This window comes from Chloroflexia bacterium SDU3-3 (assembly GCA_009268125.1).
In the GTDB taxonomy this organism is placed as follows: Bacteria; Chloroflexota; Chloroflexia; order Chloroflexales; family Roseiflexaceae; genus SDU3-3.
This window is the reverse complement of sequence record WBOU01000011.1, coordinates 170,960-220,449: the sequence shown is the minus strand read 5'-3', so window position 1 is coordinate 220,449 and position 49,490 is coordinate 170,960. Positions and strand designations below refer to the sequence as shown.

43 protein-coding genes and 1 pseudogene (1 of these 44 cut by a window edge) are annotated in these 49,490 nt (G+C 64.9%); 27 read left to right on the top strand and 17 right to left on the bottom strand.

The window, feature by feature from the left end:
• Positions 1-101 precede the first annotated feature (101 nt).
• The 11 genes and pseudogenes from F8S13_18620 (at position 102) to F8S13_18570 (ending at position 12,692) form a co-directional block, all read left to right on the top strand.
• Positions 102-695, top strand: a complete 594-nt coding sequence (locus F8S13_18620; protein ID KAB8141754.1) for a hypothetical protein — start codon at positions 102-104, stop codon at positions 693-695.
• A 679-nt stretch (positions 696-1,374) separates the two neighbouring features.
• The gene (locus F8S13_18615) at positions 1,375-1,683 is read left to right on the top strand and encodes a hypothetical protein (protein KAB8141760.1); all 309 of its coding nucleotides are present in this window, start codon (positions 1,375-1,377) and stop codon (positions 1,681-1,683) included.
• 82 nt (positions 1,684-1,765) lie between these two features.
• Positions 1,766-2,242 (top strand): hypothetical protein, encoded by a 477-nt coding sequence (locus tag F8S13_18610; protein KAB8141753.1) that lies wholly within the window; start codon positions 1,766-1,768, stop codon positions 2,240-2,242.
• Between the two features lie 534 nt (positions 2,243-2,776).
• A complete protein-coding gene (locus F8S13_18605) occupies positions 2,777-3,160 on the top strand; it encodes a hypothetical protein (protein ID KAB8141752.1) in 384 nt (127 codons plus the stop codon).
• Between the two features lie 100 nt (positions 3,161-3,260).
• Positions 3,261-4,376, top strand: a complete 1,116-nt coding sequence (locus F8S13_18600; protein KAB8141751.1) for a hypothetical protein — start codon at positions 3,261-3,263, stop codon at positions 4,374-4,376.
• A 98-nt stretch (positions 4,377-4,474) separates the two neighbouring features.
• On the top strand, positions 4,475-5,794 hold the full coding sequence (locus tag F8S13_18595) for a hypothetical protein (GenBank protein ID KAB8141750.1): 1,320 nt from the start codon (positions 4,475-4,477) through the stop codon (positions 5,792-5,794).
• 42 nt (positions 5,795-5,836) lie between these two features.
• Positions 5,837-6,247, top strand: coding sequence for a hypothetical protein (locus F8S13_18590; GenBank protein KAB8141749.1), 411 nt, complete (start codon positions 5,837-5,839; stop codon positions 6,245-6,247).
• Positions 6,248-6,735: 488 nt separating this feature from the next.
• Positions 6,736-7,761, top strand: a pseudogene (locus tag F8S13_18585) (alpha-L-arabinofuranosidase C).
• Positions 7,762-8,280: 519 nt separating this feature from the next.
• Entirely contained in the window at positions 8,281-9,849 is a 1,569-nt protein-coding gene (locus F8S13_18580; GenBank protein KAB8141748.1) for an endo-1,4-beta-xylanase, read from the top strand.
• 333 nt (positions 9,850-10,182) lie between these two features.
• A complete protein-coding gene (locus F8S13_18575; protein ID KAB8141747.1) occupies positions 10,183-10,851 on the top strand; it encodes a hypothetical protein in 669 nt (222 codons plus the stop codon).
• 452 nt (positions 10,852-11,303) lie between these two features.
• Complete coding sequence (locus F8S13_18570) at positions 11,304-12,692, top strand: PHB depolymerase family esterase (protein ID KAB8141746.1); 1,389 nt, start codon at positions 11,304-11,306, stop codon at positions 12,690-12,692.
• A gap of 63 nt (positions 12,693-12,755) precedes the next feature.
• On the opposite strand, the gene F8S13_18565 is transcribed toward F8S13_18570, so the two are convergent.
• From F8S13_18565 to F8S13_18555, 3 genes are all read right to left on the bottom strand, one after another.
• On the bottom strand, positions 12,756-13,517 hold the full coding sequence (locus F8S13_18565) for an alpha/beta hydrolase (protein KAB8141745.1): 762 nt from the start codon (positions 13,515-13,517) through the stop codon (positions 12,756-12,758).
• 953 nt (positions 13,518-14,470) lie between these two features.
• Positions 14,471-14,968: an ATP-binding protein gene (locus F8S13_18560; GenBank protein ID KAB8141744.1), complete on the bottom strand. Its 498-nt coding sequence runs from the start codon at positions 14,966-14,968 to the stop codon at positions 14,471-14,473.
• Between the two features lie 23 nt (positions 14,969-14,991).
• A complete protein-coding gene (locus F8S13_18555; protein KAB8141743.1) occupies positions 14,992-15,447 on the bottom strand; it encodes an SRPBCC family protein in 456 nt (151 codons plus the stop codon).
• 328 nt (positions 15,448-15,775) lie between these two features.
• Between F8S13_18555 and F8S13_18550 the strand changes: the two genes are divergently transcribed.
• Entirely contained in the window at positions 15,776-16,816 is a 1,041-nt protein-coding gene (locus tag F8S13_18550; GenBank protein ID KAB8141742.1) for a hypothetical protein, read from the top strand.
• 72 nt (positions 16,817-16,888) lie between these two features.
• Here the strand turns inward: F8S13_18550 and F8S13_18545 are convergent, their stop codons facing one another.
• Positions 16,889-20,371: a glycosyl hydrolase gene (locus tag F8S13_18545; GenBank protein ID KAB8141741.1), complete on the bottom strand. Its 3,483-nt coding sequence runs from the start codon at positions 20,369-20,371 to the stop codon at positions 16,889-16,891.
• 1,022 nt (positions 20,372-21,393) lie between these two features.
• On the bottom strand, positions 21,394-22,125 hold the full coding sequence (locus F8S13_18540; GenBank protein KAB8141740.1) for a hypothetical protein: 732 nt from the start codon (positions 22,123-22,125) through the stop codon (positions 21,394-21,396).
• A 135-nt stretch (positions 22,126-22,260) separates the two neighbouring features.
• Here F8S13_18540 and F8S13_18535 point away from each other — a divergent pair, with 135 nt between their 5' ends.
• The 3 genes from F8S13_18535 to F8S13_18525 all read left to right on the top strand — a co-directional run bounded on the left by F8S13_18535 (position 22,261) and on the right by F8S13_18525 (position 26,403).
• Positions 22,261-23,682, top strand: a complete 1,422-nt coding sequence (locus F8S13_18535; protein KAB8141739.1) for an aspartate aminotransferase family protein — start codon at positions 22,261-22,263, stop codon at positions 23,680-23,682.
• 42 nt (positions 23,683-23,724) lie between these two features.
• The gene (locus tag F8S13_18530; protein ID KAB8141738.1) at positions 23,725-24,951 is read left to right on the top strand and encodes an MFS transporter; all 1,227 of its coding nucleotides are present in this window, start codon (positions 23,725-23,727) and stop codon (positions 24,949-24,951) included.
• A 198-nt stretch (positions 24,952-25,149) separates the two neighbouring features.
• Positions 25,150-26,403, top strand: a complete 1,254-nt coding sequence (locus tag F8S13_18525; protein KAB8141737.1) for an MFS transporter — start codon at positions 25,150-25,152, stop codon at positions 26,401-26,403.
• Between the two features lie 41 nt (positions 26,404-26,444).
• Here the strand turns inward: F8S13_18525 and F8S13_18520 are convergent, their stop codons facing one another.
• The 3 genes from F8S13_18520 to F8S13_18510 form a co-directional block, all read right to left on the bottom strand.
• The gene (locus F8S13_18520; protein KAB8141736.1) at positions 26,445-27,125 is read right to left on the bottom strand and encodes a class I SAM-dependent methyltransferase; all 681 of its coding nucleotides are present in this window, start codon (positions 27,123-27,125) and stop codon (positions 26,445-26,447) included.
• Positions 27,126-27,355: 230 nt separating this feature from the next.
• Positions 27,356-27,766 carry a hypothetical protein gene (locus F8S13_18515; GenBank protein KAB8141735.1) on the bottom strand — a complete coding sequence of 137 codons (411 nt, stop codon included), beginning with the start codon at positions 27,764-27,766 and terminating at the stop codon, positions 27,356-27,358.
• A gap of 28 nt (positions 27,767-27,794) precedes the next feature.
• Positions 27,795-28,310, bottom strand: a complete 516-nt coding sequence (locus tag F8S13_18510) for an SRPBCC family protein (protein KAB8141734.1) — start codon at positions 28,308-28,310, stop codon at positions 27,795-27,797.
• 348 nt (positions 28,311-28,658) lie between these two features.
• On the opposite strand from F8S13_18510, the gene F8S13_18505 reads away from it, so the two are divergent.
• Positions 28,659-29,822, top strand: a complete 1,164-nt coding sequence (locus tag F8S13_18505) for a glycoside hydrolase family 27 protein (GenBank protein KAB8141733.1) — start codon at positions 28,659-28,661, stop codon at positions 29,820-29,822.
• Between the two features lie 58 nt (positions 29,823-29,880).
• Here the strand turns inward: F8S13_18505 and F8S13_18500 are convergent, their stop codons facing one another.
• Both F8S13_18500 and F8S13_18495 read right to left on the bottom strand, forming a co-directional pair.
• On the bottom strand, positions 29,881-30,093 hold the full coding sequence (locus tag F8S13_18500; GenBank protein KAB8141732.1) for a hypothetical protein: 213 nt from the start codon (positions 30,091-30,093) through the stop codon (positions 29,881-29,883).
• A gap of 901 nt (positions 30,094-30,994) precedes the next feature.
• Positions 30,995-32,236 (bottom strand): hypothetical protein, encoded by a 1,242-nt coding sequence (locus F8S13_18495; GenBank protein ID KAB8141731.1) that lies wholly within the window; start codon positions 32,234-32,236, stop codon positions 30,995-30,997.
• 125 nt (positions 32,237-32,361) lie between these two features.
• Between F8S13_18495 and F8S13_18490 the strand changes: the two genes are divergently transcribed.
• From F8S13_18490 to F8S13_18455, 8 genes are all read left to right on the top strand, one after another.
• Positions 32,362-33,501: a glycosyltransferase family 1 protein gene (locus F8S13_18490; protein ID KAB8141730.1), complete on the top strand. Its 1,140-nt coding sequence runs from the start codon at positions 32,362-32,364 to the stop codon at positions 33,499-33,501.
• A gap of 120 nt (positions 33,502-33,621) precedes the next feature.
• The gene (locus tag F8S13_18485; protein KAB8141729.1) at positions 33,622-34,989 is read left to right on the top strand and encodes a hypothetical protein; all 1,368 of its coding nucleotides are present in this window, start codon (positions 33,622-33,624) and stop codon (positions 34,987-34,989) included.
• Between the two features lie 9 nt (positions 34,990-34,998).
• Positions 34,999-35,409, top strand: a complete 411-nt coding sequence (locus tag F8S13_18480; GenBank protein KAB8141728.1) for a response regulator — start codon at positions 34,999-35,001, stop codon at positions 35,407-35,409.
• Between the two features lie 51 nt (positions 35,410-35,460).
• Positions 35,461-36,798, top strand: a complete 1,338-nt coding sequence (locus tag F8S13_18475; GenBank protein ID KAB8141727.1) for an FkbM family methyltransferase — start codon at positions 35,461-35,463, stop codon at positions 36,796-36,798.
• Positions 36,799-36,868: 70 nt separating this feature from the next.
• Positions 36,869-37,576, top strand: a complete 708-nt coding sequence (locus F8S13_18470) for a response regulator transcription factor (GenBank protein KAB8141726.1) — start codon at positions 36,869-36,871, stop codon at positions 37,574-37,576.
• A 6-nt stretch (positions 37,577-37,582) separates the two neighbouring features.
• Positions 37,583-38,230, top strand: a complete 648-nt coding sequence (locus F8S13_18465; protein KAB8141725.1) for a HAMP domain-containing histidine kinase — start codon at positions 37,583-37,585, stop codon at positions 38,228-38,230.
• Positions 38,231-38,308: 78 nt separating this feature from the next.
• On the top strand, positions 38,309-38,911 hold the full coding sequence (locus F8S13_18460; GenBank protein ID KAB8141724.1) for a TetR/AcrR family transcriptional regulator: 603 nt from the start codon (positions 38,309-38,311) through the stop codon (positions 38,909-38,911).
• 70 nt (positions 38,912-38,981) lie between these two features.
• Positions 38,982-39,947: an NAD-dependent epimerase/dehydratase family protein gene (locus F8S13_18455; protein ID KAB8141723.1), complete on the top strand. Its 966-nt coding sequence runs from the start codon at positions 38,982-38,984 to the stop codon at positions 39,945-39,947.
• A gap of 110 nt (positions 39,948-40,057) precedes the next feature.
• Here the strand turns inward: F8S13_18455 and F8S13_18450 are convergent, their stop codons facing one another.
• The 4 genes from F8S13_18450 to F8S13_18435 form a co-directional block, all read right to left on the bottom strand.
• The gene (locus F8S13_18450) at positions 40,058-41,095 is read right to left on the bottom strand and encodes a histone deacetylase (protein ID KAB8141722.1); all 1,038 of its coding nucleotides are present in this window, start codon (positions 41,093-41,095) and stop codon (positions 40,058-40,060) included.
• A gap of 9 nt (positions 41,096-41,104) precedes the next feature.
• Positions 41,105-41,602 carry a thioredoxin family protein gene (locus F8S13_18445; protein ID KAB8141721.1) on the bottom strand — a complete coding sequence of 166 codons (498 nt, stop codon included), beginning with the start codon at positions 41,600-41,602 and terminating at the stop codon, positions 41,105-41,107.
• A 71-nt stretch (positions 41,603-41,673) separates the two neighbouring features.
• The gene (locus F8S13_18440) at positions 41,674-42,333 is read right to left on the bottom strand and encodes a hypothetical protein (protein ID KAB8141720.1); all 660 of its coding nucleotides are present in this window, start codon (positions 42,331-42,333) and stop codon (positions 41,674-41,676) included.
• A 102-nt stretch (positions 42,334-42,435) separates the two neighbouring features.
• Positions 42,436-43,308 carry a catalase gene (locus F8S13_18435; protein KAB8141719.1) on the bottom strand — a complete coding sequence of 291 codons (873 nt, stop codon included), beginning with the start codon at positions 43,306-43,308 and terminating at the stop codon, positions 42,436-42,438.
• Positions 43,309-43,841: 533 nt separating this feature from the next.
• Between F8S13_18435 and F8S13_18430 the strand changes: the two genes are divergently transcribed.
• Together F8S13_18430 and F8S13_18425 are read left to right on the top strand one after the other, a co-directional pair.
• Positions 43,842-44,660: a DUF1684 domain-containing protein gene (locus F8S13_18430; protein KAB8141718.1), complete on the top strand. Its 819-nt coding sequence runs from the start codon at positions 43,842-43,844 to the stop codon at positions 44,658-44,660.
• Positions 44,661-44,969: 309 nt separating this feature from the next.
• A complete protein-coding gene (locus F8S13_18425) occupies positions 44,970-45,872 on the top strand; it encodes an ABC transporter substrate-binding protein (GenBank protein ID KAB8141759.1) in 903 nt (300 codons plus the stop codon).
• A gap of 5 nt (positions 45,873-45,877) precedes the next feature.
• On the opposite strand, the gene F8S13_18420 is transcribed toward F8S13_18425, so the two are convergent.
• The 3 genes from F8S13_18420 to F8S13_18410 all read right to left on the bottom strand — a co-directional run bounded on the left by F8S13_18420 (position 45,878) and on the right by F8S13_18410 (position 49,308).
• Complete coding sequence (locus F8S13_18420) at positions 45,878-46,459, bottom strand: hypothetical protein (GenBank protein ID KAB8141717.1); 582 nt, start codon at positions 46,457-46,459, stop codon at positions 45,878-45,880.
• A 54-nt stretch (positions 46,460-46,513) separates the two neighbouring features.
• Positions 46,514-48,496, bottom strand: a complete 1,983-nt coding sequence (locus F8S13_18415; GenBank protein ID KAB8141716.1) for a potassium transporter Kup — start codon at positions 48,494-48,496, stop codon at positions 46,514-46,516.
• 128 nt (positions 48,497-48,624) lie between these two features.
• A complete protein-coding gene (locus F8S13_18410) occupies positions 48,625-49,308 on the bottom strand; it encodes a DUF1361 domain-containing protein (GenBank protein ID KAB8141715.1) in 684 nt (227 codons plus the stop codon).
• Between the two features lie 175 nt (positions 49,309-49,483).
• On the opposite strand from F8S13_18410, the gene F8S13_18405 reads away from it, so the two are divergent.
• A protein-coding gene (locus tag F8S13_18405; GenBank protein KAB8141714.1) for a hypothetical protein crosses the window boundary here: on the top strand, positions 49,484-49,490 show its 5' end (the start). The gene runs 398 nt beyond the window's last position; only the first 7 of its 405 coding nucleotides appear in the window; its start codon is at positions 49,484-49,486; the stop codon falls past the right edge of the window.

Here is a 49,490-nt window from a genome sequence, read left to right as displayed (position 1 = left end):
GCAGCTTGTTCACCCTGGCCATCGCGTGGCAAAACCGCCAGCACGCGTTCGGTCTATCCATGCCCGTTCGCTGGAAAGTGTACTTCTGACACTTCCCAAAAGTGACACCATGTGAGGCGCTTGCCCTTTGGCCAAAGGGCGATGCGTGGCACGGCGGCGGGCTGTTCCGCGATGCGCAGACGATCTTTCTGAACCACCGGCCCGATAGCGCCGCACCGCACCCTGCGCATGTGCCGCCCAAGCAGGTGCGGGTGATCGATAACCCCCAGGCGCATGGCGAGAATGAGCCGATCTACACAATGCGGCTTGATCGCGATGGCTGGAGGCTTGATCAGCAGTGGCAGGTGAGCTGGAATGGCCACCCGATCTACTTTCGAACCGAGCAGCCCGATATTCGCACCCGCCGCCAGCCCCGTGGGCGCTGCCAGCTGAGGATGGTGCGCTCGATCACGGGCTTTCACTACCGCGAGACGTTTACGGTGGAGACTCTGAGCGGGACATGCATCCTTGAGCTGCCCCCGGATGCGTGGGCTAACTGGGATCGTCGAGGGCGGCTGGTGGTGCTGCACGAGGGAAAGGTGCTGGTGGGGCGCGAGGCGGTCGCGGGGCGGTCATTTGAGCTTCGCGAGCTGGTCGATCTGAATGATCGCAGGCCCGAGGCGCTGATCTCGCCCGCCTGGGCGCGGAAGTGGTAGGCCCCGCGCTGCGGGCTGGCTGGCGCGACGCGGCGTATCGCAGCGATGCACGATGGTTGGCAATGGCGTTCGCTGCGGGCGGGCACAAGGCCCGCCCCTACGGCGGGGCAATGCGCGGCGGCGAGGGTTGCGTGGTGTGGTCAGCGGGGGCCATTGGTGCGCATCGGGCGTGCGTGCGATGGTTGGCAATGGTGTTCGCTGCGGGCGGACACAAGGTCCGCCCCTACGGCGGGGCGAATGCGCGGTTCTCGATGGGGACGATGTGGGCGGACACGAGGTCCGCCCCTACGGCGGGGCGAATGCGCGGTTCTCGATGGGGACGATGTGGGCGGACACGAGGTCCGCCCCTACGGCGGGGCGAATGCGCGGTTTTCGATGGGGACGATGCGGGCGGGCACGAGGCCCGCCCCTACGGCGGGGCGGATGCGGGGTCTGCATGGCTTTTCGCTGCGGGCGGACACGAGGCACGCCCCTACGGCGGGGCGAATGCGCGGTTTTCGATGGGGACGATGTGGGCGGGCATTTGATGTTACGATCTCGCTTATCTACGCAACGGAATTGGGCTAAGATGCGTAGATCTGCTATGGCGTACTTTTCTGGGCGAGCATGAGAAGGAGCGAGCGATACGATGACCGATAGCGATACGACCGACCGCACAAGCTACGCCCCATTTATCCTGATGGATACCGGGCGCTACCGCTCGCTGATGCTGACCGATGAGCACATGTGGGCCAGGGAGCCGATCTTCGCGGAGCGCGCGGGCGAGGGCTGGAGCGGCAACGGCTACGACTGGGCCTCGGTGGCGCAGGTGGTGGTGGCCGAGCAGCTTGCGGATGTGGCCCACGCCTTCTCGTTCGATCCCGAGGCGGGGATGTTCTCGGCCAGCGGGCCGCGCGCGGCGCTGGAGCGCCTGGGCGCGGCGCTGCACGCGCTGTGGGCCAGCGACGACGCGCTGCGCGATGTGCTGGCGCGGGCCGAGCTGGACTAGGCCGGATCGCTGGGTGGCGGCGCACGCACGGTGTTTTGTGCCGCACCGCCCGTTCGGGGAAAGAAACAACGTAGCACCCACCATGTCCACACCAAACTGGCTCCCATGCCCGTACTGCGGGTTCCCCAATGGCCCACGGGAGCGGGCCTGCAAAAGCTGCGGCGGCCCGCTCTGGGCGCAGGATGCGCCCGATGCCGACCCCTATGTGGCCGACGAGACCATGCACCTCTATCACAGCACCGATGGCACCCAGCTGCTGTGCCTTTCGCACAGCTGGTTTGAGTATGACACGCGGCACATGGCCTTTCGCACGCCCTGGTCGAACCTGATAACGATCTACCGAGGCCTGCTGGGCAGTTACCTGAACATGCAGGCAGTGCCCGAGCTCGTGGGCGACGGCGTGCTGTACCGCTCGCGCGTGCTGGGGAAGCATACCGGCCTCCACCACGATGAGCGGCGGCTGCGGCTGGACCCGTTCGGGTTCCCGCAGAACCGCCAGCTGTGCGCGGACCTGCGGCGCTACGCTCCGCACCTTGCGCGGTACGTGCCGAGGGCCTAATCTAGAACGTGGCGAGATGATGAATACACCAGAAAACTTGCGCTGCCCGTGCTGCCGCTATGTGCTGTTTTCCACAGCACATGCTGCGAGCTATGCGAGCAGCGTTTTGCACTTGATCCGTTTGGCTACCCAGACAACACGGATTGTGCGCCGACCTGCGCAAGCATGCGCCGCAGCTTATGCTGTATTTGGGCCTATGCTTCTTCATTGACCGAAGATTTTTAACCGCGAAGACACAAAGGCACGAAGGTTTCTCATTCCTTTCTATAAATCTTTGTGCCTTCGTAGATCATTGCCCCTTTTTTTCTTGGAGTCTTGGAGTCTTGGTGGTAAAAGAATTGGTGCTTTGTTGAGAACGCATAGGCACTGGCTGTATCTGTCCAGACGTTGAGCCTATTACCGCCATGGTATATACTGTAGCTACCCTGAGATGAACGATGACATCTGAAGAATCACACTTCTGCCCATACTGCCGCATTGTTATCCAGCCAAATGAGAAGCGCTGCCGCCGCTGCGGGCGCGTGCTGGATAGCCATGGACGTTGCGCTGGCGGGCGAACCATCCACCGACGATACCCTGACGATCTACTGCGAGCGCGGTGGTCCGCGCGTGCTGACGTTTGCGCGCCTAGGGCTGGAGTACGATGCCCCAGACATCGCCTTTCGCACGCGCTGGGAAAACCTGACGACGATCTACCGTGGCCTATGGGCCAGCGAGCTGTACATGCTCAAAGAGCCGTACATTATGCGGGCCAGCTACCGCCACCGAAAGCAGCTTTATAGCGATGGGCCAGAGATTCCGGCCTACCCATCGCGGCGTTTTGCGCTTGATCCGTTTGGCTACCCACAGAATACGGAGCTATGTGCTGATCTGGGCAGGCGCGCGCCGCAGCTTGTGCCGTATCTGCCCAGGCGATAAGTATTATAAAGTCTTGAATGTTTGTGAACCGTGGTAGAAAGGCTTTGCTTGCAAAGCTGAAGGCCAGCCGACGCTACGAGATGAAAGGGGCGCTGCACCGATGGAAAAGCCGCCAGCGCTGATAGATTCGATACGCCGCCGCCCTGGGATGTACGTTGGCCCGTGCGATGTACAGGCCTTTTCCTCCATGGCATTGATGCTGTGCGATGTGGCGCTGGCGACACTGGCGCCTCAGCCGTGCACGCACATTGAGGTGACAATTCATGCCGATAGCCTGGAAGTCTACTCTGATGGTGGCTATTTTGAGATGAAAGATGCCGAGCATCGCTACAGCATTCTTCGCGATCCATTCGAGCGACTGCGGCCAGGAAATACCGATGGTTGGTGGCGTGCCGATGGCATGCTTGAGCTGTGTTGCATTTGTGCGCTCTCCTCATCCTTTGCGGTGGAGCTGCACACGGGGCAGCGGCGGCTCTCGCAGCGGTACGCGCGGGGGCTGGTGGCATCGACGGTGATCGACCACGGGCCGAGCGCGGCGGTGTCGCGGCGGATCACATTCACGCCCGATGCGGGGATTATCACCGGCTGGGATGCGTTCACGCCGGATGTGCTGGTGGATCGGCTGGATGTGCTGGCGGGCATGCACGCGGGCCTGCGCACGGCGCTGCATGATACGCGCAGCGGGCTGAAGGTGGCGTCCTGCTACCCGGATGGCCTGCGCGGCCTGCTGCGGCATCGTGCGGGGGGCGGCGCAGGGAATGTGGACGCGGGCAACACGCAGATCGCGGGCGGGCGCAGCACCGATGGGCTGGCCGCCGAGGTGGTGGTGCAGGCGCGGGTGGGCGACGGGCTGGCGATCTGGAGCTTTATGAATGGGCAAGAGACCGAGGGAGGCGGCAGCCACGCTGCGGGGCTGCGGCGCGGGCTTGCCGCCGCGCTCGACCGCGCCGCGCGCGAGGCTGGGCTGTTCGATGCGGGCACGCCACGCCTGCGGGCGGGCGACCTGCCGCCCGATCTGGCGGCCATCGTCAGCGTTCGCGCCGACAACCCCTGCTACTGTGGGGCGATGAAATACGAGATCAGGAGCGAACGGATCGCGCGGTTTGTGCGCGGCATCGCGGCCAGGCTGCCCGCCGCTGCACTGCTGGCCGCCCCCAGCGTGCGGCGCTGGGTCGCATCCCACGCCGCACGCGCACGGGGCGGCGGCGCGGCGTGATGGTCGGCGCGGCTGCATCGTCCTCTGGGCGGAAGCTCTAGACGATGCGCCCGCGCTATACTCTGCTGCATATCCGCTTTTCTACAAAACAGGTGTGAATGGGACATGATGAACTAGCCGCCCTGCTCTACCGTGGGCACGGGCGTGCGGCGCTGGTGATCCAGCGCGAAGGGGGCGCGCAGCACCGCGCGGCGCTGCTGGAGGCCTGCCTGCACAACGCCGCGCGCAACTGGCTGGATGAGGATGAGCGCACGGTCTATTTGCTGGGCCTGATCGAACTGACGGGCGAGGTCGACTGGTTTGAGGAGCGCATCTTGGATGCGCTGGCTGCGTTCGATGAGGCCGCGTTCGATGTGATGGATATTGGCCAGCTGTTCGCGTTTGCGGCGCACTACGCCCGCGCAGGCAGCGCGCGGGCGCGTGAGCTGTTGTATACCCAGTTTGCCGCCTTCGGCATTCGCGAGCGAGATGTCAGCCCCGAGTTCTCGCTCTACAACTGCTACGGCGCAGAGCGGCTTATCTCGCTTGATGGCCTAGCGGGCTTCCGTGCTGCCGCAGAGCGGATCGGACAGCATATGCTGACTAACTCACAGTTCAGCGAGGATAGCCAGCTGATCAACCAGCTGCGCGATGAACACCCGCACGTGACCGATGCGCAGATCTTGGCGCTGGCCGAGGACAGCAAGGCGGTCGCTCACTATCTTGAGCAGGTGTATCGGCCCGCGCTGCCGCCCGCGAGCGAGCAACCGCCGCGCCCGCAGAAGCCGCCGATGCCCTACGCAAAGCTCAGGCCGCGCCTGCACCACGAGCAGGTGGGCTTATCGCTTCGTGCGCTGGCCCGCTGGGCCGAGTCGGCCCCTGCGGATGATCTGCTGGCGGCGGCGAACGATCTGCTGGCGCAGACCGATGCGACGGTGCTGCGGCACTATCTGTGTCTCTTCGACCGTGTGGCCTTCCCGCTGGGGCCAGCGCCGCTGGTGGGGCTGGCCCGCCATCTCGATGAGCGGGTCGCGATGTACGCGGTCAATGCCCTGAGTCTGTTTCACGACCCCGCGCTGCATGATCTGGCTATCGAGATGATTGATGCAGGCGAGCGCCCGTGGCTTGCGCTGCGGCTGCTGATCGAGAGCTACCGCGCGGGGGATGATGCGTTTATCCTTGCGGTGCTTGACGGCGCGCGGGATGATGAAGATGTGCATCAGATCGGCTATGCGGTGGAGAAGATCATGGCGCGGCACACGCTGCCGAGTGCGTCGGCCATCCTGATGCAGCTGTACGAGCGGCAGCCCTGCTCGATCTGCCGGGCCGACGCGGTGACGCGGCTAGCGGATATGGGAGCGGTCTCACCGATGATGGCGGCGGAGTGCCGCCACGATGCGAGCGAGCGCACCCGTGCGCTGGCGGCGCGGCTGGCGTAGCCGTGCGGTGCGGCGGATGAGGCGCTGGGAGGCATGAACGCTATGGGTGAACGATACACCATTACAACGGCCTCGCCCGACGGTGCGCTGGCGGCGCGGCTGGTGCTGGCGGGCGAGGTGCGCTTTGGGCCGAGCTACTACGCGCTGGCGGTGGGCGGGCGCGACTTTGGGCAGCGCATGTTTGGCGAGCCGCTGCTGTGGTCGCCATCCTCGCAGCTGCTGGCCGTGCAGGAGTGGCTGACGCTGGACTACAGCGCAGGGCCGATCACCGCCCTGGTGCTGATCGACCTAGCCATGGGGCGCGAGGCCACGGTGGCGCAGGCGACCAAGGGCTTTGTGGTGCCCGAGACGTTCGATGGCGCGGCGCTGACCTACCGCATCGACTATGCGGCGAAGGTGGAGCGGCACACGCTGGATGTGGCGGGCGTGGCCGCGTGGGCCGCGCTGGGGTGAGGTGTGGGTTTCGCCCCAGTGGTCATAACAAAAAAAGCGGGTTCACAGCTTCCCTATGCGCTACTCCATTTATTAAAAATGGTAAAAAAGCTGACACTGTGCCAAAAAAATTACTCTTGCCGCTGCTCAGGTGCGGCCTATACTGATACTGCACAACGTATCAGATCGCATTATGCCGGTGCGCTGCTGATGAAGACACCAAAGGAGGGGCTTACGCAGAACCACCTGCCCTCTCCACAGCGCGGTAAGCTCGCCCAGCACTAGCTCGGGGCCTCCCCGCGATACTGCCTCGTGCCCATGGCGCTCTGGCCACGCCAGGGCGAGCATTGCTATTGCCAAAAACGCGGCGTCGCGCCGAGCGCCATGGGCATCTGCCCGCACGCAAGGAGCGATCTGCCGCGCCGATACCTTGTGCAGATGATGCGCCGCGTCGCTGCTGACGTCGATGCATGGCGCAGTTGCCCTGTCAGCCTCATCAGGAGATAGCAATGCACGAACTTCTCAACCGTAGGGCGCATGGGATCGCCACATGGCTGCGCAGGCTCGCGCTGGCCGTGGCGCTGCTGTGCATCCCCGTGCTCTCGGCGATCTCGCCGACCGTGCAGGCCCAGCCCGCCGCCGCGCCGAACCCCAACCCCACGTGGTATGTGGATGACCCCATCCTCTACCGCGCCAAGGCCGAGCCATACGATCACTACGCGGTCAAAGACCCGACCATCGTCTACTCGGGCGGCAAGTACCATATGTTCTACACTGGGGCGAACGCCAGCGGCGGCTGGCAGATGCTCTACTCGTCCTCGACCACGCTTGAGGGCTTCCGCACCGCGCAGCACATCTACCTGAGCAAGATCGGCGAGAGCTACTTCTGCGCGCCGCAGGTGTTCTACTACGAGCCGCAGAAGCTGTGGTACCTAGTCTACCAGGATGGCACGCACGGCGCGGCCTACGCCACCACCAGCAACATCGCCGACCCGAACTCGTGGTCGGGGCCGAAGTCGTTTGGTATCTCGGGCAACATGGGCTGGGACTACTATGTGATCTGCGATGGCACCAACTGCTTCATGTACAACACGCCCAGCGATGGCTCGCACAACATCTACGTGCGCCGCACCAGCCAGTCGAGCTTCCCGGGCGGCTGGGGCGCGGCCTCGGTGTCCGTGACTGACACCTTCGAGGGTGTGAACGTGTACAAGGCGCAGGCCGATGGCAAGTACTACCTGGTGGTTGAGGACTCGAAGGACAACCGCTACTATGAGCTGTGGACAGCCAGCGGCGCGGGCGGGCCATGGACCAAGGTGTCGGAGAAGTGGGCCTGGCGCGGCAACCTCTCCTACAACGGTACGAGCTGGACCAACAATGTCTCGCACGGCGACATCCTGCGCTCGGGCGTGAATGAGCGGGCTGAGATCAGCGACATCAACCGCGTCGATTTTCTCATCCAGGGCACCACACGCCTCTCGTGCTGCGACTACCAGCAGATCCCGTGGGATCTGGGCGTTATTCACAACTATAAGGCTGGCACCACGCCCACGGCCACGCCCGGCGGCACTACGCCCACAGCCACGCCCAGCGGCACCACGCCTACAGCCACGCCGAGCACTGCGACGGTGCGCCGCCTGCAGTCGTACAACTTCCAGAGCCGCTATGTGCGCCACCAGAGCTATCGCGGGCGGATCGACGAGAACGTCTCGCCGGTCGAGGACTCGCAGTTCCGGGTGGTGGCCGGGCTAGCTGGCAGCGGGACGGTCTCGTTCGAGTCAGTGAACTTCCCCGGCTATTACCTGCGGCATCGCAATAACGAGATCTGGCTGGATGCGAGCGACGGCAGCGCGCAGTTTAAGGCCGATGCGACGTGGTACCGCCGCGCTGGCCTGGCCAATGGCGGCTGGTCCTCCTACGAGTCGTACAACATTCCCGGGCAGTACATCCGCCACTCCAACTACCTGCTGATCCTGGGCGCGGTCTCGGGCAGCACGCAGCAGGCCGACGCTACCTTCCGCGAGCAGTAGGCAGCAACGAAAGAGGAAATAACCATGCATCCATCGATAGCACGCCTTGGAGGAAATCGCCTCGTGCAGGCTGGCATGGCGCTGGCCCTCTGCACCGCCATCGTCGCCCCCACCCAGGCGGCCACGGCCAATGCGCCCACCGGGCAGCGGCTGCGCAACCTGGCGGGCAACTTCCTGATCGGCTACGCGGCCATGAGCAACTTCAACACGGCCAGCGACTCCGCTCAGTTTCAGGAGGTGGCGCGCACCGAGTTCAACTTTGTGACGCCCGAGAACGCCATGAAGTGGGATGCGACCGAGTCATCGCAGAACAACTTCAATTTTGGCGGGGCCGACACGCTGGTGAACTTCGCGCAGGCGAACAACCAGAAGGTGCACGGCCACACGCTGGTATGGCACAACCAGCTGCCCAACTGGGTAGCCAACGGCAGCTGGAACAGCACCACGCTGACCAACGTGATGTACAACCACATCGACAAGGTGATGAACCACTGGTCGGATGGCCAGATCTACGCCTGGGATGTGGTGAATGAGGCCTTCGAGGAGAACGGGACGCGGCGCAGTAGCGTGTTCCAGCGGGTGATCGGCAACTCGTACATCGAGCTGGCGTTCCGGCGGGCCAAGGCCGCCGATCCGGTGACCAAGCTGATCTACAACGACTACAACATCGAGGCGATCAACAGCAAGTCGAACGCGACCTACAACATGATCGCCGACTTCAAGAATCGTGGCGTGCCGATCGACGGGGTGGGCTTCCAGATGCACCTCACGAACGGCGGGATCGACTACAACAGCCTGGCGCAGAACATGCAGCGTTTCGCCAATATCGGTGTGGATATCTATATCACCGAGATGGACGTGCGCTTGCCCACGCCCACCAACAGCAGCGACCTGGCCAAGCAGGCCACCATCTACCAGGGCGTGCTGGATGTCTGCCTCAAGCAGCCGCGGTGCAAGGCCTTCCAGGTCTGGGGCATCCCCGACAAGTACTCGTGGGTGCCGAGCACCTTCCCTGGCACGGGCGACGCGCTGATCTTCGACAACAACTACAACGCCAAGCCCGCCTACTACTCCATCCAGTCGCGCCTGGCCAGCCAGGGTGGCGTACCCACAGCGACGCCGGTGACCTCGACGCCGGTGGGTGCCACGCCCACCCCCGCCGTGCCCACAGCTACGCCGAGCGCTGGGACGGTGCGGCGCATCCAGTCGTACAACTTCCAGAGCCGCTATGTGCGCCACCAGAGCTACCGCGGGCGGATTGACGAGAACGTCTCGCCGGTCGAGGACTCGCAGTTCCGGGTGGTGGCCGGGCTAGCTGGCAGCGGGACGGTCTCGTTTGAGTCGGTGAACTTCCCCGGCTACTATCTGCGGCATCGCAATGGTGAGATCTGGCTGGATGCGAGCGACGGCACGTCGCAGTTCAAGGCCGATGCGACGTGGTACCGCCGCGCTGGTCTGGCCAACGGCGGCTGGTCCTCCTACGAGTCGTACAACTACCCAGGGAACTATATTCGCCACTCTAACTACCTGCTGATCCTGGGCGCGGTCTCGGGCAGCACGCAGCAGGCCGACGCCACCTTCCGCGAGCAGTAGTCGCTCATAGCGGTCTTGGGCGGGCAGGTGAAGAACCTGCCCGCCTTTTTTTGTCTTCATATCGCTGCTCTGTTTCCCATACCAGCACGCCACTAGGGATGTGAAGCGTGGATCGATGTGCTGGGCGGGCGAGGGATCGATACTACACAGGTTTTTGGCCGGGTATGCTGCGACAATCTGCTAGCTTGATAAGGCTGTGTGGGGGTAGGAATGATTATTCGATGGAAAAGAAAATGAGCAACGTTTATAGCTAGATCCGCGTATCTATTCTTGTGGCCGCTTACGATCTTGGGTAAAGTGAGCTGTAGACATGAGCGAGATACAGGCGTGAACGTGCGATCAACTATCCATCCGCTCCGGATGATCTTTTGGGGGCTGCTTCTCTGCATCATAGATTTTAAAATAAAGCTTGGCTTCTCAGGGGTAGTATATCGCATCGATCTGCTGAGCGATACGATTGGGATGATTCTCGTGATCGTTGGCGTATCGCGGGTGGCATCTACCTACAAAGGCAGCGATGTCGACGATTGGTTTGTTTTCAGCTTGGTGTGTGCGTGGCCGACATTCGGCCTGACGATCCTTGAGGTGTTTGTGGGTGATGAGGTGGCATGGTACAGGTTTCTGAGTAGTACAGTCGGCCTCTTTTCGATGATGGCGACTGCTCTCTTCTGCTTTGCAATGCACTATGTTGCGCTTGATAGCCAGCTACCGCGCTCGGCTGACCGCTGGAAAGGGACTGCCATCACGGTGCTGGTGTGGTGGGTTGGCGCTGGTATCGCTGCGAACATCATCGCGCTGGCGGTGCACCTGAGCTGGATTCAGAACCCCTCGCAGTGGCTGACGATCCAGGTTGGCTCTGCGCTGATCTTTGGCACCGTTGTGGTGTTGGCGCTGCTGTTTTGTATGCTGTTCCTGCCGCTCATCTCCTTCTGGCGCTCAACATCGCACATGCAGCGCGAGCTAGGCCGCCTGCCGCCTGTCGAGGGCGCGGCTGTCGCGTAGGGTGATTCCCCTTGCCCGCCGTCGCGCCTAGTGGCGTGGTGGCGGGCTTTTGCTGTTTTGCTCGAACGGATGAACGATGCAGGGAAGCAGATATGTTGCTTTTGCCCCGGTTTATTTCGCATGCGGCCCTGTGATAACGGATACACGATTTAATCAAGCTAGCAACAAATAGCTGACTATAAAGATATTCTTGATCATTTATCCATTTGCCTTATACTACAGCTGTCATAATGAAGAAATCTCTATAGGCCAACGCACGGCCCAATGCCACCGAAGGAGGTGACTGCTGCCGCTCTCTGCTGATTGATAGCGGAAGAACCCCGATGGAAAGCGGGCGGGGCTGTCGAGCGCTCTACCCTCGCCCTGTGTGCTGAACACGCGGGTTGGGTGCGCCGGTGCTGGCCATAATGCTCGCCCGATCCCTCTTTTGCATGAGCTATAGGAGCTGATAGATGAGAAAGCTAGCTTCCCTGATGCTGCTTCTGGTCGCCATATGCCTGTCGGCCTCGGTGCTGGTTGGCACCGCGCAGGCGGCCTCGCTGGTGGAGGTGACGAACTTCGGCGCGAACCCCAGCGGCCTGCGGATGTACCTGTATGTGCCCAACAATGTGAAGCCCCACCCCGCCGTGCTGGTGGCCAACCACTACTGCACCGGCACTGGCCCGGCGTTCTACACCAACACGCAGTACGCCACGCTGGCCGAGCAGTATGGCTTTATCGTGATCTACCCCTCGGTGACGCGCAGCGAGCAGTGCTTCGACGTGGCCTCGCCGCAGACGCTGACTCACAACGGCGGCAGCGACTCGCTGGGCATCGTCTCGATGGTCAAGTATGTGCTCCAGACCTACAGCGCCGATGCCAGCCGGGTCTACGCCACGGGCATCTCGTCGGGGGCGATGATGACCAATGTGCTGCTGGGGGCCTACCCCGATGTGTTTGCGGCGGGCGCGGCGTTCAGCGGAGTGCCGTTCGGCTGCTTTGCCACCACCAACGGCTCGCTGTGGAACAGCGACTGCGCGACTGGCAAGATCATCAAGACGCCGCAGCAGTGGGGCGACCTGGTGCGGGCGGCCTACCCCGGCTACACCGGCCCGCGCCCGCGCATGCAGCTTTGGCACGGCACAAATGATGATGTTCTCTACTACCAGAACTTCACCGAGGCGGTGAAGCAGTGGACGGATGTGCTGGGCACGGGCCAGACGCCTGCCTACACCGATGCGCCGCAGGCTAGCTGGACGCGCACGCGCTACGGCGGCACCGGCACCCAGGCCCCGGTCGAGGCGATCAGCGTGGCGGGCGGGCCGCACAACCTGCCCTGGGGGCTGGAGCCGTACGCCATCCAGTTTTTCGGCCTGGATGCCACCTCGACCACGCCGACGGCCACGCCGAACGTGCCCACGGCCACGTCGGTGGCCCCAACAGCCACGCCAAACGTGCCGACCACCACCCCGATCGCACCTACCGCCACACCGATCGCACCTACCGCCACACCGATCGCACCTACCGCCACGCCGGTGAGCGGGGCGGGCTGCCAGGTGCGCTATGTGCTGAACCAGTGGGGCACGGGCTTCACCGCCGAGGTGACGGTGAAGAACACGGGCAGCGCGGCGATCAATGGCTGGTCGCTGGCCTGGACGTTCGGCGGCAACCAGCAGGTGACCAACGCCTGGAACGCCACGATCAGCCCGACCAGCGGCAGCGTGGTGGCCAAGAACATGAGCTACAACGCCAGCATTCCGGCGGGCGGCAGCGCCAGCTTTGGCTTCCAGGCCAGCTACAGCGGCAGCAACAGCGCGCCCGCCAGCTTCACGCTCAACGGCACGCCGTGCGGCAGCTTCTAGTGTGATAGTGGTTCGTTAGGGGAAGAGCGCACGCGGGACATGCCCCACGTGCGCTTTTTTGCGCTAGCAGATGGCGGCTGCGACCGCCTCGGCGAGGCCCACGGGGTTGTCGACGGCCATGTCGTGCCCGGCGTAGGGCACGATGCCCACGCGCACGCCGTGTCGGGCCAGCTCGTCCACATCGGGGTCGGGCAGCGAGCGCTCGCCGAAGATATAGGCCTTGGGGAAGGGAAAGCTGTACAGCAGCTCGCGCCAGCTCGGCGTGCCCCCACGGATGAGGTCGAGCGCGGCGGCATGGACTGCGTCGGGGTCGCTGTGGTGCAGGCTCATGGCCCAGGCGGCGTTGCCCGCCGCGCGCTCGGCGGCGACCATGCGGGCGTGGCCGTGGGCGCGGAACTCCTCGGCGCTCTGCGCGCCGACGGCGCGGCTGGTCGAGCCGCCGCCGCCATCTAAGTTGCCCTCGGCGACGATGATGCCCGCCACGTGGTCGCGGATGAGGTCGGCCAGGGCGATGGCGACCGCGCCGCCCATGCTGTGGCCGAAGATGTGCAGCCGCGTGACGCCGAGTCTCTGGACCATGTCGGCGACGTGGCGGGCCTGCTGGGCCAGGGCGTACTGCTCGGCGCTGGCCCGGTCGCTGTAGCCGAAGCCCAGCAGATCGACCAGCAGCCTGCGGTGGCCGCTGATCTGCGGCGACGCGGCGGCGGTGGGGTAGTCGAGCGAGCAGGCCGAGCCTAGCCCGTGGATGAACAGGATGGGCGTGCCGTCGCCGGGCATGTCGTGGTAGCGCAGGATCGCGCCGCAGCTGGTGAGAAATTCGCGCATGGTTCTTCTTCCTAAAGGGTCGCGTTAGTGTCTATGCGTTCTGCCCGAGAGCGCTGCGATGGGCAGCGGCGAGCATTCTGGAATAAGGGAGCGTGGCCGCTTTCGTTCGGCCATGCATACGAAGGGTGATATGTGATTAGGTGGTGACAGCCCTGCGCGGGCGGCGACGAGGGGCCTGCCCCTAGTGACCCCGCGAGGGGGCGAAGCCTTCACATGGTGTCACGTTTGGGGACGTTTCCGCGTTGTTTTGGGGTCGGGCCGACCGTAGGTAATGCTTGGAGCGTTGCCCGGTCGGCCCGACCGGCTGCGGCCTCGATGATGACGACTCCGCGTGGTTGGTGGGTGGATGCCCTGCGCGGGCAGCGCCTAGGGGCCAGCCCCTAGGAACCCCGCGAGGGGGTGTAACCCCCTTCGAACCCCCAATTTTGAGCGTTCCAATGCTTTCCCCTGGCGGCTGATGTTCGTGCATATGGCCATCAAAACCCTAGCGGCACCTTCGCCGCATGGGCCGGGTAGATGAGAGTCTCGATCTTACATGCGGTGCATGGCTTGGCATGCGTTATCTCGTCACGTGCCGCATCCGAATGCCCCGCTCCTGAAAGTGACACCATGTGAGGGCGATGCCCCCTTCGAAACCCCCAATTTTGAGCGTTCCAATGCTTTCCCCTGGCGGCTGATGTTTGTGCATATGGCCATCAAAACCCTAGCGGCACCTTCGCCGCATGGGAAAAGTGGGATGGTGCGCCGCAATCATGGTTTTCAAGCGATGCTTCGGAGTCTCGTAGGGAATGAGGTGACGATCTCCCAGGGTCTGGTACGCAAGGCATACCCGTTTTGCGCGTTCTGTTCACTTCGCGACAAAAGTGATACCTGCCGATGTGATGATACCTCTTCGAATCCCAACGCTGCTAGTGTTCGTGCATAACGAGTGTGTGAGTTGACGTAATACCTTACTAATCCGTTCGCACCACGGTGGCGGCGGCCAGCTCCTCGTCGGTCGGGCGCTCGAACTGGCCCTCCATGAAGTCGAACATGGCGGGCGTCACCTCGAAGGCGAAGGTCTCACCGCGCGCGCTGTTGCGCTCCAGCACTCGCTGCCTGCGCAGCTCGGGCGCGGCATCGACGAAGTGCAGCGACACGGGCAGCCCCAGCTCGCTCGCCCGTGCGGTAAACGCGCTGCGCTGCGCGGCCTTCATGAAGCCCAGGTCGAGCACTGCGTGCCCGCCGCTTGCGGCCACCGCCGCCGCCGTGGCCCAGATCTGAGCCTCGCAGCGGCCCACCCGCTCCATCACCCAGGCCAGATCGAGCGGGCTGGGCATGTCGGCCCCGTAGAGCCGCGCCATCCAGTCATCGATCGAGAAGTGCACGCCGCCGATATCCTGGGTTAGCTGGCGGGCGTAGGTCGATTTCCCCGCGCCCTGCGGCCCGAAGACGATGGAGATTGTTCCCATGATATTCCTCTGCTTTTCTTTTTCTAGCGCGATTGTCGCGCCGCCACACCCGCGAGCTGCGCCAGCTCCCTGGCGTATACGGGGCGCAGCATCCGCCCGTAGACCCAGCGCTCCAGCGCGCCGAGCGGGCCGCTCCTGCCCGCCAGCTGCGAGGATATCGTCACGTAGCTCTGCCGCCCATCGTCCCTCGGCTCCACGATGAAGCTGGTCACGATGCCGCTGTCGGTCGTCTCCACTAGGGTGTGGCCGGGCTGCGGCTCGCTGACCACGCCGCGAAACGACTGCGTGCTGCCCAGCATCTTGATCTGGGCCAGGAAGCGCGTGCCAGCGCCCACGCCGCCCTGCTCGACTGCCAGCGACACGAATGGCGGCGTGGGCAGGATCTGTGGGTGGCCCTGGCGGTAGTCGGCGATGATGCCGTAGACAAGCGGCGGCGGCGCGCTGATCAGCAGCGAGGCCGCGATGGGCTGCGGGGCCATGGGCGAGCTCCTTGTGTCGGGCGAGTGTCCGCCGGGCTATTGTAGCGGGGCGTGCGGGCGGCGGCATCGGGCGTGGGGCGGGGATGTGGTTGGGATGTGTGATCTTGGTAGGCAGCGAATTCTTTACCACGAAGACGCGAAGACGCGAGTGGGAGAACGCCTCAATTCGTGACCACGATACTACAGATTGGGATGCGTATAGGGAAATGATACGCAGCAGCACAGCGCATTTTTGTGCAGCATGTATAGGCCTTGGGCTTCTCGTTGGGATGTGGTCTAGGTGGCGAGAAGTTGCTATACTAGTGCGCGCGTGTATCCTCTTATCAACATGTGGAATGAGGCCATGAAGCACACACAATGGTCAGCCCTGGCTGGCGTGCTGGTTTTTTGCGCTGCGGCAGCTTTGGCTGCGTGCGGCACTACGGCTGGGGAACAGAACCAAGCCGCGACTACGAAGCCGACCCCGACACCGATCCTGCACCGCATCTCGACAGGCCCGCAAGGCCGGATCGCCTATGTGCGTACGCTGGACCGTGGGGCGGGGGACTACGATCTGTATACGATGGATGCGGATGGCAGCAATATGCGCGAGCTAACCAGCTTCCCAGGGCTTGAGACCGAGCCGGATTGGTCGCCTGATGGGCAGATGATCGCGTTTGTGTCGACTCAGGAGAGCAAAGACCCAAATGACTGTACGAGCGGCTATGTCGAATTTCGCTGCGCGTTTCAGATCTACCGCATCAATGCCGATGGCAGCGGCCTCATGCGTCTCACTGCTGGCGAACGCTACGAGCGCAGCCCGGTGTGGTCGCCGGATGGCACGCAGATCCTCTACGCCTCGCGCGAGGTGGGCGCAAATGATGGCTACCTCTACCTGATGCAGGCGGATGGCAGCAACGCTCACCCGATCACGAGCGGCGCAGATGACTACACATCGCCCACATGGTCGCCGGATGGAAAGCGGATCGCCTTTGTGCGCAACAATCATGATGAGATGCAGGTGTGGGTCTCGGATGCGGATGGTGGCAATGCGCAGCAGATCACGAAAGGCAGGGACTACAGCTTTAATCCGGTCTGGTCTCCGGATGGCAGCAAGATCGCTTTTTTAGTGGTTGCGCGGCGCGATAAAGCAGCGCATATTGTGCTTGTTCACCCCGATGGCACTGATCCGCAGGTGGTGCCGAACGCCGAGGTGAATACGGGCTACCCTCCCTCGTGGTCGCCGGATGGAAAACGGCTGATCTATGTGCGATTTAACCCTGGCCGCTATGATCTATCGGTCACAGATCTGGATGGAAGCCATATTGAGGAGCTGACCCATTCGGATGCGTTTTACTCCGCGCCCTCGTGGTCGGCTGCTACGCCGTAGATGCACGAAGCGGGCGGGGCGCACACACGCGCCCCGCCCGCCTCTCACCCTCCTCGCCTCTCGCCTTTCCTCCTACCAGTTATTGCCGCTCACGCGGTTGACTAGGAACTCGGGCGCGCGGCCCTCGCCGTAGAACGCCGCGATGCCGGAGTTGACTACCTTCACGTTGGTGAACGACACGCTGCCCACGGGCGGCGTATCGCTGGTGCCCTCGGCGCGGATCACCAGCTTGATGCCGTAGCGGGGAGCGCCGTTGATGTTGACGTTCTCCAGCCGCACGTTCTTCATCGCGTTCTTCTCGGGGTACTTGGTCTGGAACATCACGCCGAAGTACACCGGGTTGTTGATGTCCACGTTCTTCACCAGGATATTCTGGAACGGGCGGTCGCCAGCGAAGAACCAGATCGCCGCGAAGTTCTGGTAGTCGTTGATGTGGTCGTCGCTGCCAGCGCTGCCCCAGAAGTCGCCGCCGGTGCGGTCGAGCGTCACGCCGTCGAACACGTTGTCGGTGTCGCCGAAGCCCAGCGTGTTGTAGCCGAAGCTCAGGCTGCTGATGGTGATGCCCGGGTAGGTCAGCGTGTCCGCGCCGTAGAGGTTCTTGTACAGGTTGCCCGCCCCGCCGTAGACCGCGAAGGCCGCCGCGCGGCGCACCAGGGTGGCCGTCAGGTTCGAGTAGACGTTGCCGGTGTTGTACGAGCCGCCCGCGTCCACGGCGCTGAACAGGGCGAACGAGTCGTCGCCGGTGCCGCGTGCCTCGGAGTTGGTGATCAGGTTGTTGTTCGAGCCGTTGGTCATGTTGATGCCGTCGGCGAAGGTGTTGCGGATGCGCAGGTTCTTGAACGTGTTGTTCGACGCGGCCACGCCCCAGTAGAAGCAGATGAAGTGCTCGGCCCACACGTTGTCGACCGTCACGTTCTGCATGCCGTTGCCGTCGATGAACTTGCCCGGGCCGTCCACGCGGTAGCGGTAGTTACCCCACACCGAGAAGTTCTTGATCACCGAGCCGTTGGCCGTGGCGGCGATGTTAAAGCCCACGTCGGTGTTGCTCATGTCCTGCGGGGCCATCAGCTGGGTGTGCCAGGGGCCAGCGCCGATGATCTGGGTGGCGCGGCCATACACGTAGATCTTGCTGGGCAGCGACCACGTGCCCGCTGGGATGAAGATGCCCAGCTTGTTGGTGTCGGCGCGGAACTCCTGGAGCGCGGCGTCGATCGACTTGCTGGATGAGACCTGGACGTAGCGCGCGGGGTCGGGGTTGCTGGCCGCCGGGGCCACGTTCTCGGTCTCCAGGAAGTCGACGTAGACCCACTGCACGTCGCCAGCGTCCTTCTGGAGGCGCAGCTTGGTTCCGGCGGGGTAGACCTGGTCGAGCAGCATGTGGGCCTCCTCGTACAGCCAGTAGGCCGTGCCGCCGGGCGTGTTGCTGTAGCCCAGGTTGCCCAGCGTGCTGGGCGAGGCGTAGACGTACGAGAACTTGGAGGAGACCGTCAGGTTGCCCTTGTCGCTGCCTGCGGCGTAGACACTGAGCGTGGCATCCAGGCCCGCGCCATCGGCGCTGTTGGGGATGGCATTGCGCACCACAATGGCGTTGGCGGCGGCGGGCAGGGTGAACTCGACATACTCGCCGGTGGCGTCCAGCAGCACGGCGGATCGGCCCGAGGCCTCGCCCGCGAAGTCGGCCAGCTGGAAGTTGGGCGTCAGGCGGGTGCCGTTGGTGGCCACCGACGCCGACTCGGCCTCGATGCGGGTGTAGGGCATGATCGCGCCGCGCCCAACGGCCACGCTCTGCGAGAGCGCGTTGTTGCTCTCGTTGGTCTCGGCGATGATGTTGCTGGCGTCGGCGCTGGCGGTGATCGCGGTCGAGCCGTCGACGGCGGTCCAGGTGCCCACGGTCACGTTCACCGTCGCGCCTGCGGCGATGGCGGGCGTGCTGGTGCTGCTCAGGGTGGTGCCGCCCACCACCACGCGGGTGGTGGTTCCTGCCGCCACGGCGGCGGTGCCGCGGTTGTTCACCGAGACCACGAACGACACGGCGGTGCCAGCGGTGGGGCTATCGGGCGTCATAGCCACGCCCAGCACCTGCAGGTCGGGGCCGGGCGACTGGGCCACGGCCAGCGCGGCGGCGGCGCTGAAGGCGTTGTTGTCGTTATTTTTCTCGACCACGGTGTTGGATGGGTCGACCGTGGCGGCCACGGTGTAGCTGCCCATGCCGCGCGTGCCGATGTTCAGCGACACCGTGGTGGAAGCGCCCGCCGCCAGCGCGCCGACGCTTGCGCTGCCCGCCGTGGTGCCATTCACGCTGAAGCTCACCGTGGTGGCGCTGGATGCGGCATCGCCCGCGTTCTTCACCGTGGCCGCCAGCGTGATCGCCGAGGTCTCGGTGGGCGCGCTGGGCGTCCAGCTCAGGCCGGTGATGGTGAGGTCGGGGTTGGGGGCCATGGTTCCCATCACCTGCAGCTCGGCCACCTGGCCCGCCGGAGCGCCGGAGTTGCTGGTGATGTTGAGCTGTACCGCGCTGATGGTGGCGCTCAGGTTGATTGTCACGGTGTTGCCCGTGGCCGGGTTGAAGGTGTAACTCGTCGCGCCGACCAGCGAGCTGAACGCCGTGCTGTTCTGGTCGTGGCCCAGCACCTGGATGGTCTGGGTGCGGGTGCTCCAGGCCGTGTCGGGGTTGAGCTTCAGCACCAGCGAGCTGACGCTGACATTTGCGCCCAGGTCGACCGTCAGGCTGCTGGGGCTGCTGCCGCCCTCCCAGTAGGTAGCCGTGCTGCCGTCGTTGGCGTTGGCGGCCACGAAGGTGTAGACCGAGGAGGATGCCGTGATTGGCTTATTCAGCGCCAGGTTGGTGCTGGTGCCGGGAATCGGTGTGGCGGTGGGCGCTGCGGTCTGGGTGGGCACCGCCGTCGGGCCGCTGGTGGGCACGGTGGTGGGCGCTGCGGTCTTGGTCGGTGTGGCCGTGGGCGCGCTGGTCGGTGCGCTGGTCGGCGTGGCCGTGGCACCGCTGCCCACCGTCTCGATCAGCCACTGCGGGCTGTCGAAGCTGGTGTTGATCTCGCCGTACTGGGCGTAGCCGCGCAGGTTCTCGATGTGCAGCACCTGCCAGCTGTGCCAGACGTTGCGGATGACCTTGTAGCCAGCGGCGGGCGCATCCTCGATGGTCCAGCGCGCGCTCATCCAGCTGCTGTCGGCTGCGATGCTCTCGACATAGTCGTAGAGGTGCTCGATGGCCATGTAGTTGCCGGTCGCGCGGTTTTTGATGCGCTTGCTGCCCTCGAAGTCCTCGATCAGCCACTGCGAGCTGGTGTCGCTGGCGGCGGGCGTGCCGTATTTGACCTGGTTAGCCGATTCGTAGAGGTAGGTGTTCTGCCACTTGTTCTTGAGCCGCACGTAGGTGAGGCTCTGGGCGGCGGCGGGGGTGGGGGCGAGGCCGACGATCTGCACGGCCAGCATGGCCAGCAGCACGAGGCAGGTGGTGAGCTTTGCGCGGTACGAGCGCGAGGGGATACCTATCATGACTACTCCTCTTTGAATACATCCACAGACCATTGTGGGCATGATTGGCGATATTTGGCTGTCGGGCGGGCGAGCTGCTCTCCTTTCGTGTTTGCTGGCGCGCAGGCGCTGGCGGTCGATCTGCGACGATGCAGAGCATCGGGAAAATGCTTTTGAACCGGTTCAATTTTTCTGCAGCGCTATGGCCAAACTATAGCGAACTGACCGCTCGTTTTGCCGCGAGCAGCCGATGCTGTCGATCAACATGGCTTGGGAACGATCTCATCAGATCGCCGAGCTGCGAGGCTGAGCCGCTCTTGCTTGTCCAACCATGTCATAAATCTTGAAACGATTCAAAATTATCATGATCAGTTTCATTTGTCAAGCAGCGGTTAAAGATCAATGATCGCTGATGGTTCGTGATGAAATAATATGGTGAGAAAAACGTGCGGCAGTGGCTGTTTCAATTTGACATAAAATAAATCGCGCAGGCAAGAAGGGAGCCTGGGGGAGTAGCCATCCCCCAGGCCCATTTGTACCGCCCAATTGCACACACGAGCACGTTTAAGTGCGCCAGTCAATCATTACACCGTCGTGTTCTGCGATTAAACTACCGCTCCACAATCTGGCGGAGCAGGCTGGAATTGAACCAGCATCCAACGATACTAGCTGTGCACCCTTGACCTCGCGTTCGGCGGTGAATGCTGAGCCTGGAGCGATAGTCTGATGGTGGTGGCGGTAGCCCGCCGCGCCTCTGCCAGTTGGGCTACCCCGCCGCGTGGTGGCGGGGGGAGGATTCGAACCTCCATCCTCGGCGAAGCCCCTATCAAACTGATCCTAAGCTTCAGCTTGCGCTCCTGCACGCCTCTATGATAGGGCATCGCGCCGCGAGATGCAAGTGCGGCGAAAATTCTTTTACCACGAAGACGCGAAGACACGAAGAGGGAAAGAATCGATTCACCACCAAGACACGAAGACACCAAGGAGACAAAAGAACCGATTCACCACGAAGGCGCGAAGGGTAAAGCGAAAGGATCAGGGATGTAATCCCTGATCCCTATTCCCTGATCCCTATTCCCTACTCCCTACTGAAACAGGAAGTGGAACACCTTCTCGCCCAGCTTCTGGTCGGTGGCCTCGGTGTTGTTGGCCTCCTCGCGGGCGAACTTCACGGCGTTCTGCAGCTTCTCCACGCGCTCCAGCAGCTCGCTCACGCGCTTGGCGGGCAGCGCGCCCGAGAATTTGACGGTGCGCCAGTAGCCCACGGTCACATCCTCGTAGTAGACCTCGACCTGGGCGGGGTGCTTGTCGGTGGCCTCGGCCTTCACATGGTTGCGTGGGATCTTCTTGGTCTTCAGCGTCTGCACCGCGTCGGTGGCCCATGCGTCGGCGGATGCGTCGAAGCTCCAGCTCTCCGAGCTGTCGAGCGTGGGCAGCTTCTTCACAAAGGTGTGGATGTCGATCAGCTGCTTCTCTAGGAACAGCAGGTAGCTGACGGGCACCTTGGCCAGCAGCACCTGGCCATCCACCACCACATCGGCCTGGGCCACGCAGTTGGTCCAGTCCTTGGTGGCGGTGATGTCGAACAGGCGGCTGAGGATCTGCGCGGTCTGCTGGATCATCTCCTCGGCGCGCACCTGCACCCTGGTCGACTCGGGCGGGAGCTGCTCGCCCTCGTCGTCTTTGGGACGGTAGGTGCGCGCGATCCCGGCCAGCAGCGCGGGCTTCTGCAGCGCGTGGTGGGCCTCGGTCAGCTCCTGGAAGGTGCGGCTCTTGACGCCTTTCTCGACGGCGATGATCTGATTCAGCTTGGCCATATATCCTCCTGCAACAGCGCATGTGTGTTCCAGGGGGAATTATAGCACCTGCCAGAAATGTTATACTAGGCCGCAAATATCGCCAGTACGAAGAAGTTTGCCCCGCCCAGCGAAGCGCCGCCAGAGGAGGTACCTATGCCCATCCCCGACCACGGCCTGCCCGCCGATGATGTGCTACGAGCGTTGGAATCCTACAAGCAGCACGATGCCCCCTGGCGCGAGGGCAAGCTGTTCGCCGGCGTGTACGACCCCGGCGAGCAGGCCGACGCGCTGATCAAGGCCGCCTACACCATGTTCCTGGGCGAGAACGCGCTCTACCCCAACTACTACCCCAGCCTGCTGCGGCTGGAGAGCGAGGTGACATCCAGCCTGGCCGCGCTGCTGGGCGGCGACGCCGAGGTGGTGGGCAGCTGCACCAGCGGCGGCACCGAGAGCATCATGCTGGCGCTGAAGGCCGCGCGCGACAAGGCCCGCGCCGAGCGCCCCGAGATCGCTGCGCCCGAGATCGTGCTGCCGCACACCGCCCACGCCGCCTTTCACAAGGCCGCGCTGTACCTGGGCCTGCGGCCGGTGCTCACGCCCTTCGACCCCGAGAGCTTCCGCGCCATCCCCGAGGCCATCGCTCAGGCGATCACGCCCAACACCGTGCTGATCGCGGCCTCGGCCCCCGGCTACTCGCACGGCGTGGTCGACCCCATCCCCGCGATCGGCGCGATCGCGCTAGAGCGGGGCATCCCCTTCCATGTGGATGCGTGCGTGGGCGGCCTGCAGCTGGCAGTGATGCGCTCCATGGGCTACGAGGTGCCCGCCTTCGACTTCGCGGTGCCGGGCGTCACCTCGATCTCGGTGGACATGCACAAGTATGGCTACGCGGCCAAGAACGCCTCGGTGCTGCTGTACCGCAACCGCGCGCTGCGGCGCTATGCCCTCTTCGCCAGCGCGGCCACCACGGGCTATCTGGTGATCAACACCACGGTGCTGTCGAGCCGCACCGGCGGGCCGATTGCCGCCGCGTGGGCCGCGCTGCAGCACCTGGGCATGGATGGCTACCAGCAGATCACCCGCGAGGTGATGGGCGCGACGGCGCAGCTGCTGGAGGGCCTGCGTGGCATCCCCGAGCTGCGTGTGCTGGGCCAGCCCGATATGAGCCTAGTGGCCTTTAGCTCGGATGTGGTGGATGTGTTCGCGCTGGATGACGAGCTGACGCGGCGGGGCTGGGCGCTGCAGCCGCAGTTCCACGCTGGCGGCGGCCCGGCCAACCTGCACATCACGGTCAGCCGCTCGAATGTGCCGCATATCGCCGCGCTGCTGGCCGACCTGCGCGAGGCCATTGCCGCCGTGCGCGCCCGGCCCGCCGCGCCCGCGATCCACGACGAGGTGGCCCGCCTGCTGGCCAGCCCCGGCCCCGACACCTTTGCGCAGCTGGCCGCGCTGGCAGGCATCCGCCCCGGCAGCATGCCCGAGGGCTACGCCCAGATCAACGGTGTGCTTGACGCGCTGCCTGACGACCTGGCCGCGCTACTGCTGACCGAATACCTGAATACGCTGTATAGCTAAAAATCGTTGGGTAGTACTTTTTTGCCAAGAAGAGGAATTTGAATGGGAACGGCGCTCGCTCCATCCACCGCATCCCGATGGCGCATTCCGGTCATCCTCGGGGTCACCATGTTCATCCACTTCCTCGACCGCAACAATCTGGCGGTGGCGCTGCCCGAGATCGCCAAGGAGTACGGCTGGGACACCCAGCAGCTGGCGGGCCAGGGCAAGATCCTGCTGGCGGCGTTCTACTTCTCGCTGGGCATCTCGAACATGGCGCTCAGCCCACTGGCCGAGCGCATCGGGCCGAAGCGCGGCATCATGCTGGCGATCACAGCCTTCTCGATCTGCACCATGCTGATCGCGCCGCTGGGCCAGAGCTTTGTGGCGCTGATCATCATCCGGCTGCTGCTGGGCGTGGGCGAGGGCGTGCACGTGCCCATGAACAGCACGCTTGTGAGCCGCTGGTTCCGCCAGAGCGAGCGCTCGCGGGCCAATGCGATCTGGAGCCAGGGCATCCTGCTGGCCACGGCCTTCTCGCCCACAATCATCATCCCTATGGTGCTTTCCATGGGCTGGCGTCCCACCTTTGCGGTGTTGGGCCTCGCCGGGCTGCTGATCGGACTGCCACTGGTGTGGTTTTTTGTGGAAGATGCGCCCAGCCAGGCCGAGCGGCCCGCGCAAGAAGACCAGGCGGCGGCAGGCGAGCAGCCATCCAGCTACCTGCGCAACCCGCTGTTTTGGCTCACGGTGGTGGGCGGCTCGCTCAGCACTTTTTGCGCGTTTAGCGTGCTGAACTGGCTGCCCAGCTACTTCTACGACTCGAAGGGCATCAGCTTCGAGGATCTGGGCTGGCCGCTGACACTGGTGTATGGCTCTGGCATCCTGGGTGTGTTTGTGATGGCGTGGCTGGGCGACCTGTTGAACCGGCGCGTGCTGATGGCCAGCCTGGGCTGTGTGACCGCAGGCGTGCTGGTGTTCTTCGCCTCGCAGGCGACCTCGCTGGTGCCGCTGGTGGCGCTGTTTGCGCTGGCCACCTTCTGTCAGACCGGCTTCCAGGCCCAGGAGTTCGCGCTGGTGCAGCGGCAGCTTCCCGCGGACAAGGTGGGGGCTGGCAGCGGGTTGTACAACGGCCTCACCATTCTGTTTGGCGGCGTGCTTGGCTCGCTCATTCCGGGCAGCATTGCCGAGGCCACGGGCAGCTTCGACATGGGCATCCTCAGCGTGGTGGTGGGCGCGGCGCTGGCTGCGGCGGTGTGGTTTATCCTCTCGCGGCTGGTGCGCTACTAGCGGCGGTTTTGGGCAGCCGCCTGTGCCAGACGAGCACAGGCGGCTCTTTTTATGCCGGGCGACTGCACTGTGTTGCGTATAATCTACATCTCAGGTAGCATTTTACTGCAATAATGTTGACATCAGTTCGTAGATGGCCTAGAATGATCCGCAGTGAAGTTGTAATAAATCGCCACAAATGGTAGCATTTATCTGAAGATGTGGGAGCGTCAGATGAACGGAGCACACTGGAAAGCCCGCTTTGCCGCCTTCTGGGGCGCGCAGGCCGTCTCGCTATTTGGCAGCAGCCTGGCGCAGTTTGCGCTGGTCTGGTGGCTCACCGAGGCCACGCAGTCGGCCACGGTGCTGGCGCTCTCGACCCTGGCCGCGCTGCTGCCGGGCATCCTGATCGGGCCGTTCGCGGGGGTGCTGGTCGACCGCTGGGACCGCAAGAAGATCATCGCTCTCTCCGACACGGTGGGCGCGCTGGTGGCGCTGGCTCTGGCCATCCTCTATCTCACCCAGCTGATTCAGCCCTGGCTGGTGGTGCTGGCCATGTTCATCCGCTCGCTGGCGGGCGCGTTCCAGCAGCCCGCCGTGCAGGCCACCACGGCGCTGATCGTGCCCCAGGAGGAGCTGTCGCGGGTGAGCGGCCTGAACCAGATGCTGAATGGCCTGATGCAGATCGCCGCACCGCCGCTGGGCGCGCTGCTGATGACCCTGGTGCCGCTTGAGGCGATCATGGCGATGGATGTGGCGACCGCCGCCGTGGCCGTTGGCCTGGTGCTGGTGCTGGACCTGCCGCGCCTGGTGGCCAAGCACACCGAGAGCGCGGCCAGCGTGCTGCACGATCTGGGCGAGGGCTTCCGCTACATCTGGGGCTGGCCCGCGCTGCTGGGCATCCTGATGGTGAGCGCGCTGCTGAACCTGCTGCTGACCCCGGCCTTCAGCCTGCTGCCGATCTTTGTCACCAACCACATGCGCGGCGGGGCCGAGGATCTGGCCTGGCTGAACATGGCCTTCGGGGTGGGCGTGGTGCTGGGCGGGCTGCTGCTGAGCGTGTGGGGCGGCTTCCGGCGGCGGATCTACACCGGCGCGCTGGGCGTGGCGGGTATGGGCGTGGCCATCCTAGCGCTGGGCCTTGCGCCCGCCGGAATGCTGCCGCTGGCGATCGGGGCTATGCTGGCGACAGGCTGTATGAACGCGTTCTCCAATGGCCCGATTATGGCCATGCTCCAGAGCCTAGTCGCGCCCGAGATGCAGGGCCGCGTGTTCGCGGTGGTGACGAGTGTGTGTATGGCTATGTCGCCGCTGGGCCTGCTGGTGGGCGGGCCGCTGGCCGACGCGCTGGGCGTCTCCACGCTGTATCTGGTGGGCGGCGCGGCCTGCCTGATCATGGGCGTGGTGATCGCGCTGCACCCCGTGCTGCGGGCGGTGGAGGATGGGCGGCAGGCGGCGGCGCAGGTGGCCTAGGGGCATCAGCCAGGCCCACGCGGGCCTGGCTGACGCCGCGCCTAGCGGTGGCGCGTGGCGGCGAACAGGGCCACCTGGCCCTGCACGCGCAGCCGTGCGTCGGGGAAGGCCAGGTAGAGCGCCCGCCGCAGCGCGTCGAGCGTGTCGGCGGTGTTGTGGAACACACCCTTGCTGTTGTAGAAGCCCATCAGGGCGCGGGCGGGCGGGAAGTCGGCGCACTGATCGCAGAGGATGGTGCTGCCGAACAGCGTGCCGCCGGGCCGCAGCACGCGGCGGGCCTCCTCGAACAGCCTGCCCTTCTCGGCCCAGGTGCCGGGGATGCAGTGGAGCAGGTAGTTCATGCCGATCGAGCCAAACGATGCGCTCTCGAACGGCAGGGCGTCGAGCACGTTGGCGCGCACCGCGTCGGGGCTATAGCGCCCGATGCGCGCGCGGGTGGTGCCCAGGCTGCTGGGGTTGAGATCGAGCAGGGTGATCTCGGGGGCCAGCCGCTCGGGCACGGCGCGGTCGAGGAAGTAGCCTGTGCCCACGCCGATGTCGAGGTGCTTCTCTGAGATGTTGGCGGCGTACCACGCGGCGATGATCGGCGAGGGGCACTGCCAGATCCACTGGTTGGAGATGCCCAGCACCACTAGATCGTAGAGGCTAAGCGTAGCGGGCGAGTAGATCGCGGCCCCGTCGTGGGTGGCGGCGTCGGCGCTGAGGGTGGTTCGTTCAGGCATGGCTCTCCTACGTTCGGGTATGGCGATCCCACGCGGCGCAGGCGGTATCGCCCACGCCGCTGCGAGGCGCAGATCCTAACACCGGCAGATGCGCGCTATCATACCACAAACCTAGGAGGCGGGGAGCAACGGGAACCAACACCACGAAGGCGCGAAGGCGCAAAACGCTCTTTCACCTTATCACGCCCTATTTTTCTAAACCTTGCTGCCTTGGTGGTGAATCGGTTTCCCTAGTTTAGGCTCGCGCCGCTGGGCTGGGCCAGCTCGTGGGCGCGGTACTCGCGGGTGTAGGCCAGCGCGCTGCCGCACTCGGCGTGGGGCGGTTCGCCGAAGCGCAGTGCATCGGCCTCGGCCAGCATGTCGGCCAGCAGCTCGGCCTCCATGGGCTGCAGCGCCAGCCCGGTGCCCGCGATCCACAGCTGCAGCATACCGTTGGGCAGGAAGTATAGCCCCATGCCGCTGGTGTGGATGGCGTGATCGACGGTGCACTCGGCGCGGCGGTCGAGCAGCGCGCACAGCTGCCCGAAGCTCTCGGGGTGGATGAGCAGCATGGTGTGGTTCCAGCGCAGGTGCAGGGTGGCGTGCTCGCAGGTGGCCACAAAGCGCTGGCCGCCACGGTGCGCCAGGATGGAGAGCGACATGCACATGGTCTTATTCCTCTCTTGGTGCCTAGCGGTGTAGCTCGCGCATGTCGAGCGTGTGGCTGGCGGCGGGCATGGGCGCGCCATCCAGCTGAGTCTTCAGGGTCGAGAGCAGGTCGTCAAACAGCTTTTTGCTGAAGGGCATGCGGCCCTGCACCTGGGGGTTGGTGGTGAGCAGTGTCACCAGCTCGCTGGTGTAGGTCACGCGGGCGCCGTCAAAGGTCGGCTCGACCTGCAGGATGTCGCGGGTCTGCCTTCCCACCGCCTGCACGTCGAAGGCGATCAGCCGCCCCTCGGCGTAGTCGCAGATCTGCATCTCCAGCGTGTGGCGGCCCGACATCAGTGTGCCGCGCTCGCCGACCGCGCGCAGCGGCGTGGCCTGCCACTGGGCCTGGCGCACGCTGGCAAACCAGGTGGGGTAGAGGTGGATGTCGCGCAGCGCGGCGAACACGCGCTCGGCTGGGCTGTAGATCCAGCGCACGGTGGTGCAGCAAGCCATAGGGGTTCTCTTCTTGTTGGGATGGGCGCGGCAGAGCAGCAGCATCGGCGCTTCTTAGGCGGCCTCTTCCGTATTCGTTCAATGCGTATTAGACTATACGAATATAGACTGTTTGTCAAGTGTTTACTTTTTAATTCGCATGGACCTCCACCCATCGGCACGGCACGATGATGCGCACCAGCGCCCAGGGTGTGCGGAAGCCATCACCGCAAGTTGCGCAAGCGTAACCAAAGCCCCGCGCGCCGAACCAAACGCCGCCGCCGCTGATCCACACCAGCGCGCCCGATCCGCCCGCTGCGCGCGATGAAAGCGGGTATGGAAGCGATTTGACAGCGTGCAAATGCGCCCCTACAATCGCCCGCGTGTCACTATTCTGCGAAGGAGCACCGCATCATGGCCCCCAAATCGAACCTCGCCGCCACCCCGCCCATGGGATGGAACTCCTGGAATATGTTCGGCAGCAACATTCACGAGGACTCCATCCGCCAGACCGCCGACGCGCTGGTGGAGCACGGCCTGCAGGAGTGCGGCTACAACTATATCGTGATCGACGACTGCTGGTCGGTGAAGACGGGCCGCGACGGCAACGGCGACCTGGTGGCCGACCCCGAGAAGTTCCCCAGCGGCATCAAGGCCCTGGCCGACTACGTGCACAGCCGCGGCTTTAAGTTCGGCATGTACTCCGACGCCTCGCCGCTGACATGCGCCAGCTACCCCGGCAGCCTGGGCTACGAGGAGCAGGACGCCGCACTGTGGGCCTCGTGGGGGGTGGATTTCCTGAAGTACGACTACTGCAACGCGCCCTTCGACCAGCCCACCGCGCTTGAGCGCTACGCCAAGATGGGCGAGGCCCTACGCGGCACAGGTCGCGAGATCCTGTTCTCGCTGTGCGAGTGGGGCGGGCGCGCACCCTGGCTGTGGGGCCGCAGCGTCGGCGGGCACATGTGGCGCGCCACCGGCGATGTGTTCGACAGCTGGGTCAATATCTGGGTGCCCGAGTACAAGTCCTATGGCATCGGGGTCGACTACTCGATCGATGTGGCCAACGATATCGCCGAGTACGGCGGGCCGGGCGGCTGGAACGACCTCGACATGCTGATCGTGGGCCTGAAGGGCAAGGGCCAGATCCACGGCAACGGCATGTCGTTCTTCGAGTACCAGACGCACATGTCGCTGTGGGTGATCGCGTGCTCGCCGCTGATGATCGGCTGCGACGTGCGCAAGATGGATAAGGACACCGCCGCGCTGCTGCTGAACCGCGAGGTGCTGGCCGTGAACCAGGATGCGCTGGGCGTGCCGGGCCGCTGCGTGCGCCGCCAGGGCGGCTTCGAGGTCTGGAAGAAGCCGCTGGCCGATGGCTCGATGGCCGTGGCCCTGATCAACCGTGGCAACGCGGGCAGCGACGTGACGCTGCGCGCCAGCGACATCGGCCTGCTCGACACGCCCAAGCTGGCCCGCAGCCTGTGGGAGCAGCAGGACCTGGCCGAGTTCACCACCGAGCTGCCCCAGCGCGTGGAGCCGCACCAGACCATCCTGCTGAAGGTTACGCCCTCCTAGCTGCGGCACGCGCGGCGCGGGTGTGCCCCGCGCCGCGCGCCCTCCGCTCCCCAATTGGCTACGAGCGCACGGCCACCCCCAGCGCCTCAAGGAGTTGCGGGTTGTCGGCCAGTGCCAGCCGCGCGATCTTGATAAAATCCTCCACCCAATCGTCTAGCTCGTCTATCGCGGCATCGCGGGCCTTGGCCGCATTTTCGGCCTGGGTGCTTTCCTTGGATTGTCGCTGCACAGCGGCGACCAGCGCGGCGACCTTGGCCTGGCCCTCCTCCACGCGCTCGCGGGTGATCTTGAAGCGGCCCAGCTTTGGTGGTGGTAGGTCGGTTTGCGGTGGTGGTAGGTCGGTTTGCGGTGGTGGTAGGTCGGTTTGCGGTGGTGGAACTGTGTGTTTGGGCTATGTACCGATGTGGAATGGGGACATAGCCGCTAGGCGTTTCGGGAAGATACTAGCACGGCTGGCGTTAGGGGTCAAGAGGAAATTGGCTAGGGTGCGCCGCGCGGGGTGAGGCGATGATGTGGGCGGGCCGTCCTGTGCGGCCTCGATGATGATGGTTGTTGTTGTTCGGTTGGTGTGTGCCCTGCGCGGGCGGCGGCTAGGGGCCAGCCCCTAGCAACCCCGCCATGGGGCGATGCCCCCTTGGAACCCCCAATTTTAGGCGTTCCCGTGCTGGCCGCTGGCTGCTGGTGTTCGTGCATATGGCCAGCAAAACATGAGCGGCGCCTTCGCCGCATGGGCCGGGTGGGTGGGGTAGGGCGCGGCGGCGATGGGTGCGATGGGTTGCGGCGCGGGCGGCCACGAGGGCCGCCCCTACGGGGTGGGCATTGCGGGCATCGTGGGCATCGGGCGGGATGGCGATGATGGCGATGCACAACCACCGATGTAGGGGCGGACCTGGTGTCCGCCCACATTGCGATCATTGCGATCATCGGATGCCGAATGCGATGGGTACAATGCGCCCAATGCGTGCGCGGCGCATGCCGCGTTCATCGCGTGCATCGCATGTGTTTTCCGATGGGTGCGCTGGGTTACGGCGCGGGCGGACACGAGGTCGCGCCCTACGGCGGCGTGAACATATCGCGGGCATGGGGCGGGGATGCGGGCGATGCGTGATGAAAGATCCGTACAAAAAAGCCCCAGGCGCGACATCCGCGCCTGGGGCTGTGGTTCGCGGTCGCTAGGCCGCAGGCGGGGTGAGTATCAGGAAGCCCTCGGTGGCGAGGTCGGCTTGGGCCAGCGCGCCGACCTGTTGCTCGAACTCGCGCAGGGGCAGGCCGCTCTGCTGGAGCAGCGCGTATTGGGCGGTGTAGGTGTGCAGCGCGTCGCCGCGCGCCACCAGCTTGCGCAGGCCGGGAAACAGCAGCTCGTGGTGGCGGCGGATGGCGTCCTGCTTTGCGTAGGACGTCTGGTATTTGCGTGTCGAGCTGATCACGATTGAAACCGTAACGGTTTTCGAGGGTGATATGCTGAGCGAAGGGCCGACAACAAACCACGGGTCGATCTTATCCCGCAGCTCATCCACCCAGCCGTAGCCCTTGGCCGTGCCATAGGCGAAATCCAGCCAGCCGATGATTTCGGCGATCGGCACCCCCGCGAAGTCCTTGGTGAGCAGGCGCTCGGGTTCGCGGTCAATCAGGATGTCTCTGGCAACCCGCTGGGCGTGCTTTCGCCACGTGGTGTGCAGGTCGTCGACGATCTGCCTGGCGCGGTCGTACTCGCCCAGCTCGGCGTAGCAGCGGGCCTGGGCCAGCAGCGCGGTGCAGAAGTACTCCTCGCAGCTCATCGCCTCCTGCCGATTCACTGAGTTTGCCAGCCGCTCCTCGTAGAAGAAGCCGATCTCGCTCAGAGTGGTGGCAGCGGCCAGCAGGAGCTGGGTGCGCACGGCGGGGTCGCGCAGTAGGTCGATCTGGCCGAGGTCGGCCAGGGCGCGGCGGAAGCGCCCGCGCTGCTCAAGGGCCATCAGCGCGGCCACAGCCTGCACCGAGCCTTTGATCTCGTTCAGCTTGGCATCCAGCTGGTCGAGCCGCCGGTTCAGCGCGGCGAATCCGGCCTGTGTCACGGCCAGGTTCAGCTCGGCCAGCTCCATGATCGCCTGGGTGTGCTGGAGGATGCGAGCGGTGTTGATCGCGCCGATGGTGCTGGCCACGGCGGAGACCACGCCGGTGGCGGCGGCGATGGGCAGTAGTGCGGATGCCAGCCCGCCCAGCGCTGCCCCGGCCACGATCCCCGCGCCGCTGAGCGCGGGCATGGCCGACGCGCCAGCAGGCAGCAGGTGGCACACGATCTGTCCGGCGTAGGGCGTTCCGGCGGCCCAGCGCACCACGCCGCCGTGCAGCGCGTACTGACCGGTGTAGATCCCCAGCACCGCCGCGTCGGGCACGGTGCGCGCAACCTGCATGCCGAAAAGGCTTGGGAGCATGGCGTGGTCTCCTCTGTCGCTTACGTTGCTTCCTGTGCGGGGATTATACCATCGTTCGTTGGGCACACGGGCCTATGCTATACTAGCGCCCCATTTTGGCTATACAGATGAACAAGGAGCACGGCATGCGCATCCTCTTCACCTTCGCGGGCGGCAGCGGCCACATGGAGCCGCTGGTGCCGCTGGCCCGCGCCGCCCATGCCGCCGGGCACGACGTGGCCTTTGTGGGGCGGCCCTGGATGCAGCCCAAGGCCGAGGCGCTGGGCTTCGCGGCCTTCTCGGCGGGCAGCGACGCGGGCCTCGCGCCGGTGCGCCGCCCGCTGGCGGTGGTCGACATGGCGCAGGAGCTGCGCGCGGTGGGCGCGGGTTTCGGCGGCAGGGTGGCGGGCGAGCGTGCGCCGGGGGTGCTGGATATATGCGCGGCCTGGCGACCCGACCTGCTGGTGTGCGAGGAGGTGGACTTCGGCGCGATGGTGGCCGCCGAGGCACTGGGCCTGCCCGCCGCCACCGTGCTGGTGATCGCGGCGGGCGGCTTCGTGCGCCCCGAGCACGTGGCCGCGCCGCTGGACGCGGTGCGCGCCGCCCACGGCCTGCTGCCCGACCCCGAGCTGGCCATGCTGCGGCGCGGCCTGGTGCTCTCGCCCTTCCCGCCCAGCTACCGCCGCGCTGGCGATGTGCTGAGCGCGGGCGCGCTGCCCTTCCGCGTCGCCGCGCCCCAGGCGGGCGCGCTGCCGCCGTGGTGGCCGGGGATGGAGGAGCGCCCGCTGGTCTACTTCACGCTGGGCACGGTGTTCAACGTCGAGTCGGGCGATCTGTTCCAGCGCGTGCTGGCGGGCCTGCGCCAGCTGCCGGTGCGCCTGCTCGTCACCGTCGGGCGCGACATCGACCCGGCGGAGCTAGGCCCCCAGCCCGCCCACGTGCGGGTCGAGCGCTTTGTGCCGCAGGCCCAGGTGCTGCCCCACTGCGCCATGGTCGCCCACCACGCTGGCTCGGGCAGCGTGGTGGGCGCGCTGGCCCACGGCCTGCCCATGCTGCTGCTGCCCATGGGTGCGGATCAGCCGCTGAACGCCGCGCGCTGCGCCGAGCTGGGGGTGGCGCAGGCCCTGGATGCGCTGGTCGCCACGCCCGAGCAGGTGCGCCGCGCCGCCGCCGAGGTGCTGGCCGAGCCAGCCTACCGCCGCGCCGCCCAGGCCCTGCGCGACGAGATCGCCGCGCTGCCCGCGCCCGCGCAGATCATCCCCGCGCTGGAGCGGCTGGCCCGCTGACGATCTGGCACGCCTTGCTGCACTGGTGGCGGCAAGGCATGTCGCACTTTCCAGGCAAAATGTCACACTTTTTGTGTAGAAGTTCGCCCTACCCACCGCTATAGTTTTGGTGAAGAAAGAATGTTGCTATTGTGGAGTAGGGCCATGGTTGCTCTAGCATCGCGGCAACCGTCGGTGCGGCTGCCGCTGTGGAATATCGCCTTGGTGATGCTTCTGGTCGAGCTTGGCGGCATGGGGATCACGCTTTGGAATGCGGTGTATGGCTTCAGCCCGACCTATATCATGCTGATCCTCTCGGGGGTTATCTCGATTGGCCTGACTGCGGGTAGTTTGCTGGTCTTGTGGAGGGGTGATGTTACCACATCGGCCACCATCCTCAGCTTTGCGTTTTATCTTGCCATCATGGTTGCCTTCTTTCCCTTTGGCGTATCCAAGGGCAGCGTTATTATCACGGCGCTGGTCATTCCCCTGCTGATCACCGGGCTTTATAGCGAGAAGCGCCGACTAGTGGGCATGTCGCTGTTGATCATCTCAAGCATCATTTTGGTGTTTGTGTGCGAGCAGTTCGGCTGGTTTACTGCCCAGAACCCGCCGCGCTCGCTGGTGGTCAACATCTATATTATCTGCTTTGTGATCGGCATGGTCGCATGGGTGATGTACTGCTACGTTGGCGAGCTTGAGGCGTCGCGCAGGCTGATGCGCGCGTATCAGGCCCAGCTTGAGACCGATGTGGCGGTGCGGACGAGGGAGCTGCATCGCGCGCTGGCTGAGTCTCAAGCGGCGCGCATTAGGGCCGAGCAGGCCGACGCGGCCAAGACGGCGTTTATCACCGCGACCAGCCACGAGCTGCGCACGCCGCTGCACGCGATCATTGCTATGACCAAATATGTGCGCAAGGATGGCCCGCTGAATGTGATCCAGCAGAAACATGTCGAGCGGGTGCTCTTCAACGCCACGGTGCTGCTGGGGTTGATCAATGATATTCTCGACCTCTCGAAGATCGAGTCGGGCCAGATGCTGCTCGACATGCAGCCGTTCGATCTGGCCGCAGTAGTGGATGATGTGCTGGCCGATGTGGCGGTGCTGGCCACGCAGAAGCAGCTACAGGTGCGCCGCACGCTGCCCGCGCCGCTGCCGCTGGTCTACGGCGATGCCTCGCGCATCCACCAGGTGCTGGTGAACGTGGCCTCGAACGCGGTGAAGTTTACCAAAGAGGGCTTTGTGGAGGTCGCCGTGTCGGTGCGCGGGCCGATGCTGGCGATCGATGTGACGGACACAGGGATCGGCATTCCGGCTGATGAGCAGAAGACGATCTTTTTTCCCTTTCGTCAGGGGCAGCGCTCGCTTGACCGCGAGTATGGTGGCACAGGCCTGGGCCTGGCTATCTGCAAGCTGCTCACCGAGATGCATGGCGGCAGTATCGGTGTGCAGAGCACGGTTGGGCAGGGTTCGACATTTACCATCCTGCTGCCCATGGATGTGCGCTAGGAGCACGTGATGACCTTTCCTGTAGACCCCGCCGATGTGCGGGTGGCGATTATCGATGATAACGACGACAACAGCTATATCGCCTGGCGCTGCGTGCTGGAGGCGGGGGTTCCTGCCAAGCACTGCGATATCTACGCCCAGGGGCAGGCCTTTTTGGAAGCGGGCAAGCCCTATGATGTGATCCTGCTCGATATTATGCTGCCGGTGCTTGATGGATTTGAGCTGCTGCTGCGCATCCGATCGAGCGATCTGGTCGCCTCGGCCACGGTGATCGCTATGTCGGCGAGCATGATGCGGGGCGATGTGCTGCGCTATCAGCAGGCGGGCTTCGATGGCATTATTGGCAAGCCCTACGATCCCGACGAGATGCCTGATCGGCTGCGCGATCTGTTTGCTGGCCAGCCGGTGTGGAGCCGCTAGGGGTTAAAAACCTTCTTTCTTTTGCAATGCCCACAGGGGCAAGGTAACCTGATGAATTCAATCCAGCTTCTCCAACAGCATATTCAGCAGTCCCCGCATGTGCAAGAGGTTCGCTGGGATGGCACCCGCGAGGGCTATGTGGCGGCGGTAGTGCCCACGGTGACTGCGGCACCAGTGATCGCGGGCCATGCGCGCTTGTCGCTTCCCAATGGTATGGCGGTGGTCCACGCCAACTACCGCGAGGCCTTCATTCAGTACCACGAGTTCTTCTCGCCCACCAAGCCCGCGCTGCGCTATGGCGTCACCCTGGGGGCGGGCGATGTGGTGGTGGACATCGGCGCGAATATCGGCATGTTCACGCTGATGGCGCAGCTCTCGGGGGCGCATGTCTACGCGGTCGAGCCAGCCCCCACTACGTGCGATCTGCTGCGCATCAACACCCTGCTCTACGCCCAGCAGGGCCAGGTGACGGTGATCGAGGCCGGGGTGGGCGCGCGCGATGGCGTGGGCATGTTCAGCTACAACAAGTGGAGCCCCTCGCGCTCGGGGTTCTACCACGATCTGCGCGACCAGCAGCAGTACGTGATGGATAGCCAAGACCGTATGGCGCAGATGCGCCAGCGCCTGCCCAGCGGCGCGGCGTTCGAGCGCGAGCTGATCGATGGCTATGCCGATGAGCTGAGCCGCAGCGGGGCGCTGTTCGAGCAGTCCGAGGTGCAGCTGATGACGCTGCGCTCGCTGCTGCGGCGCAACCAGATCGCACGGGTGGATCTGCTCAAGGTCGATGTCGAGGGCATGGAGTTCGACATCCTCAGCGCTCTGCCCGACGAGGACTGGCTGAGGATCCAGCAGGCTGTGGTCGAGGTGCACTCACCTGCGCTGCTCGACCCGTGCCTAGCCCTGCTGCGCGACCATGGCCTGGCCACTAAGGTCGAGGCGATCGAGGCGTTTGGCGATGGCAGCTACCAGATCTATGCTCGCCGCCCAGACTATAGTGCGCACATCGCCCCTGCGCTCGCCCAGTCGCAGCCCATGCCGATTCTCACCGTGCACGCGCTGGAGCAGATCGCGCGGCCATTCAAGCTGCCAGTGGAGTTTCGCATCCTCGACCCCTACGAGAGCAAGTCGGCGCAGGATCACGACTCGGCGGCTTTCCTGCAGTCCATCCGCCCCAAGCTGGAGCTGATGTTCTGCGACCTGCTAGGGCCGGGCCATACCCGCGATGATTTTATGACCCATGCCACCAGCACCCAGGATCTGTTTGTGCTGGCCAGCCGCGTGTATCAGGAGTTCGCCCTGCGGCTGCCGCTAGCCTTCCTGATGACCGGCCCGTACACGGTTGATTCGCTGGAGAAGGTGCTGCGGGGGCTTGTGCTCGATCGCATGTGATTTCTGGATGCGCGCGCTGGTTCTTTTTCGAGTATAATTTCGCCTAACCAGTCTGTTGCGTAGGAATTCAATGCCGAGCGATACCATAACCCTGCTCGTTATCGATGACTATGCCGATAACATCGAGATGGTGCGAAGGGCGGTGGCGGGCGACCACCCCGATTGGGCGGTGATCGGCGCGTCCAGCGGCATGCGCGGGCTGCAGGTGGCCCAGGCCCGCGCGGCGGAGATCGACCTGATCATGCTCGACCTCCACCTGCCCGATCTGGATGGCTCCAGCGTGTGTGTGCTGCTGCGCGAGATCCGCTGGGATTTTTCGATCGTGCTGTTCTCGGCCTATCGTCAGAAGGCCGTCGGCCTGGACATTCTCTGCCCCGCGCCGCTGCTGCGCAAGCCCGCCAGCACTAGGGACATCCTGCAGGCGATCGAGGAGGCGCTGCTGCTGCCGCCGCCGTCGCGGCAAGATCGCGCCCTAGCGCTCTACCCGATCTTGCTCAAGCAGGCCAAGGAGCTGGTGCTGCACCTGCCTGCCCCCGAGATCGGGCCGCCGAGCTCCGATGTGGCCAGCCCCGAGGAGCGCATGCAGGCCATTGTGGCGCTGATCGCCCACCAGGGGCCGATGAAGATCCAGCAGATCGCGGCCCTGCTGCAGCCCGCCGGGGTGACGCGCCGCACCTTTCAGCGCGATCTGCTGCAGCTCGTAGAGCAGGGCTTGCTCTATCGAGGCGCAAGGCAGTATTATCACCTTGTGCAGGATCTACACAACACCAAGGGATGATGTCGCATGAGCAGTCTATCTGGGGAAATGCAGCATGCCGTGCCGATGCTGCGCTATTTGGTCCATCGGTTCGGCAACAATCTGCAGTCGGTCTCGCTGGCGCTGCTGAACCTTGGCGACTCATCTCATGCGGCTGCGGCTGGTGCGGAAGATCTGGATCGGGCCAAGGCCCACGTGGCCGAGTTCCGCGCAGGACTGTGGATGCTTTCCGATCTGGTCGATCTGATTGATCAGCCTGATCTGCCGCCCGAGTATGTGTGCCGCCCCTTTGCGCTGCTGCCGCTGCTGGCCGATATCTGCACCATGTTTCAGGTGCAGGCCCTGCCGGTGCAGCTTGCGCCCTCGGATGAGGTGCAGGCGCTGGCCGACCGCAGCCGGCTCACATGGGTGCTGGCCATGCTGCTGCGGGCCAGCCTGCGCCGCCAGCGCGGGGCCATGCTCGACCCGATGGTGCATGTGTCTGCCCATCGTCGCGATGGTCGCGTGTGTGTGTCGCTGGCCGATGCTGGCCCGCAGGTCGCGCTTGAGCAGGCCTGGGGCGAGTGCGGCGCATTCTGCCGCGAGGTGCTACGCGCTGGCGGCGGCGATCTCACCATGGGGGAGCAGGGCGGCATGGCCTGCCTGCAGCTCTGGCTGCCGCTGGCCGAGGAATAGTCGCTGGGGGTTGACATGTGCGCTAGGCCGTGGTATGTTGTATTTCGAACAACGTTCGATTAGAGAACTGGTGGCCGAATGGGCGTAAAAGAGCGGCGCGAGCGCGAGAAACAGGCCACCCGCGAGGCCATCCTAGCCGAGGCGCGGCGGCTGGTGCGGGCGCAGGGCTGGTCGGGCCTGACCATCCGCCGTGTGGCCGAGGCGATCGAGTATAGCCCCTCGATCGTTTACGAGTACTTTCCCAGCAAAGAGGCCATGCTGCAAGAGCTGATGGAGCAGGGCTTCGCCGAGCTGACCGCAGCCATGCGCCACGCCGCCGCCACCGAGGGCGACCAGCGCGAGCGGGCGCGGCGCATCGGGGCGGCCTACCTAGCCTTCGCCCACGCCAGCCCCGATCTGTACCAGGTGATGCATGGGCTTGAGGGCGCGCGGGTCGATGGCGCGGCGCGGATGCAGGCCGCCCAGCCGGTCTGCGATGTTGCCATGGCCGCACTGGTGGACTGGGCCGCCGCCCACGGGCGCAGCCTAGCCGACCCGCTCGGCACCACCGAGGCGCTGTGGAGCCTGCTGCACGGCTTCGCCAGCCTGGCGCTGGCGGGCCACCTGGGCGACCATCACCACGTGCAGGCTCTGCTCGATCAGTCGCTGCTGGCCATGCTGGATGGCTGGCAGGATCGTTAAAAAAGCGAGGCGTGGCGGCCTCGGCTTTTTTTACCCATTATCGAACAATGTTCTATTTTAATACTTAGTAATGAGAAGGAGCAAACCCATGACCGGCAACACCCACGTTATCTTCGGCACCGGCCCCGCTGGCACCACCCTGGCCGAGCTGCTGCAGGCCCAAGGCAAGCGCGTGCGCTGTGTCAACCGCAGCGGCAGGGCCACCCTACCCGCCGGGGTGGAGCTGGCCGCCGCCGACGCGCTCGACCAGGGTGCGGTCGATGCGGTGTGTCAGGATGCGGCGGTGGTCTACCACTGCGCCAATGTGCCCTACCCCCAGCAGGTCGAGCTCATCCCCCGCTTTCAGGCCACCATCACCACAGGCGCTGCCCGCGCCCAGGCCCGGCTGGTGGTTCTCGACACGCTATATGTGTATGGCCCCACCGGCGGCGCGCCGATGACCGAGCAGACCCCGCACCGACCGACCACGCGCAAGGGCCGCATGCGCGCCCAGCTGGTCGAGCGCTACCTAGCGGCGCACCGCGAGGGCCGCGTGCAGGTGGCGATAGGCCGCGCGGCAGATTTCTACGGGCCGCGCGTGCTAAACTCGGTGCTGGGCGACCGCGTGTTTCCGGCGGCGCTGGTGGGCGGGCGCATGCAGCTGATGGGCAACATCGATCTGCCCCATAGCTATAGCTATATCGGCGATGTGGCGCGCGGGCTGGCCGCCCTGGGCGAGCGCGACGAGGCCCAGGGCCGCTCGTGGCTGCTGCCGGTTGCGCCCGCGCTCACGCAGCGCCAGGTGGCGGGCATGGTGGCGGCGCAGCTTGGCATCGCGCCCAAGCTCATGGCCACGCCGCGCCTGCTCATCCAGCTGCTGGGCCTGGGCGACGGCTTCATGCGCGAGTTTGTCGAGATGTTCTACCAGTACACCGAGCCGCAGATCGTTGACTCGAGCGCGATCGAGCGCACCCTGGGCCTGGCTGCCACCCCGCTGCAGCAGGGCATCGCCGCCACGGTCGAGTGGTATCGACAGCGGGCGGCGAGCGCGGCGTAGGGCCATTTCTTACGCCGCCTTCGGCTCTCTTTCTCAAAAAGGTGATGGATATGCGCGTCTAGGCTTTATCTTTGCTGCTTAGTGCTTTTCTCTATATGCCCAACGCCTACTCACGATATATGATGCGTCGAGGAGATACCCTCGCTCTCGGCTAGGGTGGCAATGTGGCTGAGCGCCGCCGCCACCGTGACGGCGGGCGCGTAGCCGCCGCCGTGCACCGAGAGCAGCGGGCAGCCCGCACGCCGCGCCGCGCCTAGCGCCAGCCGCGTGAGCGTGCGGAAATCCTCGTTTTGCCAGCCGGTGATGTGCGCGCCGCAGTCGTCGCGGTGGGCGTCGTAGCCCGAGAAGATGCCGATCAGGTCGGGCTGCCAGGGGAGTCTCTCAAGCGCCTGCGCCAGCGCTGGGATGCTCTGCTGGCCGCTGAAGATCTGGCCTGGCAGCCCCAGCCGCTCAGCGATGTCGCTGGGCATGCGGTCATCGCGCACGGGGATATTGCAGTGCCCCGCTGCAGCAGCGGCGGCGGTGGTGGCGGCCTGCAGGCCGCCCTGGGTGGCCATGTACAGGTCGAACGCGCTGTGGATGCTGATGTGGTAGACCGTGGGGTCGCCGGCGAAGATCGCCTGGGTGCCGTCGCCGTGGTGGATGTCCCAGTCGATCAGCAGCACCCGGCGGAAGCCCAGGCCCTGGGCGTAGCGGGCGGCAGCCGCCAGCGGGTTGAGCAGGCAGTAGCCGTGGCCGCGGTCGGCGGCGGCGTGGTGCCCGCCCAGGCCGCAGCAGTAGGCGCAGTCCAGCGTGCCGACCCGCATCTGATCGATGGCGGCGCACATGCCGCCCAGCGCATACTGGTAGGCTGGCAGCGCAAATGCTAGCCCGGCGCACTCGGTGCTGAGCCTGGGCGGCGGCTCGGGGCGCTGGCCCTCGGCCAGCATCGCTAGCGCGGCCATGTACTGCTCGGTGTGAACCGTGTGGTAGAGGCCCAGGTCGGCCATCGCTGGGGCGATGAGCGGGTGCTCGGCTACCAGCGGGGCTAGGCTTTCCCAGATGCCCTGATAGTGCGGCAGCGATCTGCCGAAGAAGGCGATCTGGTGCAGCGGGCGCGAGGTGGCGGCCAGCTCTGGGTGGAGCGATATCGCGAAGCTGTGGCCCATGGGTTTCCGCTATGCCGAGAGCGTGAGCTTGTTGCGCTTGCCAGGCCCAAGGTGTTGCTCGAAGCGCTGCTTCAGCTCGCTGGTGTCGAGGTCGTCGAAGATCGAGCGCCGCCAGTCCGACCATGTCTCCAAGAAATCGCGCACGCGCTCGTAGCTATAGGTGTCGCCGTCCTCAAGCGGATCGGTGGGCTGCGAGCACAGCAGGTAGCCATGTCCGTTGTAGACCACCAGGTGCGGCACACCATCCAGCTCGGGCACGTGGGTTAGGAAATCGGCGTTGATCTCGGCGTTGCTCTCGCTGATGAAGACATTCACCAGCACATAGCGGTCGCGCAGGGCCTGCAGCTCGGGGTTGGCGCGGATGAACGCCTCAAGACGGTGGCACCAGATGCACCAATCGCCGCCGATGGTGACGAGCACATTCTTATGCTCTTTGCGGGCCTGTGTCAGGGCGTCGCGCAGATCGTGAAAGGGATTGCGGCGCTGGTCGAAGAGGGCCGGTACCATAGCAAGAATCCTTACATGTAGATGAAATTATCCTCCTATTATAGGCCAGCCAGCCGATAGCCTGCAAGGTACTAGTGGCCTGTTTCGCTATGCGGCGCATGGACGGGTTTTGACTCGGGCGAGCCGTACTGTCGGAGGAAGATGCCCATGGTGACGATGGCGAACACCGAGAGGAACTCGCTCTGCCAGTTCTGGAACGACTGTGACCAGAAGCGCGCCGTGCCGAGGAACTGCACCAGGCTGACGGCTGACTGCCCGTGGCGCACCTGGCTCTCGTTGTAGGCGGCCAGCCCGCCCACGCCGTGCAGCACAAACGAGAGGATGAACAGGGCGGCAAAGGCCAGGCTGAGCGAGTTGCGGTAGAGCAGCAGCGCGAGGCCGCCCGCGCGCACCGGCCAGGGCGCGTGTGGGTCGTGGGCGTGCGGCTCCGGGCGCTCGTCCACCGGGTCGGAGCCATCGAGCTTCTTCGACTCCGACGAGCCTTTCTGGAACAAGAAGATGGTGAGCACAACATAGGCGAACTGCTGGAGGAACTCGCTCTCCCAGTTTACAAACAGCGGCTCGGCGAAGTCGCCGCTGGTGAGATACTGGCCAAAGCTCACCGTCGGCTCGTTTTTTTGCTGCTTCTCCTGGTTGCTCTCGGCGTAGCCCGAGATCGCCATGCCGATCAGGCAGATGAGAAAGAGGATGATCAGGGCGATCGATAGCCCATAGTTTTTCAGCAGGCGCATAGCGTCCCTCGATAGATCGGGCGGATCAAGTTTTGCCCATGCATGAAGCAAAAAGCGCGCCAGGACGGGGTACGTCCGGCGCGCTCGGATCTGGCGGCAGGGCTAGGGCAGCTTGTTCAAGATCTTGCCGATCAGCCCCTCGCCGTCGGCCATCTGCTGCACCTGGGCGAAGCCATCGGGGCGCGGCGGGGCCAGCTTCGGCTCCTGGCCCATGGGGGTGGCGCGCTGCGCGCTGTACTGCGCCCGGCCATCCAGCGATGGCCCCTGCGACCAGCGCCCCTCGGGGATGGGGGCCGCCGGGTCGATGTTGGTGCCTAGGAACACGTAGCTTACATCCTGGTGCTCAAGGTTCTGCGGGAAGCTGTTGGGGATGGGCAGCACGCCGCCCTGCTCGCGCAGCTCCTCAAGCACGGCCAGCCACTGCTGCTGGTGCATGGTGTCGCGGGCGATCAGGAAGGCCAGCATGTCCTTCATCCCCGGGTCATCGGTCATGTGGTAGAGCCGGGTGGCGAGGATGCGCCCGGTGGCCTCGGCGGTAACGTTGGCGTACATGTCGGCGGCCAGGTTGCCGCTGGCGTAGACATGTGAGCCATCGAAGGGCACGCCGTTGGCGTCGGCGGCCAGCGCGGCCATGCCCGCCGAGAGGTACTGGCGCGGGTCCATGCCGCCCATGGCGGCAGCGATCATGGGGTCTTTGGCCGCCTCGTCCTGCAGCTCGGTCGGCGCGCCCTCAAGGTTCAGCGCCACGGCGGTGCAGAGCATCTGCACGTGGCCGATCTCTTCGGTGCCGGTCTCCAGGATCATGTCGCGGTACCGGGATGGCCCGCGCGCCCCGAAGGCCTGGAACAGGTACTGGAGCATCACGCGCACCTCGCCCTCGACCCCGCCGATCGCCTGCTGAAGCATGCGGGCGAAGATCGGGTTGGGCGTCTCGACGCGCACGGGGTACTGCAGGCTGTTGTCGTGGTAGAACATCATCGATCTCCTTCACTGTGCGGTTCCGATGTCATCGGGAGGGCTGCGGGTGGATCGTGATGACAGCGCGGCTAGTGCAGGTTCTGCACCAGCAGGGCGGGCCTGCGGGCGGAAGTTCGATGACTTTGGCGGTGGCGCAGGGCATCGCCCTCTTGGAATTCCCAATGTTCGGCGTTCGCGTGCGGTGCGCAGGCGGCTCGTGGTCGTGTATATGGCCAGTTTGCACGAGCGGCACCTTCGCCGCATGGGCCGTGTGGGATGATCTCCCTCAATTCGGCATGTGTTGGCATGACCGATGTCCCATGTTGCCGCGTCTTGGCGGCGATCAGGTTTGACAGGTTAGGTTGCTTCTGCCCTTCGCGCCTTCCTATTCATTGGCTTGTTTTCCCTTGGTGTGTTGGCGCCTTGCTGGTAAAGGGTTTTCCGTGTGGGTCTAGGCACGCCACAACTTGACGCCGCACGCGGCAGGCAGTAGACTAGCTTCCTTTAAGGAAGAAGATGCCTCGGGCCATAGGGAAGGGCTAGGGGGAAGCATGAGCAATAAGACCTATGAGGAGGCGCTGGCGGTGTGGCGTGCCCAGGCCGATGAGTCGGTGCGCCGCGACTGGGTGTCGCTGGCCGGGCTGCACTGGCTGGCCGAGGGCCGCGCCAGCTTCGGCAGCGACCCCGCCTGCGATCTGGTGCTGCCCGCGCACGCCCAGCCGTTGTGCGGCGCGCTGACGCTGAACGATGGCCAGGTGCTGCTCGACGCCGCCCCCGGCGTGGTGCTGTATGTGAATGGTGCGGCTTGCCAGTCGGCCCAGCTGCGCTCCGACGCGCAGGGCCAGCCCGACCGGGTGACGCTGGGCGGCATTACCATGGTGGTCATCCGTCGCGGCGAGCGCGTGGGCGTGCGCCTGTGGGATAGCCAGCACCCGGCGCTGCGGTCGTTCGGCGGGCGGCGCTGGTTTCCGCCCGACCCAGCCTTCCGCCTGCCCGCCACGTTTGTGCCCTACGAGACGCCCAAGCTGGTGCCGGTGACCAACATCCTGGGCGATGTGACCGAGACCAAGGTGCCTGGCGCGGTGCACTTCACGCTGGCTGGCCAGGCCTTGCAGCTGGATGTGACCGGCTACTCCCAGCAGCAGCTGTTTGTGAACTTCCGCGATGCGACCAGCGGCCACGAGACCTATGGCGCTGGGCGGTTTCTCTCCATCCCTATAAAGCCAGCTGCGCCGCTGGAGATCGATTTCAACTACGCGGTCTCGCCGCCCTGTGCGTTCACCGCATTTGCCACCTGCCCGCTGCCGCTGAGGCAGAACTGGCTGCAGGTGCGGGTTGCGGCAGGCGAGCTTGCCCCGGATGGGCACTAGCGTGCTCGGCTATTGTGGGTGCGGGCGAGGATGCCACTGGTGGTGTCCTCGCCTTTTTTATTGTGGGCGAGCGTCGTGGCGCAGCCAGCGCGCTGCGGCGTTTTCGGATAGATGAACTGGCTTTAAAGACATGAAGGAATTGCTGTGAGACATCGCATCCTAATCACCATCGCAGCCTGGATCACGCTGGCCGCATGCGCGGCCCCGGCGGCACCCGCCCCCACGGCGGCCCCAGCGGCCAGCGCGGTACCGTCCGCCACTGCCGACGCCACGCCCACCGTGGTGCCCGTGCCGGAGCAGGCGGTGACGATGGCCATGCCCTATGTGCCAAGCGTGCAGTTTGCCCACTACTATGTGGCCGAGAAAAAGGGCTACTTCGCACAGATGGGCCTGAAGGTCACGTTCGACTACCACTACGAGACCGATATCATCCAGCGGATCGCGCAGGGCACCGTGCAGTTCGGCCAGGGCAGCGGCGACTCGGTGCTGCTAGCCCGCGCCCAGGGCCTGCCGATCATTACGGTGGCCACGGTCAGCCAGCGCTTCCCGATCGTGCTGTTCAGCAAGGCCTCGCAGGGCATTAAGACCCCGGCGGATCTGAAGGGCAAGACCCTGGGCCTCTCGGGCCGCTTTGGGGCCAGCTACATCGGCCTGTTAGCCCTGCTGGATGCCAACAAGCTGGCCGAGAGCGATCTGAACATCCAGGAGATCGGCTTCAACCAGGTGGCGGCGGTGAGCCAGGACAAGGTGCAGGTGGCGGTGGGCTACGCCAACAACGAGCCGATCCAGCTGCAGCAGCAGGGCATCGAGGTGAACGTCATCCCGGTGTCGGCCTCGGCCCCGCTGGCATCCGATGGCCTGATCACCAGCGACACCCTGCTGGCCAAAGATCCCGGGCTGGTGCACAACTTTGTGCAGGCGCTGCTGCACGGCATGCAGGATGTGATCGACAACCCGGATGAGGCATTCACGATCAGCCTCGACTATGTGCCCGAGCTGAAGTCGGCGGACGCCAAGACCCAGGCGCTCCAGCGCAAAGTGCTCGCCGAGACGATCAACTACTGGCAGAGCCCCGCGACCGCGCGGGAGGGCCTGGGCTATACCGACATTGCCAGCTGGCAGGCCTCAAGCGATTTCCTGCGCGGTCGCGGCATGCTGACCGCCGATGTCGACCTACGCAAGGGCTTCACCAACCTCTACCTCAAGCAATAGCCTGGTCAGCTCAGCAGCCGCCCGTGGACGATGCGCTGCTGCAGCTCGCGGAGCGCGGCGAGGTCGCCCTGGGCGGCCAGCCGCGCCTGCATGGGCCAAGTCTCGGGGCGGGCGGTGACGATGCCCGCGTCGCGCAGCACATCGGCCAGCCAGCCGATCTCGGCCTCGGCCAGCTGCGCGAAGCTGGTGATGCCCGCCGCCCGCAGGATGGTGGAGATCTTGGGGCCGACGCCCTCGATCAGGATGAGGTCATCGTCATCGGCAGGCGCGGGCGGCGGCTCGGCGGGGGCGGGCGGGCTCGGCGGGGCTGCCTCGCCCACCGCCCGCTCGATCAGGGCTGGCTCCTGCTGCTCGTCGGCCTCGGCCTGCTCGGCGCGCGCATCGCGGTGCTGGGTGGTGCGCCGATCGCGCTCCTTGGGCTGCTCGTAGGTCTTGCTGAGCGCTGGCGATGGCGTGCCTGGGAACGGGGCAGGCGGGAAGCCTCCGCCCGGCCCGAATGGATCGGGCGAGTGCTGCCAGCGCTGCCATATGCGCCAGATCATAAGGCCAGCGAGAGCACTTGCGGCGAATAGTAGCCAGCGGCGCATAGGCATATCTCCTTCAGATCGCGGTGGTGTATGGCCTATTGTACTGGAAATCGCCTAGAATTCAACGCTGGTGCCGATCTCGAACACGCGCGAGGCGGGCAGCCGAAAGAAATCGACCGCGTTGGTGGCGTTGTGGCGCATGATGGTGTAGAGCTGCTCGCGCCAGAGCGCCATGCCCGGGATCTCGCTGGCGATCACCTTGGTGCGGTTGACGAAGTACGGCGCCTGGTCGATCGCCAGTTCGGGCCGCAGCTCCTGCAGGGGCAGCAGCGCCTTGGGCACGTGCGACTCCTCCATAAAGCCAAAGTTCAGCGTGATCCGCTCTAGACCTTGCCCCAGCGGCTCGATCTCCATCCGCTGCTCGGGTGCGATATGCGGCACCTCGGCGATCTTCACCGAGACCAGCAGGATGTGGTCGTGGACCACGCGGTTGTACTTCAGGTTGGCCAGCAGCGCGGCGGGCGCGCCCTTGGGGTCGGCGCTCAGGAAGATCGCCGAGCCGGGCACGCGGGCAACCTTGTTGCAGCCCAGCCACTCCAGCAGCTGGTCAAGCCGCTGCTCGAAGTCGCGCTCGCGGGCGTAGACCAGTCGGCTGCCGCGCTTCCAAGTGGTCATAACAATAAAGATAAATGCCGCGACCACCAGCGGGAACCAGCCGCCCTGTGGGATCTTGACGAGGTTGGCGATCAGGAAGGCCAGATCGATGATTAGGAAGAAGGCGATCAGCGGCACTACGCGGCGGGTGGGCCACTGCCAGCGATCGCGGGCTACCACCGCGAAGATCAGCGTGGTGATCGCCATAGTGGATGTGACCGCGATGCCATAGGCGGCGGCCAGGTTGCTGGATGTGCGGAAGCCCAGCACCACCGCGAGGCAGGCCACCATCAGCATCCAGTTCACCACCGGAATGTAGATCTGGCCGAAGGCGCTGGCCGAGGTGTGGATGATCTTCACGCGCGGCAGGAAGCCTAGGTTCTCGGCCTGCATGGTGATCGAGAACGCGCCCGAGATCAGGGCCTGCGACGCGATGATTGTGGCCATGGTGGAGAGCACCACCAGCGGGATGGTGGCCCAGGTGGGGGCCAGCCGGAAGAATGAGTTCTCCACCGCCTCGGGATTGTGCAGCAGCAGCGCGCCCTGCCCGAAGTAGTTGAGCAGCAGCGTGGGCAGCACTAGGCTAAACCAAGCCATGCGGATGGGCTTGGGGCCAAAGTGGCCCATGTCGGCGTACAGCGCCTCGCCGCCGGTGACGGCCAGGAACACCGTGCCCAGGATAAGGAAGCCGTGCCAGCCGTTGGCGGCGAAAAAGATGATCGCGTGGATCGGGTTGATCGCGGCCAGCACCTCGGGGTAGCGCAGCAGGTTCACCAGGCCCAGCACGCCCAGCACGCCGAACCACACCAGCATCACCGGCCCGAACAGCTTGCCGATCTTGTCGGTGCCCGAGCTCTGCAGCACAAACAGGCCGACCAGGATGACCAGCGTGATCGGGATGATATACGGGTCGAGCTGCGGCGTCACCACCTTCACGCCCTCCACCGCGCTCAGCACCGACACCGCCGGGGTGATGATGCCATCGCCGTAGAGCAGGGCCGCGCCGAACACGCCCAGCAGCACCACCCAGCGCTTCTTGCTGGGGTGGAAACGCCGGATGGGCGTGGCCAGCGCCATCAGCGCCATGATCCCGCCCTCGCCGTGGTTGTCGGCGCGCAGGATGAATACGATGTACTTGATCGTCACCACGATGATCAGCGCCCAGAAGATCAGCGACAGCACGCCTAGCACGTTCTCGGGCGTGGCCGCGATGGCGTGGTGGCCGCTGAAGCACTCGCGCAGGGCGTAGAGCGGCGAGGTGCCGATGTCGCCATAGACCACACCCAGCGCGGCCAGCGCCATCAGGCCGAGCGGCTGCGCGGCGTGGCGGGCGCTGTGTGCGGTCTCTGCGGGGTCGCTCTCGGCGCTGGCATCGATCTGCGGTGCGCTGGGGGCTGTGGTGGCGCTCAGCTGCTCAGCGCCATCGTTAGGGGTTTCTGACATAAAGGTGCTTTGTTCCTCGTATCTCGGATGATCGTTTTGTCCCTATAGTTATACCAGAGAATACGAGGCAAGAGCCGTGCCAGTTTCAGCCAGCGTGGAGATCGCCTTTGCAGCTCGGGGCTTTTTCGCTAGCTGCTGCGCTGCGGCGCGTGCTGGTGCGCGGTGAAGGTGAGGTAGCACATGAGCAGGATGGCCGCGAACATCGCGCTCATGCCTATGGCCTGCAGCTGGCTCATGGGGTGGGTGATGCTCTCGACCGTGGTGCGCAGCACCATGCGCGGGCTGAGAAACAGATCCCAGCTGTTGAAGCGCACCACCCGCCCCAGGTACACGCCCAGGCCGCTCAGCCCCAGCGCCAGCAGCACAAAGGCCCAGCTGGCCAGCTGGCCCAGGTAGCTGCGTACGATCTGCTGCATGATCTGCAGCGATGCCACGGCCAGAAAGCAGCCCGACCACGCGAAGGCTGCGACCATGCCGATGTCGTACCACCAGATTGCCGGCGGGATGTTCCAGAGGTGTAGTAGATCGGTCATGATATACGGCGCATTGGGAAAGAACAGCATCCAGAGCGCGGCGTAGGGCAGCAGCGCCCACCAGTAGGCCCGCTTCCACTGGTGCAGATGCGCAGCCAGCAGGCTGAAGATATAGGGCACCCAGGCCAGGGTCAGGTTCCAGCTGAGGAAGATGTAGGCGGGCGAGTGGGTGTGGATGATGCGCCCGATCAGGAACAGCATGGTGATCGCGCTGGAGATGGCGAGCGGGTAGAACGTGTGGCGCTGCAGGAAGCGGTGGGTGGCGCGAAGGGTGTTCATGGGATCTCCTTGATTGTTCGGTCGTGCCCAGCATAGCCTGCGTGGCCTAGCCACGCCATGCCTCAGATGCGCCGCGCAGCGCACTCAGGTGCTTGCCCGCGCCGCACTGCGCTGCTAGGCTGCGCTGGCGGGATCGACCCGCGCCGACTGGCGATGATGAGCGAGGTGCGCGATTATGGCCC

Coding starts and splice junctions, on each gene's coding strand:
- F8S13_18615 (KAB8141760.1), top strand. CDS start 1,375: ATGGATACCGGGCGCTACCGCTCGCTGATGCTGACCGATGAGCACATG.
- F8S13_18610 (KAB8141753.1), top strand. CDS start 1,766: ATGTCCACACCAAACTGGCTCCCATGCCCGTACTGCGGGTTCCCCAAT.
- F8S13_18605 (KAB8141752.1), top strand. CDS start 2,777: ATGGACGTTGCGCTGGCGGGCGAACCATCCACCGACGATACCCTGACG.
- F8S13_18600 (KAB8141751.1), top strand. CDS start 3,261: ATGGAAAAGCCGCCAGCGCTGATAGATTCGATACGCCGCCGCCCTGGG.
- F8S13_18595 (KAB8141750.1), top strand. CDS start 4,475: ATGGGACATGATGAACTAGCCGCCCTGCTCTACCGTGGGCACGGGCGT.
- F8S13_18590 (KAB8141749.1), top strand. CDS start 5,837: ATGGGTGAACGATACACCATTACAACGGCCTCGCCCGACGGTGCGCTG.
- F8S13_18580 (KAB8141748.1), top strand. CDS start 8,281: ATGCATCCATCGATAGCACGCCTTGGAGGAAATCGCCTCGTGCAGGCT.
- F8S13_18570 (KAB8141746.1), top strand. CDS start 11,304: ATGAGAAAGCTAGCTTCCCTGATGCTGCTTCTGGTCGCCATATGCCTG.
- F8S13_18565 (KAB8141745.1), bottom strand. CDS start 13,517: ATGCGCGAATTTCTCACCAGCTGCGGCGCGATCCTGCGCTACCACGAC.
- F8S13_18560 (KAB8141744.1), bottom strand. CDS start 14,968: ATGGGAACAATCTCCATCGTCTTCGGGCCGCAGGGCGCGGGGAAATCG.
- F8S13_18555 (KAB8141743.1), bottom strand. CDS start 15,447: ATGGCCCCGCAGCCCATCGCGGCCTCGCTGCTGATCAGCGCGCCGCCG.
- F8S13_18550 (KAB8141742.1), top strand. CDS start 15,776: ATGTGGAATGAGGCCATGAAGCACACACAATGGTCAGCCCTGGCTGGC.
- F8S13_18545 (KAB8141741.1), bottom strand. CDS start 20,371: ATGCCCACAATGGTCTGTGGATGTATTCAAAGAGGAGTAGTCATGATA.
- F8S13_18540 (KAB8141740.1), bottom strand. CDS start 22,125: ATGGCCAAGCTGAATCAGATCATCGCCGTCGAGAAAGGCGTCAAGAGC.
- F8S13_18535 (KAB8141739.1), top strand. CDS start 22,261: ATGCCCATCCCCGACCACGGCCTGCCCGCCGATGATGTGCTACGAGCG.
- F8S13_18530 (KAB8141738.1), top strand. CDS start 23,725: ATGGGAACGGCGCTCGCTCCATCCACCGCATCCCGATGGCGCATTCCG.
- F8S13_18525 (KAB8141737.1), top strand. CDS start 25,150: ATGTGGGAGCGTCAGATGAACGGAGCACACTGGAAAGCCCGCTTTGCC.
- F8S13_18520 (KAB8141736.1), bottom strand. CDS start 27,125: ATGCCTGAACGAACCACCCTCAGCGCCGACGCCGCCACCCACGACGGG.
- F8S13_18515 (KAB8141735.1), bottom strand. CDS start 27,766: ATGTCGCTCTCCATCCTGGCGCACCGTGGCGGCCAGCGCTTTGTGGCC.
- F8S13_18510 (KAB8141734.1), bottom strand. CDS start 28,310: ATGCTGCTGCTCTGCCGCGCCCATCCCAACAAGAAGAGAACCCCTATG.
- F8S13_18505 (KAB8141733.1), top strand. CDS start 28,659: ATGGCCCCCAAATCGAACCTCGCCGCCACCCCGCCCATGGGATGGAAC.
- F8S13_18495 (KAB8141731.1), bottom strand. CDS start 32,236: ATGCTCCCAAGCCTTTTCGGCATGCAGGTTGCGCGCACCGTGCCCGAC.
- F8S13_18490 (KAB8141730.1), top strand. CDS start 32,362: ATGCGCATCCTCTTCACCTTCGCGGGCGGCAGCGGCCACATGGAGCCG.
- F8S13_18485 (KAB8141729.1), top strand. CDS start 33,622: ATGTTGCTATTGTGGAGTAGGGCCATGGTTGCTCTAGCATCGCGGCAA.
- F8S13_18480 (KAB8141728.1), top strand. CDS start 34,999: ATGACCTTTCCTGTAGACCCCGCCGATGTGCGGGTGGCGATTATCGAT.
- F8S13_18475 (KAB8141727.1), top strand. CDS start 35,461: ATGAATTCAATCCAGCTTCTCCAACAGCATATTCAGCAGTCCCCGCAT.
- F8S13_18470 (KAB8141726.1), top strand. CDS start 36,869: ATGCCGAGCGATACCATAACCCTGCTCGTTATCGATGACTATGCCGAT.
- F8S13_18465 (KAB8141725.1), top strand. CDS start 37,583: ATGAGCAGTCTATCTGGGGAAATGCAGCATGCCGTGCCGATGCTGCGC.
- F8S13_18460 (KAB8141724.1), top strand. CDS start 38,309: ATGGGCGTAAAAGAGCGGCGCGAGCGCGAGAAACAGGCCACCCGCGAG.
- F8S13_18455 (KAB8141723.1), top strand. CDS start 38,982: ATGAGAAGGAGCAAACCCATGACCGGCAACACCCACGTTATCTTCGGC.
- F8S13_18450 (KAB8141722.1), bottom strand. CDS start 41,095: ATGGGCCACAGCTTCGCGATATCGCTCCACCCAGAGCTGGCCGCCACC.
- F8S13_18445 (KAB8141721.1), bottom strand. CDS start 41,602: ATGGTACCGGCCCTCTTCGACCAGCGCCGCAATCCCTTTCACGATCTG.
- F8S13_18440 (KAB8141720.1), bottom strand. CDS start 42,333: ATGCGCCTGCTGAAAAACTATGGGCTATCGATCGCCCTGATCATCCTC.
- F8S13_18435 (KAB8141719.1), bottom strand. CDS start 43,308: ATGTTCTACCACGACAACAGCCTGCAGTACCCCGTGCGCGTCGAGACG.
- F8S13_18430 (KAB8141718.1), top strand. CDS start 43,842: ATGAGCAATAAGACCTATGAGGAGGCGCTGGCGGTGTGGCGTGCCCAG.
- F8S13_18425 (KAB8141759.1), top strand. CDS start 44,970: ATGGCCATGCCCTATGTGCCAAGCGTGCAGTTTGCCCACTACTATGTG.
- F8S13_18420 (KAB8141717.1), bottom strand. CDS start 46,459: ATGCGCCGCTGGCTACTATTCGCCGCAAGTGCTCTCGCTGGCCTTATG.
- F8S13_18415 (KAB8141716.1), bottom strand. CDS start 48,496: ATGTCAGAAACCCCTAACGATGGCGCTGAGCAGCTGAGCGCCACCACA.
- F8S13_18410 (KAB8141715.1), bottom strand. CDS start 49,308: ATGAACACCCTTCGCGCCACCCACCGCTTCCTGCAGCGCCACACGTTC.